Genomic DNA, 57549 nt, shown 5'->3' with positions numbered 1-57549 from the left:
CAGGCTTCGATCCGCCGCCGTCTGCAGGGCAAATCCACTGCCACGGACAATCCGTCCGCAGATATCACCGGTCTACGTGATTTCATCTCGGGCCCCACATTGATCGCGTTTTTCGATGCGCCGTGGATCCCGATCTATCTGGCGGTGCTTTACATGCTGCACCCCTATCTGGGCGCGCTTGGCCTTTCTGGAGCGCTGACCCTTACAATTCTGGCCCTGATCAACAATTCGCGCGCCGCCGGCGTCATGCAGGACGCATCCCGCGCGCGCAGCAGGTCCGACGCTTTGTTCACCGCAAGTGAGCAAAATGCAGAGCTTGTCCAAGCAATGGGGATGAATGGTGATCTCGCCCGGCGCTGGACAGCTCTGCAACAGGATGCCCATGCGCTGAAAACCCGCGTGGCCGACCGCATCGCCAGTTTCTCGGTTCTGTCCAAGACGATCCGCATGGCGCTTCAGTCGGGCATGCTGGGACTGGGCGCAGCGCTGGCCATCACCGGGCAGGCCACGGCTGGGGTGATGATCGCTGCAACCATCGTTCTGGCCCGCGCGCTGGCCCCGATCGATCAGCTGATCGGCCAGTGGCGCGGCTTTCTGGCGGCACGCGGGTCCTACAAGAATCTGCGCGCTCTGGATGAGGCATTTCCCGCGCAGCCCAAGCGTTTGGCTCTGCCGCATCCGCAGTTCTCGATCAACACGGTGATTTCTCAGGCCGGACCACCGCTGGCGCGCAATGCCACCATCGGCGATATCGAGTTTGCATTGTCTGCGGGGGACGTGATGGCCGTGATCGGTCATAGCGGCTCGGGCAAGAGCACATTGGCGCGGATGCTGGCGGGGATATGGACCCCTCAGCGCGGGGCGATCCGGTTGGATGGGACGCCCATGGCGAAATGGGATCCGCAGGATCTGGGCCACTTGATCGGGTATCTGCCGCAAGACGTGCAATTGTTCGATGGTACGATCCGCGAGAATATCGCGCGTTTTTCAACCTCGGTCGATGACGCCAAGGTGTTTGAAGCCGCCGTCGCTGCCGATGTTCATGGCCTGATCAGCAATCTGCCCGATGGCTATGACACGCTGCTGGGTGACGGTTTCCACCTGTCGGGCGGTCAGAGACAGCGTATCGCGCTGGCGCGTGCGCTGTATGGTGACCCATTCATTCTGGTGCTGGACGAGCCGAACTCGGACCTCGACGCGCAAGGTGAGCTTGCCCTGCGTAACGCCATTCGCGGCGCCAGTGCACGCGGAGCCATCACCTTCGTGATGACCCACCGTCCCAGCACGCTGGAAGCCGTGAACAAGGTCCTTACGCTCAGCAAGGGCACTCAGACCGGCTTTGGCGACAAGGATGAGATTCTGCGCCCGCGTCAGCAAACCGACCTGCCGCGACAAGAACGTCCTCAGATTACGACTCGTGACACGCAGTCGTCTGTACGGAAAGGACCAATCCAATGACCCCTACAGTTTACAACGCACCCGAACAGGGCCCTCTACGTCTGGAAGATTATAATCGGGCCGAGCAAAAGCTTCCCGGTGCAGGTATAAAGGGATTTGTGATCCTGGGACTGCTGATCGTGGCCGGGTTTGTCGGAGGTTCGGTTTACTGGGCCGCCGCCTCAAAACTGGATGGAGCGGTTGTGGCTCCGGCGTCTTTCGTGGTCGAAGGTAACCGCAAGACGGTCGAGCATCTGGACGGCGGTATCGTGCGCACGATTTTGGTCGCCGATGGGGATCTGGTTGAGGCCGGGCAGACATTGGTTGAACTCGATAGCACCGATCTGGACGTCAACCTGGACGTTATCAAAAGCCAGTTGGGCGAGTTGACGGTGCGCCGCGCCCGTTTGGTTGCGCAAATCCGCGACGAAGGCCGATTCGAACGGGCAGATGTCGATCAGATGATGCGGGTCGAGATGAACAGTCGCGACTGGCAAGATGCGTTCCTGACGCAGAAATTGCTGTTCGATGCCGAAATTCGTACGCGGACAGCCGAGAAGAATCTGCTGGATCAGCAGATCGCCAACCTGCGGGACCAGATCGCAGGGCTTCAGGCCCAGCGTCAGGCCAATGCGCGCCAGATGGACATCACGCGCGAAGAGCTTGGCAATCTCGAGACATTACAGGACAAAGGGTTGGTCGCCGCGAACCGCGTCAACAGCCGTCGGGTCGAGGTCGAGCGCCTGATCGGTGTCGAGGCCTCCTTGACCACGCAAGAAGCTCAGGCACGCAACCGGATCAGCGAATTGCAATTGGGCAGTACCGGTCAGCAGAATCAGCGCGCCGAGGCAATCTCGACCGAACTGGCGCAAGTTGAGGCGTTGTTGGCCACGCTGGAGCCGCAATATGTGGGTGCTGCCGAGCGTCGCAAACGCGTCGCGGTCACCGCCCCGGTCAGCGGGCGTGTCGTGGGCCTAACGGTGTTTACATCAGGGGGTGTTGTGCGTCCGGGTGAGTCCATTCTGGACATTGTCCCGGCCGACCAGCCTCTGATCGTTGAGGCCCGTGTGAATACGGCTGATATCGAGAAGCTGTTTGTCGGTCAGTCGACCCGCGTGCGTCTGTCGGCCTTTGATCAGGGCGAGGTGCCCGAAGCGACCGGCAGGATCACCGATATCTCGGCAGACAGTCTTGAGGACGACCGCACAGGACAGCCCTATTATCTGGCGCAGATCAAGCTGGACGAGGCGCAACCAGAACAGGTGGCCTCGCTGGAGCTGGTGCCGGGGATGCCTGCGGATCTGTTCGTGAATACTGGTGAACGTACGGCGCTCAGCTATCTGGCCCAACCGCTCAGGGACCGTCTGGCACGGACTTTCATCGAGTGATTTGATAGCCGCCGACATCTGCGTCGGCGGCTATCCTAACTGCGGGATAGAGCGCTTTGCAGCGCGCGGTAGGAGGCTTTGGGCCTCCGCTCCAGCGTCTCGAAATCCACATCGACCAGTCCGAAACGCTTTTCATATCCCAGGGCCCATTCGTAATTGTCGAGCAGCGACCATACGAAATACCCTTTGACTGGGACACCTTGCTCCTGCGCCCTACGAACCTCGGCTAGGTGTCGATCCAGATAGTCGATCCGGTTCTGATCCTGCTGACGATCCTGGCTCGCCATCCCGTTTTCGGTGACATAGATCGGCAGGTCGCCTGTGTGGTCCTTTGCAGTGCGGATCAGGAAGCGCGAGAGGGCGGCGGGATCGATCTCCCATCCCATCTGGGTCTTGGGTAGAGGGCCGGGCACCTCTTGCAGAGAGGGCCATGGCGTGTCAGCAGGCGCAATCAGTTTGCGTGTATAATAGTTCAATCCGCACCAGTCGACTGGCGTGCCGATGGTGTCAAAATCGTCCTGCCAGCCTTGGGGCAGATGAGGGGAGAGACCCTCCAGAACGTTTTCGGGATAGGCTTTGTTGAATACACCGCCCAGAAAGAAGCGATTGTAGATGCCGTCATAGAGTGCGGCAGCCGTTTGCGCCCCGGCGCTGTCGTCGGCGGGTTCAGCCCATTCCAGATTGAACACCGCTCCCAGATTGGACATGCCCAGGGCGCGCATGGTTTGAATGGCATGACCATGCGCCAATAGGACGTGATGCATCGCGCGTGCGGTGGCACGGATGTCACGCAGCCCGGGGGCGTGGTGACCTTCAAAATGGCTCAGCCAACTCACACACCATGGCTCATTGATCGGGGCGACGCTGTGCATCCGGTCACCGATGCGCCCCATGATGACCTGCGTAAAGTCTGCAAACCAGCCCGCAATATCGCGATTGCGCCAGCCGCCCAGATCGGCAAGCGGCGAAGGCAGCTCCCAATGATAAAGCGTGGCGCATGGCTTGATGCCGCGTTCCAGCAGTGCATCTGTCAACCTGTCATAGAAATCCAACCCTTCTTGATTCACCTGGCCGCGCCCCTCGGGCAGGACCCGCGCCCAGCTGGTCGAGAACCGATAGCAGTCGAAGCCTGCGTCCCGGATCAGGTCGAAATCTTCTTCGAACCGGTTATAGTGATCACAGGCCACGCCCCCGTTTTCCGCATGCGCAACGTTGCCTGGGGTGGCGGCAAAACTATCCCAGTGAGTTGTGCCTGCACCGCCTTGGGCATGCCCCTCGATCTGGTAGGCTGAGGTTGCCACGCCAAATAGGAAATCCTGAGGAAAATCTATGCGTTTATGTTTCATATCAATCCCTTCGCAGCGCAGGCCCGGTTGAGCTACCAACAACCAGCTCAGCCTCTAGAAGTCGCGTTTTTGGTGGGTCATTGGGTGCGTTGATCCGTTCGATCAACATTTCTGCTGCCAGATCTCCGGCATGTCGGACGGATGAACGCGTCGCGGTGAAAATCGGTACGTCCTGCCCGTTACGCATGTATGACAACTCATCATCATGGGCGATGACTGAGATATCACGGCCCATCTTCAACCCGTTCTCTTCCAGTGCGCGCCGGATACCCACCGCAGAGATAATGGACGAGGCCAGAATTGCCGTGGGCGGGTTCGGGAGTTTCAGCATGTCGCAAGCAGTTTGGTGCCCGTAAATCTCGGTCATTTCGGCGCTGCGCAGCAATTCCGGATCAGGGGTGATCCCGGCTTCGGCCAAGGCCGCCATATAGCCGTTTCGGCGGCGCTGGGCAAAATCCATCTCTTCCAAGCCGTTGATGAGTGCAATTCGACGATGCCCGAGGTCGATCAGAAAACGCGTCGCACGCTCGAAGGACCGCTGGTTGTTCACGTCGATCCAGTCATAAGGAACTTCTGCGCCGGTCGAGCGACCGTGGACGATAAACGGCACTCCCATCCGGGACAGAACCGAAATCCGCGGTTCGTTCACCTTTGGGCCTTGCAGCACAATGCCATCCACCACGCCGCGATTAAAAAGGCTGCGATAGGAGGCCTCGATCGATGTATCAGGCGCATGGGTGAACATCATGTCATAGTTGTTATCAGCGTATTTCTGCGCCGCGCCGGCAACAAAATCCCCAAAAATCGGATTTACCATCTCATGCTGCGATGAGGTGGGAATCACATGGCCGATCACCATCGAGCGCCCTGTAGCCAGCCCTTTGGCACGACTATTTGGACGGTAGCCGTGCCTGTCGGCAGCGGCCTGAACTCGGATGCGCGTATCCTCTTTCACTTCGGGGTACCCGTTCAACGCTCGGCTGACCGTTGTCTGTGAAAGGCCGAGTATTTCCGAGAGCTGCTTTAAGTTCATGGCTTTCAAAGCGCCTTCAAAAGTTGATTTACATTGTTGTGATTCGAAATCCAGTTTCCGTCAACCTGTTTCGCGAGATAAGCAAAAGTAACCGGTATTATGGCGATGGAGTAACGAAATGTTGACAGAGCTTAAATGTTAGCGGATAAACTCAGGTATTCAAAGCGCTTTGAAAAACGAATCTCGATGCGCGGAACATACTGGGAGGAGAATTCATGAAACACTCGCTTTATGCAGGTGCGGCCACGTTCGCCCTGATGGCGGGCGCGGCGCAGGCTGACAAGGTGACTGTGTTCGGGCCATGGCTGGGGCCGGATCAGGAGAATGTCGAAAAGGTTCTGGATGGCTTCGCCGCCGCGACGGGTCATGAGTATGCCTATGTTGGTTCGGACAGTTTCGAGCAGCAGATCAGAATTGATGCCGAGGCCGGGTCGGCGCCGAATGTTGCTGTCTTCCCTCAGCCTGGGCTTGCGGCGGACATGGCCAAGTCGGGATTTCTGGCCCCGCTGGGTGATGGAACAGCGGATTGGATACGGGACAACTATGCCGCAGGTCAGTCCTGGGTTGATCTGGGAACTTACCCGGGCGCGGACGGACAGGAGCATCTGTACGGCTTCTTCTATAAGGTCGATGTGAAGTCGCTGGTCTGGTACGTGCCAGAGAATTTCGAGGATGCGGGCTATGAAGTCCCAACCACGATGGAAGAACTAAAGGCGCTGACCGACCAGATTGTAGCTGACGGAGAGACGCCGTGGTGTATCGGGCTGGGGTCCGGTGGCGCAACCGGATGGCCGGCGACGGATTGGGTCGAAGACATGATGCTGCGTACGCAGTCGCCCGATGACTACGACGCCTGGGTCGCGAACGAGATGAAGTTTAATGACCCTAAAGTCATCGCAGCGATCGAAGAATTTGGGGCCTTCGCACGCAATGACGACTATGTAGCAGGCGGTGCCGGTGCGGTCGCGACAACAGACTTCCGTGATAGTCCGAAGGGCATGTTCAGTTCTCCTCCGCAGTGTTACCTGCATCGTCAGGCGTCATTCATCCCTGCTTTCTTCCCAGAGGGTACCGTCGTCGGTGAAGATGCGGATTTCTTCTACTTCCCCGCATATGAAAGCAAGGATCTGGGCAGTCCAGTTCTGGGGGCTGGTACGCTTTGGGCAATAACCAATGACAGCCCTGCTGCACACGATCTGATCGCTTACCTGCAAACGCCCGAAGCGCATGAGATCTGGATGCAGTTGACCGGTTTTCTAACCCCCCACAAGGGCGTTGATACCTCATTGTTCTCGGACCCAACGCTGGCGAAAATGAACGACATCCTTCTGGGCGCGACCACGTTCCGATTTGACGGCTCTGACCTGATGCCGGGCGGCGTGGGTGCGGGCACTTTCTGGACCGGAATGGTCGATTATACCGGAGGCAAGCCTGCACAAGAGGTAGCCGATGAAATCCAATCCTCCTGGGATGCGCTGGACTAAGCGCGTCTGAGACCGGGCGGCCTACTCAACAGGCCGCCCCAATCCCCTTTTGCAACGGAGAGCGTCATGCATCCGGCACTTCAGGGCCTGCTGACCATCGCCATCGGCGTGTCGGGCTGTGTGGGCTATTTCTATCTGTCGAACCAGTTTCTGGACAAGGTTCTGTTCCCGGCGCGCGGACCGAATGCGGGTCGCAATATCAACCGTGCCAATATGATCCGGCCCTGGCTGTTTCTGTTTCCTGCGCTGCTCGCTCTGGGCCTGTATCTGGCCTACCCGGTGGTTGAGACGCTGCGCCTGTCGCTGACAGATCGCATCCCCGGGGGAGGCTACGAATGGGTTGGCCTTGAAAATTATCGCCAGATGGCCGCCGAGCCGAAATTCTGGGAAGCCATGCGCAACAACATGCTCTGGTTGATCGTGGTTCCGGCGATGTCGACTGCGTTTGGTCTGCTGGTGGCACAACTGACCGACCGGATCCGCTGGGGCAATGTGGCCAAGGCACTGATCTTCATGCCGATGGCAATCTCGTTCGTCGGGGCCTCGGTGATCTGGAAACTGGTCTATGACACAAGGCCAGCGGAACAGGATCAGATCGGCATTCTGAACGCGCTTTATATCTTTTTTGGCGGAACCGAGCCGCAGACTTGGCTGACGATCCCATTTTGGAACAGTTTCTTCCTGATGATCGTGCTGGTCTGGATTCAGACCGGGTTTGCTATGGTTATTCTATCTGCCGCATTGCGGGGCATTCCAGAAGAGACCATCGAGGCTGCCATTCTGGACGGCGCGAACCCGTTCCAGATCTTTTTCAAGATTAAGGTGCCGCAGATCAAGACCACAATCCTCGTGGTGTGGACGACGATCACGATCACCGTTCTCAAGGTCTTTGACATCGTTTTCGCCATGACCAACGGGCAGTGGGAAACTCAGGTGCTGGCCAATTACATGTTCGACAAACTGTTTCGAGCCAATGACTGGGGCGTGGGATCGGCTTCGGCCATGGTGATCATGCTGCTTGTGACACCGATCCTGATTTGGAACGTGCGCAATGCACGCCAAGAGATGAAATAAGGGGGCGGGTATGAATGATATTGCAGGAACCAAACCGGCTCTCAGATGGGTGGTCCATGCCTCGGTCGTCCTTTTGGTTGTGCTGTGGGTCTTTCCGACGCTGGGTCTTCTGATCTCGTCCTTCCGGACGGCGGACCAGATTGCGACCAGCGGCTGGTGGCGCTCGCTGTTTCCGTCCGAGCAGAACCTGACTCTGCGCAGCGCAGCGCCCGATACGCAGGTCCTGGAAAACGGGGTTTACGTCATCGAAGGCAATCTGTTTGACGCAGGCGTGACGGCCAAGATTTCGCAGTGGGGCGTCAGCTCTCGCGCAATCGATGCGTTCAAACCGGGCGAAACGGCTGAGCTTCGTCGTGGTGGAGATATTACGGTTGACGCTGATGGCAACTACCGGATGGAGAACACCGAAGAGTTCTCGGGCAGCCGCGGCGCGCGCGTCTTTGTAACGGCCGAGTTGCCGCCTGAATTCACGCTAGAGAACTATCACAAGGTGCTGCTGGCCGAAGACAGTACCGACAGCATGGGCAAGGCCTTTTTCAACACACTCACGGTAACGATCCCGGCAACGATCATTCCGATCCTTGTCGCCGCTTTTGCGGCCTATGCGCTCGCATGGATGGATTTCCCGGGCCGTGCCCTGCTGATTGCAGCGGTTGTCGGATTGCTGGTCGTACCCTTGCAATTGGCGCTGATCCCGCTTCTGAAACTTCACCTGAGCATTGGGATTCCCAAAGGGTATCTTGGCGTCTGGCTCGCGCATACCGGTTTCGGGATGCCGCTGGCGATTTACCTGCTACGGAATTACATGGCCGGGCTGCCTCGCGATCTAATTGAAAATGCGCGGGTCGATGGCGCGACCGAGTTCCAGATCTTCACAAAACTGATCCTGCCGCTCAGCTTCCCGGCCTTGGCCTCATTTGCGATCTTTCAGTTCTTATGGACATGGAACGATCTGTTAGTCGCCAAGGTGTTTCTGATTGATGCCACCGGCCAGACCACGGTGATGACGAACCGCATCGTTGAGCTTTTGGGTACGCGGGGCGGCAACTGGGAAATCCTAGCCACTGCGGCGTTCGTCTCAATCGCGGTACCGCTGGTGGTCTTCTTTGCAATGCAAAAATATCTGGTCCGCGGTTTGCTGGCCGGGTCTGTAAAATAAGGGCGTGTGATGAACGTGCAAAACAACGCGACAGCATTCAAAACAACCAAAGCGGCGTCGGAGTGGTGGCGGGGCGGTGTGATCTATCAGATCTATCCACGCAGCTTTCAGGACAGCAACGGCGACGGGATCGGAGACCTCAAGGGCATCACCCAGCGGCTAGGCTACATCGCCTCGCTGGGGGTTGATGCGATCTGGATTTCGCCGTTCTTCAAATCTCCGATGAAGGATTTTGGTTATGACGTCAGCGACTATCGCGATGTCGACCCGATGTTCGGCACCATGGCGGACTTCAAAGAGCTGCTGGATCAAGCCCATGCGCATGGGTTGAAGGTGATGATCGATCTGGTGCTATCCCACACCTCGGACCAACACCCATGGTTTAGCGAAAGCCGCGCCAGTCGCGAGAACTCGAAATCCGATTGGTATGTGTGGGCCGATCCCAAGCCTGACGGGACACCTCCGAATAATTGGCTGTCGATCTTTGGCGGTTCGGCGTGGCAGTGGGATGCGCGGCGGTTACAGTATTATTTGCACAACTTCCTGACCTCGCAGCCGGATTTGAACTTCCATTGCAAGGATGTTCAGGATGCGCTGCTGGATGTGGCGCGCTTCTGGCTGGATATGGGGGTCGACGGGTTCCGTCTGGATACGATCAATTTCTATTTCCACGACGCCCAGCTGCGTGACAATCCCGGCCTGCCGATGGATCAGAGGAACTCATCAATTGCGCCGATGGTGAACCCGTATAACCATCAGGATCACCTCTATTCCAAAAGCCAACCCGAGAATATCGCGTTCCTTGAACGGTTGCGCGCCCTGACTGACGAATACCAGGGCCGCGCCTGTCTGGGCGAGGTCGGCGACGCGCAGCGCGGGCTTGAGATTATGGGCGAGTACACCAGCGGCGATAAACGGATGCATATGTGTTATGCCTTCGAGTTCCTTGAAAAGCGTGCGCTGACGGCAGCTTACACCAAGCAGGTTTTTGATCAGTTGGAGGACAAGGCGGGCGATGCGTGGCCCTGCTGGGCCTTCTCGAACCACGATGTGCAGCGCCATGCCTCGCGCTGGGGTCTGGATGATGCGGCCATCCGACAGCATGCGGTCCTGATGATGTGCCTGAAGGGTTCCGCCTGCCTGTACCAAGGTGAAGAACTGGGTCTGCCCGAGGCAGATGTAGCATTCGAGGATTTGCAGGACCCCTATGGCATTGAATTTTGGCCAGAATTCAAAGGCCGTGACGGTTGTCGGACGCCGATGGTTTGGGCTTCGCAGGATGAACAATCCGGGTTCAGCACAGGCCGACCGTGGTTACCGGTCAGCCGTACACAAGCCGAGCGAGCAGTGGATCGGTTAGAGCAGGACCCAACTTCGATGCTGTACCACTACCGCCATGCGATTGCTTTGCGTCATGCGCATTCAGCGTTGATGTCCGGAGCGCAAACAGGAATGGCACAGATCGGGTCGCTTCTGACCTTCATTCGCGAGGATGACGCCCAGCAGGTGTTTTGCGCTTTTAACATGGGAGCAGAACCCACTGAGGTGTCTCTGCCTGGCGGCGAATGGCATGTGATCGGGGAGGAGTTGGGCGGTGTTCACGGGGAAGGCACTGTGGTGCTGAACGCCGCTCAATTCTGTCTGCTGGCTCGGGAAAAGAGGTAAACCATGTCGGAACTCAAGCTTACGGATGTGGCCAAGTCCTATGGCCCGGTCGATGTTTTGAAACATATCGATCTCGATATCGAACAGGGTGAGCTGGTCGTTTTTGTCGGCCCTTCGGGCTGTGGTAAATCCACGTTGCTGAGGATGATCGCGGGCCTTGAAAAGATCACGGGTGGCACGCTTGAGATCGAAGGGCAGGTGGTGAACGATGTGCCGCCCGCGCAGCGGGGCATCGCGATGGTGTTCCAGTCTTATGCGCTTTATCCGCATATGACGGTGCGGGAAAACATGGCCTTCGCGCTCAAGATCGCCAAGATGCCAAGCGCTGAGGTTGATGCGGCCGTGGATCGCGCCGCGCAGATTCTGCAGCTTGAACCGCTGCTGGATCGTCTGCCCAAGGCACTGTCCGGCGGGCAGCGCCAGCGTGTTGCAATAGGACGGGCCATCGTGCGCGACCCAAAGGTGTATTTGTTTGACGAGCCGCTCTCGAACCTGGACGCTGCGTTGCGCGTGGCCACACGGATCGAGATTGCGCGTCTGAAAGAAGCGATGCCCGATAGCACGATGATCTACGTCACCCATGATCAGGTCGAGGCGATGACCCTGGCCAGCCGCATCGTGGTTTTGGCCAACAAGGGAATCGCTCAGGTTGGCACACCGCTCGAATTGTATGAGACGCCTGACAATGAGTTCGTCGCGCAATTCATCGGCTCACCCGCCATGAATCTGCTTCCGGGCACCATCACCGCGACCGGAGAGACGACGACTGTGGCACTGGATGATGGTGGCGTGGCGGTCTCTTCGATACCGACCGATGCCTCGGACGAAGGCAAAACCGTCAATATCGGCGTCCGGCCTGAGGATTTGGTGATGGCCGAGGAAGACGCGATCTATTCCGGCGTGGTGGACTTTACCGAAGCGCTGGGCGAGGTTACGTTGCTCTATTTCGCAGCACCCGAAGACCGGGATGCAGTGATTGCCAAGCTTCCTGGCATTCAGCGTAATCTGCGTGGGCAAAGCGTCTCGGTCACCGCTGCGCCCGAGAAAGTGCATCTGTTCCACAATGGTCAGTCGATGCGGCGCTAACCCAGTTTTGCTAGGAAACCGGAGACCTTCTCCAATCCGTCGCGAAGGATCGAGGGCGTATTGGCGTAACCGATCCGAACGCAGCCTTCTAATCCCAGCGCAGAGCCCGGCGTGAACATCACACCGGTGCCCTGCAGTAGTTTCACGCAGAATTCGCGTGAGGGCATGTCGAAATCATAGTGCAACAGCGCGGTCGTCCCGGCTTTGGGTTTGATCCAGCTGATCCGGGGCTCTTTCGCAACCCATTCCGCCAGCATGGCAAGGTTGCCGCGCGTGATGGCTTGACTGCGCGCCAGAACCTTGTCGTGGTGTTCCAGCGCGAGTGTCGCGAAATGGTCGTCGATCATACCGACCGAGATCGTATCGTAATCCCGATGGATCGATACCGCCTCGATCAATTCTGGTGCGGCGGCGATCCAGCCCAGCCGCAGCCCCGCCAGTGAGAATGCCTTGGACATGCCCGCAGTCGAAATTCCTTTCTCATAGAGATCAGAAACTGCGTCGGTCATGCCGGAGCCTTCTTGCCCGGTGCCGCGATAAACCTCGTCACACAGCAACCAGGCCCCGGCGGCGCGCGCGATCTCAACAATCTCAAGCAGGAAAGCGCGATCCATCACCGCGCCGGTCGGATTGTTGGGGTTGTTGATGGCGATCAGTTTGGTGTCTTGCGTCACTGCGGCGCGCAGCTCTTCCAGATCGGGCAGATAGGCGTTCTCGGCCCGCAGTTGGATTTGCGTCACCTCCGCACCGATGCTGGCCGGGATCGAGTAATGCTGTTGATAGGTCGGCACAACGGCCACCACCTTGTCGCCACGTTCGACCAGGGTTTTGTGGACCAACATGTTGGCCCCGATCGTACCGTGGGTGACGATGATATTCTCGCGCGCCTGTCGCTCATACAGGCCACAAATCGCATCGCGCAGCCGATCCGAACCCCGTATCGCGCCATAGGTCATCTTCATCCCCAGCAGCTCGGACAGATCATCCGAGTTTCGGCCGGCAAGCTGCAACAGCTCTGCGATGGTCAGGCTTTCGACACAGGTCTCCGCAAGATTATAGGCGCATCTGGTTTCCCATTCGTCCATCCAGATTTCGACGCCAAAGGGTTCGATCTTCATCGCACTATCCTGCCTGACTGAGCCTTAGCGCATCGTTCCCACGGCGAAGGCGCGAGGTCAACCAGAGCCTAGTCTGACTGGATCGTCGCAACCGCCGCCTGCACGGCTGCTTCTGTCAGGTCCAGATCAGCCTGCGTCACAGCGAGCGAGGGGTATAGTTTCCCCGGTGACTTAAACACACCTTTCTCACGCAGGACCGCATTGTAACGCGCATTCCGTCCGGGATCGTCATGGGCAGCGCTGCGGTAGTCGCGACAGGTTTGTTCGGTGAAGTAGATGTCGAACAGCGTCTCGTCGCCACAAATCCGATGCGGGATTCCGGCTTTGGTCAAAGCGTCGGATTGCATCGCCTGCAGCTTGCGTCCGATGTCGCGCAAGTGGTCATAAGCACCCTCACGTGCCAGAATTTCCATCGTTTTCAGCCCCGCTGCTGCGGCGACCGGGTTGCCTGAAAGCGTGCCCAGCTGCATCAGCCATTTATCGGCGCCGACCTTGTCCTTGTCGAAATGCTGCATGATCTCGGCGCTGGCCCCCAGGGCGGCCAAAGGGAAGCCGCCGCCGATGATCTTGCCCAGCGTGCAGATATCGGGCGTCACGCCATAATGCTCCTGTGCGCCGCCATAGGCGAGGCGGAATCCGGTGACGATCTCGTCAAAGATCAGCAAGACACCGTGCGTGTCGCACAGATCGCGCAGCCCCTGCAGATAGCCCGGCTCGGGCGGGATGATCCGCTGCAATGGCTCGACCATGATCGCGGCCACGTCACCGTGTTCCGCCAGCAGAGCGGCCACGGCCTCGAGGTCATTGTAAGGCGCAATCAGCATCTGGTCAGCAACGCCTTGCGGAATACCGGCGCTATCTGGCACGGCTTGGGGGAAGTTGACCCGTTTCGCTGGCGCGAGGCTCATCTGCGCTTCGGCGCTCATGCCGTGATATCCGCCTTCGAATTTCAGGATCTTGTCCTTGCCTGTATAGGCGCGCGCGAGCCGGATCGCGTACATATCCGCCTCACCCCCCGAAGCGACAAAGCGGACCTGTTCACAACACGGCACCGCGTTCACGATGGCCTCGGCCAGCTCTACGCCTTTGCTGTTGTTGGCAAAGAAGGTCATGCCCTTGGGTAGCTGTTCCAGTACGGCCTCCATCACCTCGGGATGGCCGTGCCCCAGCAGCATCGGGCCGGAGCCGATCAGATAGTCGACATATTCCCTGCCGTCCTCATCCCAGACCCGGCTGCCTTCGCCGCGTGCGATGATGATGCCGGGGTCGAAATTGCCAAACCCTCCGGCAGGCAGAACCTGTTCGGCGCGGGCGATCCATTCGGATTGTGTATGCGTTTTCAACATGTGTCAGGCCATTTCCAAAATCGGAGTTCCAAGGAGTTCCGGATCGGGCGTCACACCCAGCCCCGGGCCGTCAGGCGGCGCGATCCGACCATCCGCACGTTCTGGCGCATCAGGGCAGAGGCGCGGCGAAACATAAGAGGATAGATCGCAGGTATTCATCAACGAACCATGTGGTGTGGAGGCAGCAAAATGCAACGAAGCGGCGGTAACGATATCGGAACCCCACGTGCATTCGGCGCAGATCTCGGCCCCCAGATGAATGGTCAAGTCGCGCGCGCGGCGCATCGACGACAGGCCGCCGAATTTCGACAGTTTAAGCGCAACCGCGTCCATGCAGCCCAGTTCCGACGCCCGCAGCAGTGAGGCCAGATCGTACGCGTTTTCGTCTATTTTCATCGGCAGGCCGGTGGCCTGACGGACGGCGGCGCAGTCCTCAAGCGTTATGCAGGGCTGTTCCAGCATGATATCCAGATGCGCCACGGCGCGCCCGGTACGGGTGGCTTGCAGGCGCGAGGCTCCGCAGTTCCAGTCGCCATAGACCAGCGGGCCGGGACCCACGGCCTCTCGTACCTTGATTAGCCGTTCGGCGTCGGCCTGCCAGTCGCCCTCGACTCCCAGCTTGACCTGAAACTGTCGAATTCCGGTCTGATAAGCAGTTTGGGCGATCCGGACCATCTCATCCGACGCGACGCAGGTGATTGAATGATACAGGGGCATGTCCTTGCGCGTCCGCCCGCCCAGAAGCGCATAGACAGGTTGCCCCGTGGCTTTCCCAAACAAATCCCACAAGGCGATGTCGACGATCGATTTGGCGTGGGCATGACCCAGCAGGAAGCCATCCAGTTTCCGCATAGGGGCATCCGGGCCAAAGGGAGACATGCCGAGGATTTCAGGCCCCATCTCGGCCACTGCACTGGGCACACCTTTGGCAAAGGCAGGCAGGTAATGCGGTATCGGACAGACCTCGCCCCAGCCTTTCAAGCCGGTATCTGTTTCAAGACACAGTACATGGGTTTCGACGGTAGCGCAGGTTTTGCCGTCGGCCATGTAGTAGGTTTCGTGGCTGGTCAGGTCGATGGACCAGAGGGATATCTTGGTGATCTTCATTCAACCCATCCTTTGGGCTTGAGTGTGGCGTGGTCAGAGGGGCCAGCCCCTCTCTTGGCCTGTGGCCAATTCACACCCCGGGATATTTTGGGCCAGATGAAGGGGCGGATCATCGCGGGGCCTCGTAGGTTGCGATTGGAGGGCCGAGGGCGTCTTCGTCCGGGTGTACGCCGAGACCGGGGACCTCGGGCAAGTGAAGGTGGCCGTTGATATTGCGCGGCCCGCGACCGCCTGCGATGTCGACGGTAATCATGTCCTGACAGGCCCAGACTGCGTGGCAGTTCGCGTCCGGTATGGTCGCGGCCAGATGCAGGGCTTCGGCATCGGCCAATACTGTACCGCCTGTAGCCATGACGAACATATCGATCCCGTGCGCCAGCGCGACGTCTCGCATCCGGGCGGCTTTGGTCAGCCCTCCGACGCGGTTGAGCTTGATACCAAAGATCTCTGCGATGCCATCGCGGGTGATGCGGGTCGCGTCCTGCAGGGTGACGAGGCTTTCATCCACTGAAACCGGCGAGGCGTGTTTGCCGGAAATCGCCGCGATATCGTCCAGCGTTTCGCAGGGTTGTTCGATCATCACGTTGAGGTCTTCGACCGCGCTCATCACCCGCAAGGCTTGCTGCCGGGTCCAGCCGCGGTTGACGTCATACAGGATGATGTCCTCGGGATTGCGCAGGTTTTCGACGTCGCGGATACGGGCGATGTCACGGGCCACATCGCCGCCGATCTTGACCGAATGGGCGATATAACCGCGTTGGCGATAGCGATCGATCACAGAGCGGGTTTCTTCAATTGTTTTGGCCCCCACCGACGAGGCGACGGGGCGCGGGGTGCGAGAGCCTCCGCCCAGCAGATCGGCAATCGGCAAACCAGAAGCCTGACCAGCAATGTCCCAGCATGCCATATCAATCGGGCTTTTGGCATAGAGATGCCCGGGTAGCGCCAGATCCATCGCGCGTTCGACATCCAGTACCCGGCGCGGATCAAGGCCCAGAATGAACCGAGACATAGTTTCGATACCGGCACGAATGCCAGGGCCGTGGGCCGGAACATAAGTGTGCCCCCAGGGTGTGCCTTCACCCCATCCGATCAGCCCGGCATCGGTTTCGATTTTCACCAGCGTTGCATCGAGTGTTTCGAACTTCAGCCGCCCAGCGGACAACCAATAGGGATGCTCCAACGGAAGATCGACCTGATACACGGAAATGGATGTAATCTTCATAAGCCGTACTCTGCTACTGGCGCGCCGAGGCTTTCTAAGTCAGGAACGACACCCATGCCGGGCGTATCGGGCGCAAACAGTTTCCCATTCCGTGCCACCGCGCCACCGATCCCGGTCGAGCGCGTGTTATAGTTCATCAGATCCGTGGTGTTCTGCAGATACTCAGGCGGAGTCGAAGCCGCGAAATGCGCCACGGCGGCGGTTGCGATCTCACCGCCCCACGTGTCTTCGCTGACCACGGGGATGCGGTTTTCGATCAGGTAATCGCGCACGCGCCGCGCCTTGCTGAGCCCGCCGAGATTCGAGATTTTCAGGCAGCAGATTTCAGCCCCGCGATCCGCAACGACCCGCTGGGCCATATGCATACCCGTCAGACATTCATCCAGCTTCATCGGCTGTTCGGCGACGCGGCGCACCTGCTGGCATTCCTCGTAGGTCCGGCAAGGCTGTTCAAGGATGAAATCCAGATCACTGGTCGCCCGCGCCACGCGGATCGCATTGTCGACCCGCCACCCTTGATTGGCATCCGCCATCGCCTTTTCTCCGGCGTTTAACAACGGCACTGTCGCGCGTATCCGGTCGATATCAGTTGCCCAATCGCCGCCGACCTTGATCTGGAACTGGCGATAACCCTGATCGCGATAGGCGTTCATCTCGGCGATGGTTTCATCCGTCGCTTTCTGTGGTGCGACCCTATACATCGGTGCACCGTCCGTTAGCTTGCCGCCCAACAACATCCAGACCGGCTGATCGCAAGCCTGTCCGAGGATATCCCAGCAGGCCGCATCGAACGGGGCCTTGGCATAGCCGTGACCTTGGATAAGATGATCCATCAATTGCTCGATCCGTCCGACCTGTCGTGGATCTTCGCCCAGCAGCTTGGGCGCGACCAGCTTGGCCAGCGCCGGGACACCTTCGGAATGGGCGATCATGTAGTTCTCACCGCAGGGCGTGAACTCACCACAGCCTTGCAGGCCCGCATCGGTGTCGATGACCACGACCGAGGCTATGGCCGTTTCAATCGCATTTCCCGCGCCCCAAACGTACGCGCCGCCTACATAAGGCAGCCCGGTCTGATAGATGCGGATGCGTGTGATCTTCATGATGCATCCATTTGCGGCAGGGCATTCAGACCCGCGCCGCGCCACAGCACGAAGGTCAGGATGGGCTGATCGCCGGTGATCATCGCATGGCTTTGCCAGCTTTGGTGCAGGCGGGTCTGGCCGGGGCCGACAAAAGCCTCGTCACCTTCGACCCGGAATTGCGCGCCGCCGGCGAGGGTCACGTATAGTTCCTCGGCCTGATGGCTGTGCCAGTCATAGTTCAGGCCCGCGCCCCAATATGCGACATAGCCCCGCAATTGGGTCGAGTGGAAATGCCCGGTCGGCCCGAACAATTCATAATACCCATAACGCGCGAGGAAGTCCGCACCGACCTCCTCCTCGGTATAGGTCACTTTCCAGTTCGCCAGCTCAGCTGTCGCTGCAATGGCTTCGACCATGCAGTGTGTTACCTCGGATCCAGCAAGGTCGAAGCTGCGAACAAGCTGAGTTGCCGGGATCGGCGAGGGTGCCGTTTCCGTCGATGCCAGATCTGTGGGCCAATCGGCAAACCCTGCCAGATCAGGGTGCGATTGATGTAAAAGCCGGGCTGCTTCCAGAACATCATGCATCTTCATGGGATCACCACGATATTCCCGGTGTGTTTCTTGGCGATAAAGGCGGCCTGAGCCGCGTGCAATTCGCTCAGCGGATAAGTCGCGGCGAGCGCAGGTTTCACCTCGCCAGCCTCAATGTATCGAACGAGGTTTTGCATTACCTCCGGGTCAATCACGGTCGAGCCGGTAAAGGTCAGATCGCGCAAATAGAAAGTACGCAGATCGAACTCCACCATCGGGCCAGCGATCGCGCCCGAGCAGGTATAGCGCCCGCCGCGCTCCAAAACGTCGATCAGCTTTGGCCAGTACGGCCCACCGACCACATCGGCAACGATGGTGATCTTTTCCTGCCCAAGCGCGGCGCGCAGGTTTTCCGGTGCGCGCGGCAGGATGCGGTCAGGTCCAAGCTGCGCGACCTCGGCGTGTTTGGCTTCTGACGCCAGGGCGATCACCCGCGCGCCGCGTCGCTTTGCCAACTGGACCAATGCACCTCCGACGCCGCCCGATGCGCCAGGCACCAGAACTGTGTCGTTCTCCGAGACATTTGCGCGGGTCAGCATCCCTTCGGCGGTGGAATATGAGCACGAGAATGTCGCCAGTTCCGCATCTGACAGAGGGGATTGGATCGCGATGGCATTCTGTGTGGGGATTGTCGTGTATTGCGCAAACCCGCCATCCCGTTCGGAACCAAAATAGCCGGTCTTGTCCTTGTTCGTTGGCTCTGCCGGATCGCGCAGCCAGCAATCGGTGATCACTCGCTCGCCGATCCTGAGTGGGTCCGCACCTTCGCCAACGGCGACGATCTGGCCGCACACATCTGCGCCTTGAATGCGCGGAAAAACCAGAGGCGCGCCGCCCCAGGTCGGGTCCTCCTCGCCGACTTCTTCAAATGCGCCGCCAGTCGTGGCGTCGCTCACGGTTTTCGAATACCAGCCAGAGCGCGTATTCACGTCGGTATTGTTCAGCCCGCAGGCTCCGACCCGGATCAATACTTCGCCCGAGGCAGGGATCGGGCACGGCCAGTCTTCGTGCCAGGCCATCTGATCCAGATCGCCGTGACCCATGGTGACCATGGCCTGCATTGTGGTGGGATGCGTCATTGGGCGGCCTCGAGCGCGGCGTCCGTGCGGGGGAGCAGGTTTTGCGGGTCATAAGCGGGCTCAGACAAAACCAGCGCGGCGCGGGGTGTGCCATGGATGATGACCTCAAGCTGGGTGCCTGCAGCGGCGGCTTCGGGCTTGATATAAGCGAAGGCCAGGATTTTGCCGACTGTGTGGCCATACGCTACGGACGCGGTCGAGCCAACAACACGCCCGTCAAGCAACACGGCCTCACCACCATGTCCGTCGATCTCACCATCCGGTTCGATCTCAAGATAGGTACAGATCCACGGCAAATCTGTGTTCAGGGTCTTGTCCTTGCCGAGATAGTCTTTGTCGGTTCTCGCAAAGCGCAGCACATCGGCTTCGGCCAAAGTGACCTCATTGGTTAGCTCTCCGGCCCCTTTGAAGCCTTTCTCCATCCGCATCACATTCATCGCAAAGCTGCCGTAGTCGGCGATTCCATGCGCTTCGCCAGCTGACCAGAGCGCGTTGTAGACGTCCAGACAGGCGGCATTAGGCATATGCAGTTCCCAGCCAAGCTCGCCTGCATAGGACATCCGGAAAGCCCAGACATCATGACCCGCGATCCTGATCCGCTGAGCAGAGAGCCAGCGGAACCCGGCATTGCTGAGGTCGGCATCAGTGCAGGCGCTCAGGACATCACGTGACTTTGGCCCGTTCAAAGACAGAGCCGACCAATCTACGGAAAGTGCGGTGATCACGACGTCTTCGGCATCGCGCTGCTGTGCCAGATGATCCAGCAGGCGTTGTTCGAAAAACGCGGCACATACGAGGTAATAGCGATCCTGCGCCATGCGCACGATGGTCGTCTCCAACTCGATCCGACCCCGGCGGTTCAGCATGTGGGTCAGGGTGATCGAGCCATCTTTCTGCGGCATCCGGTTCGCGGTCAGCCGATCCAGCAGGGCGTAGGCATCAGGGCCTGAAACCTCGACCTTGGTGAAGGCGGTGACGTCTATGATGCCGACCCGTTCGCGCACGGCTTTGACTTCTTGCGCGACCATGTCGTCCGCAGCAGTCCGGCGGAAGGAATAGTGATCCTGTTGCGCGACCCCATCCCGTGCAAACCAGCGCGGGCGTTCAAAGCCATAGACCTCTTCATGCACCGCCCCCTTTGATTTCAGCAACTCATGCAGCGGCGACGGTTTGATCGGACGGCCCGCCAGGCGATTGAAATGCGGGAAGGGGATTTCGTGGCGCAGGCAATAGTCTTCCTCAGCCTTGATCACCTGCCAGTCTTTCGTGGCGTAGCTGCCAAAGCGGCGGGGATCATACTCGCGCATCGAGATATTGGCAGCCCCATGCACCATCCAGCGTGCCAGCTCGCGCGTCAGGCCCGGCCCCCAGCCGATCCCGATTTGCGTGCCGCAGCAGCACCAGTAATTCCGCACGCCCGGCGCAGGCCCTATCAGCGGGTTGCCATCGGGCGGATGGCTGATCGCACCGTGGACCTCGCGCTGAATGCCCAGTTCAGCAAAGATCGGCATCCGGTTCAGGCTTTCCTCTAGCCACGGCATTACCCGGTCGTAATCGGCATCAAACAGCCAGTTCTCGTAGTCCCACGGGCAGTGATCATGCCAGACCGAGTTTGGGTTCTCTTTCTCGTAGATACCGATCAGCCCGCGCTTTTGCTCCATCCGGATATAGCCCGAGACCTTCTTGTCGTCCCGGATCACTGGCAGTTCTTTGTCCAGAGCTTCGAACTCGGGCACCGGCTCGGTCACAAAATAATGGTGCGTCATCGAGGTCATCGGCAGTTGCAGGCCCGACCATTCGCCCATCTGCCGCGCATAAGTGCCGCCCGCGTTGACCACGTGCTCGCAGGTGATCGTGCCCTTGGGCGTCTCGACCACCCATTCACCGTTCTCGGCCTGCGTGATGTTGGTCGCCTGACAATGACGGATGATCCGAACGCCCTTCTGACGCGCACCTGCGGCCATCGCCATGGTCACGTTGGTCGGGTCCACATGGCCGTCATCGGGCGTGTGCAGCGCGCCCAACACACCATCCAGATTGTAGAACGGATGCAGCTCGGCAATCCGATCCGGGCCAACCAGTTCGATGTTGAAACCCAGCGAACGACCCACAGACAGAGTATGGCGCAGCCAGTCCATCTCGTCTTCGGTATAGGCCAGCCGGAACGAACCACATCCATGCCATGTCACGGCCTGACCGGTCTCGGCCTCCAAGGCGCTGGAGTACAGCCCGATATTGTAATCGACGCATTTGCCTAAGCCGAAGCTAGAGGTCGAATGGGTGATCTGCCCCGCCGCATGCCAGGTGCTGCCGCTGGTCAGTTCGGCCTTTTCCAGCAGCACAGTGTCTGTGCCCCAGCCCTCGTGCCCAAGGTGATAGGCAAGGCCCACCCCCATCACTCCGCCACCCACGATAACCACGCGTGCGTGGGTCGGGAAATCAGATGCCATCGGATCAATCCTCTGAGTCGATTTTGTCTCGACATCGTAAGCAAACAAAAGTACCATCGTCAATCATGAATGGGACAAATGTATCAAATACGATTCTTGAGCGGTTGGCGGACGAACTGTCCGAGCTGACGCCAGAGGCGCGCAAGGCCGCCACTTATGTGCTGGAAAACCCGCGCGATGTGGGGGTTTCGACGGTGCGGGAAATCGCCGAGGCCGCGAATGTGAAGCCCAACACCATCGTCCGCATGGCGCGGCAGGTCGGGTTCGATGGCTACGAGGATTTCCGTGTGCCCTTCCGCGAGGCAATCCGGCGCGGGCAGGCCGATTTCCCGGATCGCGCCCGCTGGCTGCAGGATATTCGCAAGTCCGGAAATATGGGCGGGCTATATGCGGACATGGTCCAAGACGCCTTGCGCAATGTCGAGGAGACCTTTGCCAATATCTCGTCCGAACAGTTGAAAGCCGCCGCCGAAGACATCTGGAATTCGCGCAATGTGTTCGTGCTGGGCGTGGGCGTAAACAACTCGAATGCGCGGAACTTTGTCTATCTGGCGTCGACCGGGATGGTGCAGTTCCACGCAATCCCGCGCCCCGGATCGAATCCGATCGACGATCTGGCTTGGGCCGATGAACGCGACGTTCTGATCGCCATGACCTGCAAGCCTTATCGCAACGAGGTGGTCGAGGCGGTTCATGTCGCAAAGGAACAGGGCCTGAAGGTCGTGGGCCTGTCCGACAGTCCCGCCAGCCCAATTCTACGCAGCGCCGACCATGGCTTTGTCATCTCGGCGGATACGCCACAGTTCTTCCCGTCCTCGGTCAGTACGGTTGCCTTGCTGGAAACGCTGCTGTCTTTCGTGATCGCCGTTGCCAGCGACGAGATCGTCGAGCGGGTCGAAACTTTTCATAAACGTCGCCATCAGCTTGGCCTTTATCACTCGGAGGACACGTGACAGCACCCATCCAATCTCTTGCAGCCCGGTATTATACTGATCCCGCCATATTTCGGTTGGAAACGGAAGGGTTGCTCGCGCGTACCTGGCAGTTTGGTTGCCATGCATCTGAACTGGCTGAGCCGGGCGCTTATGTGGCCTTCGAGGTTGCCGGGCAGGACCTGTTTGCCATTCGCGGGCGCGACTCGAAGATCCGCGTGTTCTACAATGTATGTCAGCACCGCGCCCATCAACTGGTCGAGGGCACAGGCACCACGCGCGTTGTGGTCTGCCCCTATCACGCCTGGACCTATGAGTTGACCGGAGAGTTGCGGGCCGGGCCGAACCTCAAGGCGGTTGAAGGGTTCGACAAATCCTCCGTGTGTCTGAACGAAGTGCGCACCGAAGAGTTCCTGGGCTTTGTCTTCGTCAATCTCGATCCCAACGCTGCGCCCATGGATGAGTGGTTTCCGAACGCCCGCGCCGAGCTTGAGGAATGGGTGCCCAACTGGGCCGATCTGAAGCCGTTGGAATGGGTCGAGATACCGGAACTGTGCAACTGGAAGGTCTCAGTCGAGAATTACTCGGAGTGCTACCATTGCTCGCTCAACCATCCGACTTTTGCCAATGGCGTGGTCAGGCCGGAAACCTATGACATTCAGCCTCAGGGCATGTGCCTGCGCCACACGACGGAATGCCAAAGCCTCGAGAACATGACTTATGACATTAAGTCAGGCTTTGAGCATTTCGATGAGTATTCCAGTTGGTTCCTCTGGCCGATGTTCTCGTTTCAGGTCTATCCGGGGAACGTGCTGAACACCTATCACTGGCGTGCTGTGGATGCCGACCACGTGGTGGTTTGGCGCGGTTGGTATTCGGTGGGTGGCATGGACGACCAGAAGATAAGGCAACTTGCTGCACAGGATCGGGCAACAACGGTGGAAGAGGATATCCGGCTGGTCGAATCCGTACAGCGTGGCCTGCATTCGCGCGGATATCGTCCGGGCCCTCTGGTCGTCGATCCCAAAGGTGGGGTAAATTCGGAACATCCCGTCATGCATCTACAAAAATGGATGCGCGAAGCGGTTGACGGGCAGCCTCAATAAAAGGACCGAGTGATGAGCACATTTGACGAAGACCTGTTCCTGAAAGGTCTGGAACAGCGCAAGGCGACGCTGGGCGCGGAGTATGTGGAAAAGAATCTGGCCGCTGCCGATGATTTTACCCGCCCGTTTCAGGAAGCGATGACCGCTTGGTGCTGGGGCTTCGGCTGGGGTGACGATGTGATCGACGCCAAGACACGGTCCATGATGAACCTGTCGATGATCGGTGCGCTGGGCAAAATGCATGAATGGGAAATCCATTGCCGGGGTGCGATCAACAACGGCGTCACGACCGAGGAAATCCGCGCCATCATCCATGTCATAGGCATCTATTGCGGCGTGCCGCAGGCGCTGGAATGCTTCCGCGTGGCCCGCAAGGTGATTGAGGGCTAAGCGCCTTAGTGAAAATCCCGGCTTGGAAACAGCCGTTTGGCCTGCTCACGCGGATGGCGGGCGCTTGGTCCGTTCTGGCGGGGGCGCGGGGTGTCATCCGCTTGGGGTTGGGTGATGCCGATAGCTTCGTCCAGCGGATGTCCAAGCTCGGACAGTTTGTGCGACATATCGGTGATTTCCTGCGCGATCAGATGCACGACGATTCCCTCGCGTTGCAGATATCCACGGACCTGCAGCAGCCGCCCGCCCATCACGATGCGGCGAAATCGTTCATAGACCTTGGGCCAGACAACCACATTGCTGACACCGGTTTCATCCTCGAGCGTCAGAAAGATCACGCCCGAGGCGGTTCCCGGCCGTTGGCGTGTGATCACCAGCCCACACACGCTGTAGCGGCCCAGCGGGATGTCCTGCAGCGTGGCATGCGGCACAAGGCTGGGGATGGAGGGGCGCAACAGCTCCATCGGGTGTGAACGCAGGGTCAGGCGGGTCGAGACATAATCCTCGACCACCTCCTCGCCCAGATGCATCACCGGCAGGTTGACCTGCGGCTCATTGATGCTCTCACCATCGATGGGGTCATTGAACAGCGGCAGGGCGGTCCGGCTGCGGATGGCTTTGACATGCCACAGGGCGTCGCGCCGGGTCAGGTCCATGCCGGAAAACGCATCCGCCTCGGCCAGACGGGTCAGCACATCCGGGCGCAATCCGGCCCGCAGCCACAGCGTTTCGGGGTCCGGATACCCATTGCCCCGCGCAGCCACGATCCAATCCGCATCCTCCTGCTTGAACCCTTTGATCTGGCGAAAACCCAGCCGCAGGGCCAGCGCCCCGTCGGCGCGGCGTTCCAGCAGGTTATCCCAGGTCGAGGCATTGACGCAGACCGGACGAATCTCGACCCCATGCTCGCGCGCGTCGCGCACGATTTGGGCAGGCGCGTAAAACCCCATGGGCTGCGAATTCAGCAGCGCGCAGGCAAAGATTGCCGGGTGGTGGCATTTCATCCAGGCCGAGACATAGGCCAGCATGGCAAAAGCTGCGGCATGGCTTTCGGGAAAGCCGTAATCGGCAAACCCTTCGATCTGGCCAAAGCAGCGGTCGGCGACCTCGGGTGTATAGCCATTGTTCAGCATCCCTGCGATGAACTTGTCGCGATAGGTGCCAATCGTCCCCATGCGCCGGAACGAGGCCAGCGAGCGGCGCAGGTGATCAGCCTCTTCCGCCGAAAACCCTGCCCCAACCACGGCGATTTGCAGGGCCTGTTCCTGAAATAGCGGCACGCCCAGCGTGCGCCGCGTCACCTCTTCCAAGGCGGGGCCGAAGGGTTCGGATTTTTCCAGCCCGTTGCGCCGCCGGATATAGGGTTGCACCATATCGCCCTGAATGGGTCCGGGGCGGACGATGGCGACCTCGATCACCAGATCATAGAACTCGCGCGGCCTCATCCGGGGCAGGAAATTCATCTGCGCCCGGCTTTCGACCTGAAACACGCCCACCGCATCAGCGGCGCACAGCATGTCATAGGTCGCCGTGTCCTCTTGCGGGACGGTCGCGATGCTGAGGGTTTCGCCGTCATGCTGCCGCATCAGGTCAAACGCCTTGCGGATACAGCTGAGCATCCCCAGCCCCAATATATCGACCTTCAGAATGCCAAGCGCGTCGATATCGTCCTTGTCCCACTCGATCACGGTGCGGTCTTCCATCGCGGCGTTTTCGATCGGGCAGAGCTCATCCAGCCGCCCTTTGGTGATGACGAACCCGCCCACATGCTGCGACAGGTGGCGCGGGAAACCGATGATCTCGCCAATCAGGCGGACGGTTTGCATCAGGCGCCGGTCCTTGAGGTCGAGGCCCAGTTCCTGCAGCCTCTCGGCATCAACGCCGCCATTGCTCATCCCCCAGATCTGGCCGGACAGGCCTGCGGTGACGTCCTGAGACAGACCCATTACCTTGCCCACCTCGCGGATCGCCGCGCGGGATCGGAAATGGATGACCGTGGCACAGAGGCCCGCGCGGTGGCGGCCATATTTCTCGTAAATCCACTGGATCACCTCTTCGCGCCGCTCGTGTTCGAAATCCACGTCGATATCCGGCGGCTCGCCCCGGTATTTCGAGACAAAACGCTCGAACACCATGGCGATCATGTCGGGGCTGACATCGGTGATGCCCAGCAGGTAACACAGGATCGAATTGGCGGCTGAGCCGCGCCCCTGACACAGAATGCCTTGCGAACGGGCGAATTGCACAATGTCATGCACGGTCAGGAAGTAGGCCGGGAAATCCAGATCGGCAACGAGCGCCAGCTCTTTCTGCATCAATTGCAGCGCACGCTCGGGTGGGCCACCCGGATAGCGCCGTTTCAGCCCCTCACGCGCCAGACGTTCCAGCCGCGCCTGCGGGGTCTCGGTGCTGGCGATCTCGTCGGGGTATTCGTAAGACAGCTCACTTAAGTCAAAGCTGCAGCGGTCGGCGATTTCCAGCGTGCGGCGCAGTGCGCCGGGGTGATCCTGAAACAGCCGGGCCATATCCGCGTAGCCTTTCAGCCGCCGCTCGGCATTGGGCAGGGCGCGGGTGCCGATCTGGTCAATCGTGATGTGTTCGCGCATGCAGGTCAGCACATCGGCCAGTTGGCGGCGGTTGCCACGGTGCATCAGCACATCGCCTACCGCCACCATGGGGGCCGAGGCCCGCAGCGCCGCCTGCGCACAGGCCGCCAGATAGGCCCGGTCGCTGCCGTCATAACGCGGTACGGCCCCCAGAAAGACCGCGTTGGGGAACTGCCGCCGGACGGTCTGAATGTCGGGGATGGCCTGTTTCAACCCTGCCTGAGGCAGCGCGATCAGGATCATCCCCTGACAGGCCGCCAGCATGTCTTTCAAATCCAGATGACAGTCGCCTTTCTCGGCCCGTCGCTTGCCCAGCGTCAGCAGCCGGGTCAGCCGCTGATAGGCGGCGCGGTCGCGGGGCAGGGCCAGCCAGTGCACCGCGCTGTCGCGCAGAACCAGACGGCAGCCAACGATCAGCTTGGGCAGGGCGGGCACATCCGGTTTGTCGATCGGCTGCACATGCCCGACCTCTTGCCGGGATGAGGAATCGAGCCGGTGTTGCGAGCGGATTTGAACCGCGCCTTCTGCCTCGCGCCGCAGCTCTTTCAACGCGCTCCAGCCCCGGACCACCCCGGCCAGTGAGTTCCGGTCAGTGATCGCGATGGCTTTCAAGCCCAGCTCTGCCGCGCGGGTCACCAGCTCTTCTGGGTGTGAGGCTCCGGTCAGGAAGGTGAAATTGGTGGTCACGCCCAGTTCGGCATAGCCGGGGTCCTGCGCGTGTGAGCTGGGCGGGTTCGGTTTGGTCATGCGAATTCCCCATGCACGAACCATCCCGGATTTTGCGGTGTGTGATACAGCCACAATCGCCGCCCCTGCCGGGTTTCAACCTGCCAATAATCGCGCAAGCCCGTGCGCCAGTTCTCATCCTCCAGCCACCATTCAGGGCAGATGCGTTCGGGCCCGGTTGAGCGGCTTGTGGTCAGCGACATGCGTCGCCAGCGAAAGCGGCGTGGCGGGTGCGGGCCCGATCCGGCGATGGGTTCCGGTGGAAACAGCTGTAGGGGCCGGGGGCGCAGGGCGCACCACCCGCCTGCGGGATCGGAATAGGCGGCAGGCGAGATGGTGAAGCTGCGTTCGGGGATGTGGCTTTGCGCGGGCAGCAGGCGGTGGATCTGCTCTAGCCCGATCCGGGTGCCGATGCGGGTGATCAGGTCGTCCAGTTGGTCTTTGTTCCGGCTTGCAGCGCGGCTGATCTGGCGCACGGGCAGGGGCTCCACCTGCGTGGCCTCCAGCCGGAACTGATCGACCCCGAAACCCGCATCCACCTCGGCCAATCCACGTTCGAACAGGGGCAGGATGCGATGGGGATCGCGCAGGGGGCGGGCCAGGCGCAGTTCGACCTGCTGGTGATCCTGATCCACCCGGCGCAAGGTCATGCACAGCTTGCGCGCGCCCATCTCCTGCGCTTTCAGCTTGTCGCAGAGCCGGTCCAGCAGCCGTTCCGCCCCGGCCATCATGTCAGACAGCAGCCCAACGGGCTCGGGCAGGGTCATGCGCACGCCGTAATGGGGTGAATCAGCCAGCGGGGTGATCTGTTCGGGCTGATGCCCCAGAGCCTGATCCAGCCGCATCAGAACCTCGGGGCCAAAGCGGCGTGTCAGCGGCGCGCGCGGGGTTTGCGCCAGCTCGCCAATCCGGCGCAGGCCCAGCCGTTGCAGCGCGACCGAGGTATTCTCATCCAGCCGCAGCGCTGCCACTGGCAGGGCGCGGAGGGCTTTCAGCGTATCCTCGCCCGCCACCCCCTCGCCATAATGGGCCAGGGCCCAGGCCGCGCCGCGTGTCGGGGCCAGACCGATCTGCACCGCCAGCCCGGCCCGGGCTAGACGCCTGCGCATATCGGTCAGCATCATCTCTTCCCCGCCCGCAAGATGCGCGGATCCGGTAATGTCCAGAACCAGCCCGTCTTCGCCTTCCAACCCGACCCAGGGGCAATAGCGCGTGGCCCAGCGGCGCAGGGTGTGCAGAAACCGCTGATCCCCCTGTGGGTCAGCGGGTTGGCTTTGCAGATCGGGGCAAAAGGCGCGGGCATCGGAATAGGGCATGCCGCGATCCAGCCCCTGCCGTTGGGCCTGCACATTCAGGCAATATACCCGGTTTGCATTGTTCTGTTTCAGCGTCAGAACAAATGGCCCCTCGACCGGACGCAGGCGTAGAGCCCGGTCGCTTGCCAGCCGGGGAAACCACAGTGAAACGATACGCCGTCGGGTGCCATCGAGCATGTCGGAAACCAAATGTTCTGTATTTGTTCTTTTTAGGTTTCCTTGGATGCAGAGTCGAGTCTTTCGTGGCCAAAAAGCCCGTCAGCTATAGTGCTTGTTGCGCGACATTTTCCCGATGCCGGGGTTCATGCTGTTGGTCGGGTCGACCGATTTGTAGAACGCCGCCAGATCCGGCTTGGCCGCATATAGGTGTCCCACATTGTGTTCGGCCGGGTACTCGGCCCCGCGCTGATCCAGAATCTCCAGCATCGCAGATTTCAGCGCCTTCGGATCGGCCCCCTTCTTCACGATGTAATCCTGATGCAGAACGTGGCACATGAAATGCCCGTAATAGAGCTTGCTGACCAGTTGATCCGCCAGCTCGGGGGGCAATTCCTCGAACCAGTTCACATCATTGCGGCGCAGGGCGATGTCCAGCGCGATAATGTCCTCGACCTCATGCGCGTGCACGTTCATGTAACGGATCGCGGCCCCGGCAGCGGCAAAGCGGTGCAGGCCGGCAATCTTAGCCTCGCGCGGGTCGCATTCGAAGAAATCCAGTTGGTTGTCGCCCACCATATCGCGCAGCAATGCGCGGGCTTCATCAATGCCGCCGTCGCGCATTTTCAGGATCAAATGATGGGGATAGCGTTCGCGGTACGCGCGCATTCGCTTGGGCAGGATATCCGGCCAGAACCGCATCGTGAACTGCATGAAACGGTCGGTGAAGTTCGACAGGCCCGGAATACCCTCTAACCGGGCATCCACCGCACCTTTCAGCGCAAAGAAAGTGGGCAAACGGTCGGTACCCAGTTTGTCGATCATCACCATGGTGTCCTTGCCGTAGCGATCCGAGATGTCAAAAACCTCTTCATGCATATACTCGGCGCTGACCGGCAGGGTCTTGAAGCCTGACAAGATGCGGCGGCGCAATTCGGTCAGAGCGCTGGTGTCCTCGGCGCCGATATAGAAGGTGCGCTCGCTGTCATTCTTTGGATAGGTGTCCAGCCGGACAGCAAAAACAGCCAGTTTTCCGGCACATCCAGCAGCCTCATACAGACGGGATTTGTCAGCATTGAACCGGGCCGGCGTGTCTGCATCCACGTTACGCACCCGGCGGGCATAGTCGGTGTCGGAAGCCTTGCGATTGTCAGTCTCGATATCTGTTGTGCTGAAATAGCCGTTTTGCAGTCGGGTCAGGATTTCTTCGGGCGTGTCACCTAAGTTCATACCCAGGTGGTTGACCAACTCCAGCTCACCATCCCGCGTGATGCGGGCGTGCAGAGACAGCTCGGTATAGGAGGGGCCGCGTTCGACCAGCGAACCACCCGAGTTGTTACACACCCCGCCCACGACCGAAGCACCGATGCAAGACGATCCGATCACTGAATGCGGCTGCCGCCCGATCGGGTCCAGCAGCTTCTCCAGTGCAAACAAGGTGCTGCCCGGAAAGCTGATAACCTGCTTGCCATCATTGATCAGATGCAGGTCGTCAATCCGCCGCGTGTTGATCAAAACCACATCGCGATCATAGCTGCCTTTGGGGGTAGAGCCTTCGGTCAAGCCAGTATTGGCCGCTTGCATGATGACGATCTTGTCGGCTGCGACACAGGCCTGCAGCACCTGCCATTGCTCCAGCAGCGTAGCGGGCTGAGCCACCGCCAGCGCATCACCTTCACCCGACCTGAACCCTCGGCGAAAGCGACGGGTGCTGCGGGCCGAGGTCAACACATGCCGCCGCCCGCAAATGGCCTGAAGACGCTTGATCAGATCGGCTTCGGTCATCCCACAGCCCTCCTTAATACGCGACCGAGGGCAGCCACGTGGCCAGTTGAGGCCAAAGGAAGACGAAGAACAGACCGGTCAACTGCAGGATCACGAACGGGATGATGCCTTTGTAGATATCGGTCAGCTTGATCTCGGGCGGGCAGACCCCTTTTAGGTAGAATAGCGCAAAACCAACAGGCGGTGTCAGGAATGAGGTTTGCAGGGTCACCGCGACGAGGATCACGAACCACACCAGCGCGGGCTCATCAATGACGCCAAAGCCGTCGATATCCAGACCTAGTCCATTTACGATGGGGCGCATCAAGGGCAGCACGATGAGTGTGATTTCGATCCAGTCCAGCACGAAGCCCAACAAGAAGACGATGAAGAGGATCATGAAGACGGTGCCGTTGGGACCAAGCCCAGTACCATGGATCATGTCCTCGATCAGCGCATCGCCGCCCAGTTCGCGCAGGACGTATGAGAAAACGGTTGCGCCAAGGAAGATCGCAAAGATGTAGGCGGTGGTGTTAAACGTGGCCTTCAGTACATTCACCAGTTTCGCCAGCGTCAGTTTGCGATAGCCAAGCGCCAGCAGTGTGGCACCCAGCGCGCCTACGCCTGAGGCTTCGGTCGGCGTGGTCAGGCCCGCAAAGATCGACCCCAGTACGGCAAGGATCAGGGCGAGGGTCGGCAGTACGGCGATCAGCACATCCTTGACGGCGGCCCAGTCGGGACGGGTTGCGCCCTCGGGTACAGGGGCCACGTCACGTTTGATCAGGGCGATGACGAAGATATAGGTCAGATACAGCGCGCCGATGATCACGCCAGGGAAGACCGCAGCCATGAACAGATCACCAACCGACAGTGCCATCTGATCCGCCATGATTACCAACATGATCGACGGCGGGATCAGGATGCCCAGTGTGCCTGACGCACTGACCACACCGGCGGCCAGCGAAGGACTGTATTTCTGCTCCATCATCGAGGGCAGAGACAACACGCCCAGCAGAACGACCGAGGCTCCGATGATGCCGGTCGAAGCAGCCAGAATGATCCCGATCATCGTCACCGTGATCGCCAGCCCGCCGCGTACCGTACCAAACAGACGCTGCATCGAAGACATCAGACGCTCGGCCACACCGGATTCATCCAACATCAGGCCCATGAAAATGAACATCGGCAAGGCGACCAAAACGGCGTTTGACATGGTGGCATAAACCCGGTTCACCACCGCACCCAGCGTCAGATAATCCAGCCCGGTCAGCGTTTCCTCAAGCCCGGTCCAGTTCATCATGCCGTTGTCGAACAGATAGGCCAGACCGCAATAGGCAACACCGACTCCCGCAAGTGTCCACGCCACCGGGAAGCCAGTGAACAGCAACGCGATGAAGGTCAGGAACATGGCGATGACCAGTTTTTCTTCGGTTGTCTCAACCAGGAAGGTTAGCGCAGTCGCCACAACAGCAAAGCCCAGAAGGGCCCAGATGATCAGGCGCAGGCCTTTGCCATGGCGTTCCTCATCCAAGTTCATGAACAGGGCGTGCAAGTCGTGGATCAGCCGCGCCGCCGCCGCCACTCCCAGCAATGCAAAACTGGCCGGGATCACGCCTTTCAAGGCCCAACGCGCGGGCAGGCCGGTCGGGCTGTCTGAGGATTCGTTGACCCTCCAGCTTTCGTAGAAATAGTCGTATCCCTGATCGATCATCAGATAGATGAACGGTACAAGCAGGGTGAAGATTCCCATGATCTCAATGATCCGGCGCGCGCGCTGGCTGAGCTGCATATGCAGCAGGTCGACCCGCACATGGCTGTCGGTGACCAAGGCATACGAGATACCGATCATCGTCACCAGCCCGTAGAAATGCCACTGGATCTCGTCCAGCTTGGGATAATTCTGATTGAGCAAATAGCGCAGCGCCACTTGCGAGACGATGGCCGCAACCAGCAGCAGGTTGGCCCACATGACCACATGGCCTACCGCCTTGACGCCGTTGTCGATTGCCACCGCCAACCTCTGACGGTCGGGTTCACCATGCTCAAGGATGCTTTCATAGACTTCAATCGGATCGTCGTGCTGACGCTGTGTCTCGGCCATGGTCTCCTCCTCGAGATTTCGGCGATGGGGACGTGAATGCGCCCGGGATGCTTGGGAAAATAAAGAAAATCAGAATTGTCCAAGGGCGGCGGGAGAGGCCGCCCTCAGACGATCGCAAGCGATTATTTTACTTGCGGGGGAGGAACGCGTTCTCTTTCCAGACGGCGTAGCCGTCGCGGAACTCGGTCATGTCGGCCAAAACCTTGGCAAAGAACTCATCGTTCGCGGCCTGTTCGGCAGCAACCTCATCCCAGGTCGCGCGGAAGGTCGACAGCATTTCATCATTCCACTGCTTGATCTGGACGCCGTTGTTTTCGACGTTGTCCAACAGGGCCGCGTGCTGGATCGCTTCACCTTCGGCAAAACTGTCGGCCATCGATGCCTTACAGGCGTTTTCGATGATCGCCTTGTGCTGATCGCTGGCTTCGTTCCAGACGTCTTTGTTGATCATCAACTCAAACACAGTCGCCTGCTGGTGCCAGCCGGGGAAATAGTTGTACTTGACCAGCTTGTGGAAACCGAGCCGCGCGTCGATGGCAGGCATCGAGAATTCGGTCGCGTCAATCGCGCCTTTTTCCAGTGCCGGGAAGATTTCGCCACCGGGCAGCAGAGAGGTCGCCACGCCCAGTTTCTGCATCACTTCACCGCCCAAACCGAAAAAGCGCATTTTCAGGCCGTTCAGATCTTCGGGACTGTTGATCTCATTCGCGAACCAGCCCGAGGTTTCGGGGGCAATGATCGCGCAGGGGATGACATGGACGTTGAAGCCCGCCTGATCATACATCTCCTGATACAGATTCATGCCGTTGCCATAGTACAGCCACGCCATGTATTCGCCCGCCTCGGGGCCAAACGGAACGGCCGAGAACAATGGTGCAGCCGGAATCTTACCCGCCCAGTATCCGGCAGTGGTGTAGCCCGAGTTGATCTTGCCCGAAGACACCGCATCCAGAATTTCAAACGGCGGGACCAGCTTGCCGGGCTCATAAACCTTCATCTTCAGCGTGCCGCCGGACATCAGGTCCAGCTGTTCAGCCACGCGCGGGATCGGCGAGCCGAGACCGGGCAAAGCGGTCGAAAACGCGATCGGTGTTTTCAGCAGCATCTTGTCCGCCGCGTGGGCAACCGGAGCGGCCAACAGCGAGGCAGCAACGGCAAGCGATGTCAGGGTGGTCTTCATGGGTTCTCCTCCAGGGTATGTGCCAGCTGTGGGATCGGCTGACGGAATTCCCGCCGTGGCGGTGATATGAAGAGGTAAATATTTTTTACCATGAAGGTTAGTCAACAATTTTATTTACCACTTCTGATTCGATCAGTGGCGTTTCGCGACTGTGTCGAACAAGGAGAAATTTTAGCCAAATGGAGTGATATTACGGATTTATCGTTAATCACCAGATAGATATATCTGTCGGGTATATCCGTGTTTTTGGGTATTTTTACTTGCATAAATTCAGTCAATTGGTAAATTTTGTGAACAACTTATATTTTGTGATTTCTGGTAGGCCGCGGAGCAGACATGAGCAACAACAGCCCATTTGAGCCTGTCGGCCACGAATCAATTGCTGATGCGGTGGTCGAGCAGATCGAGACGATGATCGTCGATGGCATCCTGAAAGAAGGCCGCAGATTGCCCTCGGAACGGGATCTGGCCGAGGCCATGTCTGTCTCGCGCCCCAAGCTGCGCGAGGCGTTGCAGATTCTCGAACAGCGCGGCCTGGTTTCAGTGCGTCATGGTGAGGGGACGTTCATCGCCGCGCTGACCGGCCGGGCAATGTCGCCGGCACTCCTGTCGCTTTACGCCCGGCATGGCGGGGCGTTCTATGATTATCTGGAATATCGACGTGAGCAGGAGATCTTTGCCAGCCGTCTGGCTGCACAGCGGGCGACGCAATCCGACAAGGAGCGCATCTCTGAGATCATAGGCGAGATGCAAAAGGCGTGGGAAGATGATGATGCGGATGCCAGTGAGGAAGCGGATTTTCGTCTGCATTCGGCGGTGGTGGATGCCAGTCAGAACACGACGCTGATCCACATGATGGCTTCGGTTTATGATCTGACGCGTCAGGGTGTCTTTTATAACCGCCGATTTCTGAGAACGATGGACGGCTCGGGCGAGTTGTTGCTGGCGCAACACAAGGAAATCGCGCAGTCCATTCTGGAGGGGGATCCAGAGCGGGCCGAAACTGCGGCCCGCGATCACATGGATTTCGTCGAGAGCTCATTCCGAAAAGGGCAAGAGCAACAGGCGCGTGAAATACGCGCCTCGAAACGACGGTTATATTCGGTCTGAAATCTGCGACTCTGCAGGGCTATTCTGGATGATCGGCCCGAAACAGATCCCAAGCGTCCAGCGATGTGCCATCGGGTTTTGTGCAAATTCCGACCTGACCTTGGTCGGTGTCCTCAATCCGATAGCTGCCGCCGATTTCGATGCAATACGTTGCCGCCGGGTTTGCAAGCCGGGTAAAGCTGTCACTTTTGTGATCTGCATTATTTTCGCGAAAATAGGTCCAAGCGTCGACCTTGGTGCCGTCCGGTAGCTGGCATATTCCGGTTTGGCCATCAGTTCCGTCTTGTATGCCGTAGAGCCCGCCCTGAGCGATGCAATAGGTTGCCGCCGGATTGGCCAGACCAGTATTGGCCAGCGCGCCTGCAGGGCTCAGCAGTGCAAGTGCCATGATCATCGGGTTCAGCTTTATCATTCGCTCCTCGCCGGGGTTGGTTCGCTCTTAGGAAGATTCTCCGGGGCATAGCCCGGATTCAGTTCCATTCTTTCCTGTACCGAAGTATGGATCAATGCACCTTCGGGGATAAAGCGTGGCTCTTTCATCGGAAAATAAAAGCCACCTTCTTTGCGTATCTCAGGATCATCATGCCATTTTTTACGTTTGGGCAGATATTCAAGAATTTTCCACCAGAACGTCATTGAATCATGCAATTTGGCATCTGCACTGGGCGCGGCATAGTCGCGTTTGCTTCCGGGCGCGATATTCTTTGGTGTCTCTCCCTGCACCAGACGTTTGACCATGGTCTCGCGGAACTCCAAGCCATGTGCCCTTGCCTCATCGACCATCCAGCCCAACGGATATTTCGCTGCTCCACTGTCCTGTTCGGGGTAGCCGCTGCCATTGTCGCCATGCACGCCAGCGAACCAGACCTGCTGAATATCCTGATTTTCGGCATCTTCATCATTGACGAAAGGGTGGGTTTTGAACAGCTGCGGCTCGGTCCAGCGCGACAGTCGGAACATGCGGCGACGCTCATCAATGGCGCAGGACTGGCGAAAGACGCGCACGCAAGGATTAGTATGGGTATAGGGCAGGGACTCGAGCGAAGGCAGATACATTCTGTCCGGGCGCGGTACGATGACCGAGGCGACGGTATCCCAGCATCCCATGAAGCGGATTGTCACGCGCCGAGTATCCAGCACCTCTTGCACACGCCAGGCCAAATCAAACCTGTCCTGAGCGCCGGATTGCTTATAGGCGGTCAATGCGTAAGAACACAGATGATCCTGATGCGCGTGCAGCAGGCCGACCATGTTAATAAATCCGGCCAGGACGCGCACCGTGTGCGCCCCGCGCGAGAAGCCGAACAGATAGATCTCATCCCCATCTTCATAATGGCGCAGCAGGAACCTGTAGGCATCCAGCACATTGGCATCCAGCCCATAGCCGGTCGCCAGCCCGAAGACACCCTTCATCTGATGCTTGAATCGATCCCAGGCACCGCTGTTCGAGATCGTCCCGACCCCCGGATCGTAAAACCCGATCTGATCTTTGCTCTCTTTCAGGACGCGATAGAACTTGAGAACGTTGGATTGATTTTCCTTGATCTCGTTGCCGGTGCCATCACAGCAGATAACGATTTTCTTCACAGCAGGACCTCAGGCAATACATTCAAAGCAATGCCTGCAGCTTATCGGAACTTCTCAAAGCTGTTAACCGGTCTAAAGCGAAGCTTGCGTGTCAGAGCTGCTCTACTTTGATGGAGTCTTCGGGGTAGAACGCCAGATGATCCTTGATCTCGGCCACGGTCTCGATCGGGCTCTCGTAGCTCCAGGCGGCGTTTTCAGTGACCGAGGACTTGTTCACGATCGAGAAATGCGTGGCGTCCCCTTTGCCCGGGCAGTGGGTCACCTTGTCGGTCCGGTCCAGAAAGGCCATGGCGATGTCAGCGCGCGGGAAGTAGATCACCGGATCCTTATTGCTTTCCAACAACTCCAAAGCGTTGTTGGTTTCACCCAGAATGGCACCGCCTGAACGGACGCTCCATTTACCCGGTGCTTTGCGGATCGTGATCTGATTGGTCATGTTTACTCCTTCCCTCGTCGTGTACGGGCTTCCCCATTGCCTATTCTATGTAACAATCCGGTGTCAGACCGGTGCAGTTGCGGCATCCAACCACAGTTGAGCGTCCTCGCCCAGCCTTGGTCGGATCTTTTCTGCAACATCGCGGTGATATGCGTTCAACCAGGCACGTTCTTCGCGTGTCATCATGTCGACGACAATCAGTCGCCGGTCGATGGGTACATAGGTCAATGTACGCCATTGCAACATAGCCCGTTCGTCATCGCCGCCGGGCAGGGCGGGGGCCTCTTCCACCACCACAAGATTCTCCAACCGGATGCCAAACGCGCCTTCGCGGTAATATCCCGGCTCGTTGGACAGGATCATGCCGGGCTCCAGCGGCACATGGCTGACCCGTGACAGACGCTGAGGGCCTTCATGCACGCTCAGGTAGGTGCCCACGCCATGTCCAACCCCGTGGTTGAAATCCTGCCCCGCGAGCCACAACGGCAGGCGTGCGACGCATTCGATATCACGTCCTGCCAACCCAACCGGCCAGCGCAGCATCGACATGGCGATCATGCCCTTTAGCACGCGGGTGAAGCATAGCTTTTCCTCATCCCCTACGTCACCGATTGCGATGGTCCGGGTGATATCGGTGGTGCCATCCAGATACTGCCCGCCACTATCGAGCACCAGCAGATGACCATTCTCTAACCGGCTGTCCGTTTCCTCGGTCACCCGATAATGCATAATGGCCCCGTTCGGACCGGTGCCTGCGATGGTGTCAAATGAGATATCCTGCAACGCATTGTCTCGGCGGCGGCATTCTTCCAGTCTGGTCACCACTTGTGTTTCGGATAGGCTGTCCGGGGCCTGTGCGTCCAACCAACAGAGCAATTCCACCACTGCCGCGGCGTCACGCAGATGCGCCTCGGCGCTGCCTGCGATCTCGGCAGGGTTTTTACAGGCCTTTGACAATGCACAGGGATCACCACCCTCGACCATCCGATCCCCGAGCGCATCCGCCACGATCTGCGGTACGGTGTTCGGGTCGACTTGCACCGCCCCCTCAAGGGCCCCGATGGTGGTAAGGAAGTTTTCCGGCTCATTCACAGTGACCTGAGCGCCCAAATGATCCATCACCTCCGTCAGCTTCGCAGCGGCCATGAACAGATCAACACGCCCATCACTGTGCAGTATGGCAAACCCGTGCGCCACTGGGTTATAGGCAATGTCCGAACCGCGAATGTTCAGCAGCCACATGATCGAATCTGGAAGCGTAATCACTGCCGCCGTGCGCCCGGACCTCCGCAACTCTTCGGCGAGGCGCTTGATCTTGCTTTCCGCAGTTTCCCCGGCGAACTCAATCGGATGCGCTTTGACCGAGTTCATCGGTGGCTCAGGCTGGTCATCCCAGACCCGATCCACCAGATTGTCACAGCGCACCAATTCGACGCCGCTGCCTTTCAGTTCCTTTTGAGCGCCGGCGATCTGACCAGCCGCATGGAGCCACGGATCGAACCCGACTTTACCGCCATCTGGCAGTTGTTCCTTCAGCCAAGTGCTAAGGCTGACATCCGGCCACGGCACCGGAGTGTACTCCTCGGCCACCTGTGCCTTCACCTGCGTGCGATAGCGCCCGTCGATGAATACGCCTGCCACGCTAGTCAATGCAACGCAGAAACCGGCAGAACCTGTGAACCCGGTCAGCCAAGCCAGCCTCTCGTCATGGGGTGCCACATATTCACCCTGATGTGCATCAGAGCGCGGGATGAGGAAACCGTCCAGCCCGTCTTTTGCCATTTCGGCCCGCAACGCGGCCAGTCGAGGAGGACCCTGTTCGGGGCGCGCGGTCACTTCGAAACTCTGGAACATCGGGGCCTCATTCGTCGGTTTGATCGGCGCAAACCTGCGGCCTGCGGCGGAAAATGTCCAGCCGCTTGCTCTGCTCGGTTCAGGAAGTTCCGCAGCGCATTCAGGAAGGTAGCGTAGACCCGCGCTCCGCTAACCGGCCCGTTTCATCCCCATAACTCGCGCCCGAGCGCGTGGATCACTGTCGAACAGGGCGGCCAACTGTTCGGTCATGGCACCGGCCAGCTGCTCGACATCGGTGATCGTCACCGCGCGGTCATAGTACCGCGTCACGTCATGCCCGATCCCGATGGCCAACAATTCCACCATCTTGCGCTTTTCCACCATGGCGATCACGTCACGCAGATGTTTTTCAAGATAGTTGGCTGGATTGACGCTGAGCGTTGAATCATCGACCGGTGCGCCATCTGAAATCACCATCAGGATCTTGCGCGCCTCACGCCGCGCGAGCATCCGGCGATGTGCCCATTCCAGCGCCTCACCGTCGATGTTTTCCTTCAGCAGGCCCTCTTTCATCATCAGGCCCAGATTGGGCCGCGCCCGACGCCATGGCGCATCCGCACCCTTATAGATGATGTGGCGCAGATCGTTCAGACGCCCGGGCTGCTGCGGTCGGCCATCGTTGAGCCAAGCTTCGCGTGCCTGTCCACCTTTCCAAGCGCGAGTGGTAAAGCCCAGAATCTCGACCTTCACATTGCAGCGCTCCAGCGTCCGCGCCAGAACATCGGCGCAGATTGCTGCGATGGAGATAGGACGCCCGCGCATCGAACCCGAATTGTCCAGCAGCAGCGTCACCACGGTATCGCGGAATTCCGTATCTTTTTCGACCTTGAAACTCAGCGGAGTCGTGGGGTTCGCGACGACACGTGCCAGACGCCCAGCATCCAGAATGCCTTCCTCGCGGTCGAACTCCCAAGACCGGTTCTGCTGCGCCTGCAAGCGACGCTGCAGCTTGTTGGCCAGGCGGCTCACCGCGCCTTTCAGGGGTTCAAGCTGTTGGTCAAGATAAGCCCGCAGACGTTCCAGCTCTGCCGGTTCCGCAAGATCTTCGGCCGCAATCTCTTCATCATAGCTGTTCAGATAGACCTTGTAGTCCGGATCTGCTTCGGACGCGGGCGGCGGGGCAGGTGGCTCCAGCGGGGCCTCGCCTTCGGGCATCTCGGCCTCATCGCCCATCTCATCCTCGGCCATCTCATCCATCGAGACCTGAGCCTGAGATTGGTCCTGCTGCTCTTCCTGCGACTGTTCCGGGTTGGCGTCGGCGTCCTGTTCTTCCTGATCGTCTTGTCCGGTGCTGTCGGGATCGGGCTGTTCCTCGGCGTCTTCCTCGGCCTGATCTTCCTGCTCGTCATCCAGCTCATCGGGGTCGTCCCCCAACTGGTCGCCATAGCCCAGATCTTTGATCATCTGGCGCGCGAACCTGGCAAATTCGGCCTGATCCGAAAGCACCTCATCAAGGTTCTCTAAAACGCCGCCAGCCTGTTCCTCAATAAACCCGCGCCACAGGTTCATGACATTTTCCGCCGCCGGAGGCATGTCGCGTCCCGTTGCCAGATGCCGGATCAGATAACCCGCCGCGACGGCCAAAGGCGCATCCGCAGGCTGCTTGCATTGATCATAACCACGCCGGATCGCCTCATGCCCGATCTTGACGTCGATATTGGACGCCGTCCCGGGCATATCCCGCGCGCCCATCGCCTCGCAGCGCGCGACTTCCATGGCCTCGTACAAATCGCGGGCCATATCGCCCGGGGGCGCATAACGCGCATGGGTTGCGTCGTCATGATACTTACGCTGCAACGCCAATGCATCCGCCGTGCCACGGGCCAGCAATACCTCTTCCCGTGTCATCCGCCGCGACACCTGTGGCAGTCGCATCGACTCGCCCGTCATGCCCGATGGATCAACCGTATAGGTCACCGACAATTCGGGGTCGTCGGCCATAACCTTAGTGGCTTCGGCCAGAGCCTTCTTGAACGGATCAGCAGGATTGTCGTTCTTCTGCACCATGATCAAACGCCCTTTGTGCTGCAGCGATCCGGTATCTCAAAGCGAAACCGGATCCCCCTTCATCTGGCCAAAAATATCCCCGCCGGAGGCATTGCGCCCGGCAAGGGCACAATTCAGGTCCTTAGCCCAAGCTCGCAGAGGCGGCGCTTTCAGGCAACTCCTCGTCAAAACAGCGCTGATAGAACTCGGCCACTGTCTGGCGCTCAAGCTCATCGCATTTGTTCAGGAAAGACAGACGGAAGGCGTAGCCTACATCGCGGAAGATTTCGGCATTCTGGGCCCAGTTGATCACGGTCCGCGGGCTCATCACAGTCGACAGATCACCGTTCATGAAAGCTGTCCGGGTTAGGTCAGCGACCGTCACCATCTGGCTGACGGTCTTGCGGCCTTTCTCGGTGTTGTAGTGAGGAGCCTTGGATAGCACGATCATCGTCTCGGCATCATGGCTGAGATAGTTCAGCGTCGAGACCAGCGACCAGCGGTCCATCTGCGCCTGGTTGATCTGCTGTGTACCGTGATAGAGGCCAGTGGTATCACCCAGACCCACGGTGTTGGCGGTCGCAAACAGGCGGAAGTTGGGGTTCGGCGTAATAATCTCGTTCTGGTCAAGCAGGGTCAGCTTGCCGTCATGCTCCAGCACGCGCTGGATGACAAACATCACATCCGCCCGACCCGCATCATATTCGTCGAACACGATGGCAACCGGGTTGCGCAGCGCCCAGGGCAAGATGCCTTCATGGAATTCGGTGACCTGTTTGCCGTCACGCAGTTTGATCGCGTCCTTGCCGATCAGGTCGATCCGGCTGATGTGGCTGTCCAGGTTCACGCGAACGGCGGGCCAGTTCAGACGCGCCGCAACCTGTTCGATATGGGTCGACTTCCCGGTGCCGTGATAGCCCTGGATCATCACCCGACGATTGTGAGCAAAGCCCGCCAAAATCGCGAGTGTGGTCTCTGGGTCGAACTTATAGGTATGGTCGATCACCGGTACCCGGTCACTGCGCTCGGCAAAGCCCTTGACTGCCATATCGCTGTCAATGCCGAACACCTCACGGACCGAGATATCCTCGGTAGGTTTTGCGTTGATGTCGATCGATCCGTCAGCCATGCGCCTTGTCCTTATCCTATGGCCCGCTCACCGGGTTTGAACCCGTGTGTGGTGCAACATATTGCAAGCAAGGGCAAGGGAAAGCCGCGCCTGTCAAAAGCTGAGGGGATTTTTCTTTGAAACTGGCCTTATCGGAGTTGATGGAGCGTCAACGCAGGCGGCGCTTAGCGCACTCTGAGCGTTTGGTATCGCTGACGCCCGTAGGCGCGACGGGGCTGACCTTGGCCGACGTGCCCGTTGCCAATACTATCAACCTGTCCATAACGCCATTTTCCTAGAGGTTTTGTCATGAGCAAAGTTAGGGTTATTGGGTTAGGGATGATGGGTTCGGCGATAGCCAAGACCTATCGGAAGTCAGGTATTTCCCTCACTGTTTGGAACCGTTCAATCGAAAAAGCCACGGCGCTTGAAGGTGAAAACGTCGCCGTCGCTCAATCTATCTCTAACGCCGTAGCCGCAAGCCCCACAACGATCATATGCGTGGATGATCCCACGTCTATTTTTTCTCTTTTTGGAGACAGCCGTGTGCAACCGCTGCTCGATAATCGGACGATAGTCCAGCTCAGCACGTGTCTGCCGAAACAGGCCAGAGAGGCCAGAGATTGGTTGGCAGAAAAAAACGCGGACTATTTGGATGGAGAAATTCACTGCGGCCCCCAAAACATAGGAACCAAAGATGGCAGGATACTTATCTCTGGCTCGTCGACCACATTTGAACAAGTTGCATCACTCTTTGACTGCCTGGGCGAAAGAATAGACTTCCTTGGGGACGACATAGCAGCGGCGTCCACACTTGATCTGGCCTGGTTATCAACCCGTTTCGGTGAGTTTGCCGGAATGCTTCACGCTGCAAACGTTTGCCGTGCAGAGGGGATCGAACTTCAGAAATTTATCTCGATGTTCCCAGATAACCCAAGAATTCAGCATCATGTCGGAACAATACGCGATGGTACATATGACCAACGAACCGCCATGCTTTCAGTTTGGCAGGGCTCACTTGAATTGCTGAGGCGGCAATCACTTGACGCTGGTATGAACTCGGAGTTTCCGGACTACTTCGGCAGGTTATTCGAGAAAGCAATCGAAGCCGGCTATGGGGAAGAGCATGTTATGGCGCTTTTCAAAGCCTTGCAGAAAGACAGGTGATCAGAACGAGCCTCTCAGGGCTCAAAACCGCCCAATGCACCTTGCGGCACACAGTTTTCATGAAAACACCAGCTCACTACTCTACCGCTAATAAAGGGCCGCCAAAAGGCCGACCCTACTTGAAGCTGCGGCTGTCCTTGATCTGATCCCAGGCCCAGACGACCTCTTGCAGCTGTTCTTCCTGCGACCGGTCGCCGCCGTTCATGTCCGGGTGCAGCACCTTGATCAGCTTCTTGTAGGCTTTGCGGATCTCGGCCTTCGACCAGCTGTCCTGCGCCTCCAGAATTTCAATCGCCCGGCGCTCGGTCGGGGGCAAGCGGCGACCGCCGGAATTGGCGCGACCGGGGTTCTTCGTGGCGTTCTCACCCAGTACTTGATGCGGGTCTTCGATGCCCAGGCGTGCCCAGGCGCGGGCCTCTGGGTCGCCCATGGGTTTGGTCTCACGCTCCCAGACCTTGTCCTTGGAACGCTGCGCGTTCAGCTCGGCCTCGGTGGTGCCGTCGAAGAAATTCCATTTCTGGTTATATTCGCGCACGTGCTGCTGGCAGAACCAGAAGAAGTCGTCCAGCACATCCGGCGCTTTGGGCGCGCGGAACTTGCCTGCCTCCTCACAGCCCTCATGATCGCAAATACGCGTCGAGGTCTCGGACGCGCCCGACATGCCCCGACGCCCGCGCGGCTTCTTTTTCTTCGCGCTGGACACGGACATATCGAATCCGAAGGGATCTGACTTCACCATCTGCTCAACCTCACGAACGCATCTTTTCGACTCGGAGGCAGCAGTTTAATCTAAGCAGCCGAAAGTAGAAGAGGGGGACGGCAATTAATTTGCCGATGAGCATAAAAATGAGCGTGACCGACGAAATCCGTGACCGCCTGCAGGCAGCATTTGATCCGCGTGAGCTGGACGTTGTAGACGACAGCGAAAGCCATCGCGGTCACGCAGGGTACCAAGAGGGCGGAGAAAGCCATTTCAACGTCCGTATCCGGGCGGAAGCTTTTCAGGGGCAATCCCGTGTTGCGCGCCATCGCGCGGTGCACAAAGCGCTGGGCGATATCGTGCCACGCATTCATGCGCTGGCGCTTGATATCGACGGCTAAGTTGCTTTCGATCTGCGCGATCAGTTTACTGGATAAGGCGCGTGGGAGATATAATCGTAAGTGGCCGGATGACCGACGTGTACGTTGCGCGGTTGCGAAAAAGATTGAACCTGCTCCTTCGGCCCCAACATTCATCAAGGCCGTGTAGGGGATTGGATATTGCTTTGCCGCCAATACACGCAAAACCGGCAGTTATGTCAGTTGCTTATACATATAGGTGGTCGGCTCCAACCGATCCTCGAAGGGGTTGCGGCAATAGTTCGGAATCTCTCCGGCAATATGAAAGCCCTGCGATTGGTAGAGCAGACGCGAAGGGTCGCTGCTGCGGGTATCCAGCACCAGCGTCGTTCGCCCTAAATCGCGCGCCCGGTCCTCTAATGCTTCCATCAGTGCCCGACCTAATCCGCGTCGGCGGGCCTGAGGGTGGACCAATAGCTTGGCGACATCAGCGCGATGCGGCTGGTTTGGCATGGAGGCGGGGATCAGCTGCACTGTTCCAAGTATGCCACCCCCATCATGAGCGACGAATAAATCTAACGCTTCGATCTGCAAATCCGGCCTTACCCGACCCAGCCAGTAGCTGCGGGCATCCTCCTTTGAGAATGGCAGGATAAAGCCTATGCTGGCGCCAGTGTGGACGCAGCTATGAAGGATATCCGTCAGATCCTCGAGCGCTTCGTCAAAATAGGCAGCAGTTAATCGTGTGATCATATCAGTACCAACAGATAACGCGCGCCGCGTGCAGGCCCGGTTTGGAACCGTGTTGCTCCGGATAAATGATAGCGTAGACAATCCCCGTCATTGAGCATGTGATCGACGCCATCGACCGTGAGCGTCAGTTCCCCGTCCCGCATGATCAGGTGATGCTCCTGCCCGGGCTTTGGGGGGGTGTCATAGCTGATTACAGTGTTTGGGGGCAGCTGACCTTCCATGACTTCGCCGCTCAACCCGGCAGCGGGTGGTGAGACGGACCGGCGAGTGAAACCGGTCTCGGGATCGCGCCATTCGGGTTGGCGCTCAAGGGGGATGCGAGGGTCGAAACTGTCTTCGACCATCATCAGCAGGCGCGACATGGGCAAGCCATAGGCGGCACACAATCGGCCCAGCGTTTCCGCCGTCGGGCTGACATCCCCCTTTTCCATCCGAGACAGCGTCGCGCGGCTTATGCCGCTATGTTCGGCAAGCTGGTCAAGCGACCAGCCGCGTCCCTGGCGCAGCTCTTTCAGCCTTGTAGCGAGCCGGAAGGAGAGTTCATCTAGCATTGTTCAAATACGAGAATCATGTTCATATTTGGGATTGTTGGCTAACAGATATCATGAACACAATAAAAAAGAGCGCAGAAGGCGCTACGCTCTTTCAATTTCTCGGGTGAACCGAAGGCTTACTTCCAGCCAACTTCATTGAAAATTTTCTGCGCCTCAGGGATGTTCTTGGCCACTTCAGACAGGTTTACTTCATCCGCCTTGAAATCGCCCAACGAGGCCACGTTCTCGGCCAGGGCCACGCCTTTAACCGCCGGGAATTCGTCGTTGCCGTTCGAGAAGTAGACCTGAGCCTGGTCGCTGGCCAGATACTCAAGGAACTTGATCGCGTTTTCCTTGTTCGGAGCGTTCGCCGCAACCCCTGCGCCCGACAAGTTCATGTGTGCACCCTCGGCATCCTGTGCCGGAAATTGCACGCCAATCATGTCCATATCAGCGCTCAGACCTTTGACGTCCCTGCGGATAGCGCGCGCAAAGTAGTAGGAATTCGAAACGGCAATCTCGCATTCACCGGATACGATGCCGCGCAGTTGGTCAGTATCACCGCCCTGAGGTTCACGCGCCATGTTGGCGACGACGCCTTCAGCCCAGGTTTTTGCGGCCTCAGCACCGTGGTTGGTGATGATCGCAGCCAGCAGGGTCTGGTTATAGGTGTTGCTGGAAGAGCGGATGCAGACCAGGCCTTTGTATTCAGGCTTGGCCAGATCCAGATAGCTTGCGGGTGGATTGGCGACCTCATTCTTGTCAAAGAAGATGATCCGGGCGCGCTGCGAGAAGCCATACCATTGGTTATCTTCGTCCTGCAGGTTGGCCGGAATACGCTCTTCCAGAATGGCGCTGTCGATCGTCTGCAGTAGGTCGGCATTCTTGGCGCGCGCCAGACGCGAGGTATCGACGGTCAGCAGGATGTCGGCGGGCGAGTTTGCGCCTTCAGCCTCCATGCGCGCGATCAACTCATCGGCCTTGCCTTCGATGCGGTTGATGGTGATGCCGGTTGCTTCTTCGAAATCGGAATACAGCCTCTCATCCGTATCATAGTGACGCGACGAATAGAGGTTCAGTTCGCCTTCGGCGACAGCAGATGTCGCAATCAGTGCCGTTAGGGCGGTGGCGATACAGGTGGAAGATTTCAGCATGATGTGTCCCAACATTAGAATACGCTGCGGGTTATAACCCGACTGATTTGGTCAATTAAACGATTCTGAGCGGGATGCAAGGAATTCCGACAAAATTGGTCGGTCAAATGGTCACGCCATATTTTTATGTTTCGGGGCTGAGGTCAGGTGCTTGGGCATTGGGCCACCTATTACCTTGCTGGCCAGAGCCGAATGGATTGATGGCATTCGCGTGGTCTGCCATTTCGCATCGCTGGTACAGGCACAAAAAAAAACCGCGCCCGAAGGCGCGGCTTTTTCTATTCGGAATGTGCAGTTCTTAGCCCTGGCGAGCTTTGAACTTGCGCTGCGTCTTGTTGATCACGTAGACGCGGCCTTTGCGACGCACAACCCGGCAGTCACGGTGCCGGTTCTTGAGCGAGCGGAGCGAGTTCTTGACCTTCATGGGTCTGTCTCCAATCTGCGGCGCCTTCATCAAAGACGTGGCCAGCGCCTGGGTTAGTCGGGTGCCCCGGAAGCCCGGAACAGTGAATCATGGTGGGCGGTACAAGGATCGAACTTGTGACCCCTTCGATGTCAACGAAGTGCTCTACCGCTGAGCTAACCGCCCATGAAACCGTCGCGTGACCTACCCCATAACGAAATGGGGCGCGGAACCCCGCGCCGGTAGCGGGGTCTATAAAAGGAGTCGTTGGGGGGATCAAGGGGTTTGGAAGAACTATTTTCCGGTCTATGTTCAATGCGAATAACGGAGAGCCCATGACCAAACCTTCGTCCAATGCCGCCTACCTACTGGATATGCCCGCCAAGCGCACGTCTTGCGTGGTATTTGCCTCTCCGCATAGCGGCAGGACCTATCCGGGCTCGCTTTTGAAGCGGTCGGTGCTGAACCGGCATGCGATTCGGTCGTCCGAAGATGCTTATGTCGATCAACTGTTCGATTCTGCCGCCACCTTTGGTGCGCCTTTGCTGGCTGCAGCTATGCCGCGCGCATATCTCGACTTGAACCGCAGCGCGGATGAGCTGGACCCTGCCTTGATCCAAGGCGCCCGCCGCCATGGGCATAACCCTCGCGTCGCTTCGGGGCTGGGCGTGATTCCGCGCGTCGTGGCGAACGGGCGCGCGATCTACAATGGCAAGCTGACGATGGACGAGGCGCGGCTGCGCATCGATACCTATTGGCGGCCTTACCACCAGCGCCTCAAGTCACTTCTGGCCGAATCGCATGCGACCTTCGGGCAGGCGATCCTGATCGATTGCCACTCGATGCCACATGAGGCGGTCGCCATGGCCAACAGCGGACGCAGTTCGCGGCCCGAGATTGTGTTGGGGGATCGGTTCGGAGCCTCTGCCTCGGGCGTGATCGTGGATCAGATCGAAGCGGCCTTTGCCTCGGTCGGGCTGAATGTGGTGCGCAATACGCCCTTCGCGGGGGCCTATGTCACCCAGACCTATGGCCGCCCGGCGCGTCATCAACACGCCATTCAGATCGAGATCGACCGGTCGCTCTATATGAATGAAGGCACGATCCAGCCCAATGGTAATTTCCAGGCCTTCCGCGACCTGTTGCGGCAGGTGACGGCGGATATTGCTGCCATCGGATCTGAAACACAACAGCTGGCGGCCGAATAGGCTAACGCAGCGCGCGCCCCTTCACGATCGCATCCGTTCCGAACCGTCGCCGGATTTCATCGGTGGCCCGTTCGGCCTGCGAGCGTTGTGCCGCACCGGGGTCCAGCAAATCACCCGAGATATCCGCCTGATCCTCTGGGCACAGATCGGACAGGCCACATCCCAACAGGCGATAGGGCCCCTGATCACCCACCTGATCAAAAAGGTTGCGCGCAATACGATAGATTCGGTCTGCGATCTGGGTCGCATCGCGCAGAGAGACCCTCCGCGTTATGATCTTGTGATTGGCCTGTTTCAGCTTGAGCGTCACCACTCGCCCGGCCAGCCCTCTGGCCTTGGCCCGGTCGGCTACCTTCTCGGACATGCGCCAGATATGCCCGTCCAGAATGTCCGTGCTAGCGGTATCCTCGAAAAACGTAGTCTCGTTGCTGATCGACTTCATCGGTGTATGTGCCGAGACCCGACGTTTGTCCTGCCCTCGGGCGAGATGCCACAGACGATATCCCATTGATCCAAACCGCGCCGTCAACGCCTCCTGATCCCAGCGCAACAGGTCGCTGAAGGTGCGAATACCCGCCCGTTCCAGCGTCTCCTGCGCCGCCGGGCCAATGCCCCAGATCAGGCGCACGGGTCGGTCATGCAGGAACTCGGCAGTCTCTGCCTTGCCGATCACCGAAAACCCGCGCGGCTTGTCGAGGTCCGAGGCCACCTTGGCCAGAAATTTGTTATGACTCAGCCCGATCGAGCCGGTCAGTCCCTGTTCGTCCTTCATCCGCTTGACGAGCCGGGCGAGCATCACAGCAGGCGGCGCGCCATGCAGCCGCGCGGTACCGGAGAGATCCATAAAGGCTTCATCCAGCGATAGGGGTTCCACATCCGGCGTCAGATCGTCCATCATCGCCCGAATTTCGCGTGAGACGCTGGCATAAAGCGACATGCGAGGTTTAATCACCACCGCATCAGGGCAGAGCGTCAGCGCCTTGAACATCGGCATGGCCGAGCGTACGCCGCGAATGCGGGCCACGTAACAGGCGGTGGAGACCACGCCGCGCTTACCGCCACCGATGATCACCGGCTTGTCCGCCAGATCGGGATTTTCACGTTTCTCGACCGAGGCATAAAATGCATCGCAATCCATATGCGCGATGGTCAGGTCAAACAGTTCGGGATGGGATTTCACACGCGGGCTGCCGCAGGACGGACAGCGCCGCTCGTCGGTCAGTGTGGTCAGGCAATCTCGGCAAAGACCGGGCATTCGGTTTCCCGTTTTTCACGCGGTTCAGGTCAGGACCAGTCTTATAACAGCACAGGTCCCGGTTCAAAGGATTGGGTCGGGGTGGGGGAGTGTCTACTGACAAGAAAACCCCCCGCGGTAGCGGGGGGAGAAGGTAACGGACCTCAGGAAGTCACAGTCCGTTGGGGAGTGTCTTGCATTTAGAATCGCTTAAAACTGCTGTTTTCGATAGCTGTAAGCGTCGGATCGAAAAACTCGCATATTTGATGTGTGTTTTCGGGCACAGGGGCGATTTGGCGCAGAAAGGGTAAAAATTGACCTAAGGTCAACTGGTTGCCTGCAGTTGCTATCGTAAATGCCGGGCGATTCCGTGCGGAATTCAATGCCGCGTCAAAGAATTTAACTCGTTCAGAACAGCTTCTGCTGCCGCTTTGGGATCGTCGGCCTGATAGATCGGTCTTCCGACGACGATATGATCCGCACCATCTCCGATTGCACTCGCTGGGGTCGCCACACGTTTCTGATCGCCCAGAACAGCGCCCGCAGGCCGAACGCCTGGAGTGACGATCAAGCGGCCGTCCGCCTGGGGCAGGGCGCGGATCAAGGCGGCCTCTTGCGGGCTGGCAATGACGCCGTCGGCCCCGGCCTCCAGCGCGCGTGCGGCGCGCTCGACGACCAGTTCTTGCACATCACCGGCCTTCAGCAGGCTGGCATCCAGATCGTCACGGTTCAATGAGGTCAGAATGGTCACAGCCAAAATCTTCAGGTCTTTGCCCGAGGCGCCTTCTTTGGCCGCCCGCACCACATGCGGATCGCCATGCACGGTCAGGAAATCCAGATCAAACTGTGCCAATCCGCGTACTGCGTTCTCAACCGTATTGCCGATATCGAACAGTTTCATGTCCAGGAAAATACGCTTTCCGTGATCCTGCTTCAGCTCATTGGCCAGCGCCAGCCCGCCACCTGTCAGCATACCCAACCCGATTTTGTAGAAGGACACGGCGTCCCCCAGCCGTTCGGCCATGGCCAGTCCCTGCAAAGCGTTAGGAACATCAAGGGCAACGATCAGGCGGTCATCGGACATAGGTGGGCTCCTTTTTGGCAAACTTCTGCGTCGTAACGGGTTCGGGGCGTTCTGTCCATGCAGGAAGGTTGGGTGACGCAGTTCACGCATAAATTTCCTTGCTGTGCTATGTTGCGGCAATTCAAAGCAAGGGACAGAATGATGCAGAAGATAGTAGCGATTGGCGCAGCGCTGATGCTGGCCGCCTGTGATGACACCCCGCAAAACGATCCTTCAGATACCGGCGTGGCCGCGGCTCCGACCAATGACAACCTTCCCCTGGTGGGCGGCTATCGGTCCGAGGATGACTGGTGCCAGCTCACAGGAGAAAGCCCCTTTACCGGCGAGTTTCTGGATCACACCGCGGATCTGGTTTCATGCCCCACAGGCAGTAGTGCCGAGCAATCGCTGCTTGAGATGTATAATGCCCAGAAGATGGCGGAAACGGGCGGTTACTCCGTCTATTCAATCCCGCGGGGTTGACGGCGTCTTGCCACCCAATAGGCATTGAGGGCGATCAGGCCGATACCTGACAGCTCCAACAGCCAATTGACACGGATGAACAGGAAGTCTGCGTTCAGCAGGGCGTCGAATTTGTGAAACCCTGCTGCGCGGATCAACACGAAACAGATCAGGGCAATGAACCCTATCAGGGCCACGCCGACCTGGCGCAGATGCTTGCGGAGAAACCAAAGGCTGACCAGCGCGCCCCAGAAACCGCAGAAGATCACCGCCAGTATAAAGCCGACCTGGACCGAGCGGCGATCCTGATACCAGCCCTGCATGTGTGAGAGGCAGCGGGCGCTGGCGGTCAGAGCGGATTGCAGGTCAAGCTGCTTGTTGATCATCAGGGCGAACAACAGCAAAGACAGAAGCAGCCAGAACCATCGAACGCTGGGGCTGCATGCCGCGCGCAGGCATAAAAGAGCGGTGACGCCATAAACCGCAACTGTCAGCCATCCGACCGGGCTCGGGTCGCCGATAACGGTTGACCAATGTTCTGCAATGCAGTTGCCGAGGTCGTTGAGTGAAATCATCGCGAGGTGTTCCCAAAACCGGTTCGGTATCATTGGTTTGTGGCAAATCCCCATGGTTTTGCAAGCGCAGAAAGTTGACTGTGTTATTGTAGGGAAACGGTCTTGAATACACGCCAATATTTCCCAAATTGAATGTGAGGCCCAGACCGACGCGTGCCGCCAAGCGGGCGCAACACTTTCGGGCGCTTATAAAAAGGAGAATAACATGGACTTGAACAAGTTCACCGAGCGGGCACGGGGTTTCGTGCAGGCGGCGCAGACCATTGCGCTGCGCGAGGGGCACCAGAGGCTGGAACCCACACATATTCTTAAAGCACTGATGGATGACGATCAGGGGCTGGCGAGCAATCTGATCACCCGCGCAGGCGGCGCGCCGAACCGTGTGGTTGAGGCTCTGGATGCTGCGATGGGCAAGATCCCGAAGGTCAGCGGTGACGCAAGCCAGATTTATATGGATGGTCAGACCGCCAAGGTTTTGGACGAGGCCACTAAGATCGCCACCAAGGCGGGTGATAGCTTTGTTCCGGTCGAACGCGTGTTGATGGCGCTATGTATGGTGAAATCCAAAGCCAAAGAGGCCTTAGAGGCCGGTGCCGTATCCGCCCAGAAGCTGAACGAGGCGATCAATGACATCCGTAAAGGTCGCACCGCTGACACCGCGTCGGCGGAAGAGGGCTATGATGCGCTCAAGAAATACGCGCGCGATCTGACCGAGGCTGCGGCTGAGGGCAAAATTGACCCGATCATCGGGCGGGATGAGGAAATCCGCCGCTCGATGCAGGTGCTGTCGCGCCGCACCAAAAACAACCCGGTTCTAATCGGGGAGCCCGGCGTCGGTAAAACCGCGATTGCCGAGGGTATGGCCCTACGCATCGTCAACGGCGACGTGCCGGAATCGCTGAAGGACAAAAAGCTGCTGGCGCTCGATATGGGTGCGCTCATCGCCGGTGCGAAATATCGCGGTGAGTTCGAAGAACGCCTCAAGGCCGTTCTGACCGAGGTCACTGAGGCCGCTGGCGAGATCATTCTGTTCATCGACGAGATGCACACTCTGGTCGGGGCGGGGAAGTCTGACGGCGCGATGGATGCCGCAAACCTGATCAAGCCTGCGCTTGCCCGGGGTGAGTTGCATTGTATCGGTGCGACCACGCTGGATGAGTACCGCAAATACGTCGAAAAAGACGCGGCCCTTGCGCGTCGGTTCCAGCCTGTGATGGTCACCGAACCGACGGTAGAGGACACGATCAGCATCCTGCGCGGCATCAAGGAAAAGTACGAGTTGCACCACGGCGTGCGCATTTCGGACTCGGCGCTGGTATCGGCGGCGACTCTGTCGCATCGCTATATCACCGACCGGTTCCTGCCCGACAAAGCCATCGATTTGGTCGATGAGGCGGCGTCGCGTCTGCGGATGGAGGTGGATTCCAAGCCCGAAGAGCTGGATCAGCTGGATCGTCAGATCCTGCAGATGCAGATCGAGGAAGAGGCGCTGAAGCTTGAGGACGACGCGGCCTCGAAGGATCGTCTGGAAACCTTGCAAAAGGATCTGGCTGATCTGCAGGAGAAATCCGCCGAGATGACCGCCCAGTGGCAGGCCGAACGCGACAAGCTGGCCGGTGCCCGTGATCTGAAAGAACAGCTCGACAAAGCGCGGGCCGATCTGGAGATCGCCAAGCGTGAAGGCAACTTGGCTAAGGCGGGTGAGTTGTCCTATGGCGTTATCCCCGAGCTTGAGAAAAAGCTGACCGAGGCCGAGAACGCCGAAAGCAACGCCATGATGGCCGAGGAAACGGTGCGTCCGGAACAGATCGCTTCGGTGGTCGAGCGCTGGACGGGTATCCCGACTTCGAAAATGCTGGAAGGTGAGCGCGAGAAACTGTTGCGGATGGAAGATGATCTGCATTCCCGCGTGATCGGTCAGGATGCGGCCGTGACAGCCGTGGCCAACGCTGTGCGCCGTGCGCGGGCGGGCCTGAACGATGAAGGCCGCCCGTTGGGTTCGTTCCTGTTCCTTGGGCCGACGGGTGTGGGTAAGACCGAGCTGACCAAGGCTGTGGCGAACTTCCTGTTCGACGACGACAACGCGATGGTGCGCATCGACATGTCCGAGTTCATGGAAAAACACGCGGTCGCCCGTCTGATCGGTGCCCCTCCGGGCTATGTCGGTTATGACGAAGGCGGTGTGCTGACCGAGGCCGTGCGACGCAGGCCCTATCAGGTCGTGCTGTTTGACGAGGTCGAAAAGGCGCACCCGGATGTCTTCAACGTGCTGTTGCAGGTTCTGGACGACGGTGTTCTGACCGATGGTCAGGGCCGCACCGTGGATTTCAAGCAGACGCTGATCATCCTGACGTCGAACCTCGGGAGCCAAGCGCTTAGCCAACTGCCCGAAGGGGCCGACAGCGCGCAGGCGCGGCGGGATGTGATGGATGCGGTCCGGGCGCATTTCCGGCCCGAGTTCCTGAATCGTCTGGACGAGACCATCATCTTCGACCGGCTCAAGCGGGCCGATATGGATGGCATCGTCGATATCCAGATGGCACGTCTGCAGAAACGTCTAGCCGCCCGCAAGATCGAGCTGGCATTGGACGACGGAGCCAAGGAATGGTTGGCGAACGAAGGCTATGACCCGGTCTTTGGGGCCCGCCCGCTGAAACGCGTGATCCAGCGTGCGTTGCAGAACCCATTGGCCGAAGCATTGCTGGCCGGTGAGATCAAGGACGGAGAGACTGTTCCCGTGTCAGCTGGTTCTGACGGCCTGATCATCGGCGATCGGTTGGGAACGTCTGATCGTCCACGCCCGGATGATGCCGTGGTGCATTAACTGGCAGAACCTGAAAGGCCCACCGAAGTGGCGGGCCTTTTTAGGATCGGGTCAAACAACTCTGACCGTTCCCTTCATATGCGGGTGGAACGCGCAGAAATAGGTCAACACCATCCCGTCTTCGACAGTGATTTCGGCGCTCTCATTCCGCTTCAGTTCCTTTGTATCCCAACTCAGGTCGTCGGCTGAAGCAGTGTGAGGAGCGATGTCCAGATTGGTCCAGCGGATGATGTCTCCGACTCGAACCTCGATTTGCTCTGGCTCATAGGTGAAACGCTTGATCGTCACTTCATGCACTTTGGCGGCTTGCTCCGCGCGCGCCGAGAATGTCAGGGCGGTCGCTGAAACCACCGCCCCTCCAAGAAACGTGCGCCGCATGATGGTGCGTGGCATTAATTCAGCGACTCGACCATTACTTCGGCATGACCTTCATGGGCCTTGAATATCTCAAGCCCCTGTTCGAACAGCGCCTTGACCTCGGCGTTGTCGATATTGGGGATCATGGTGCCTTCGACCAGCTCGTTCACTGCCTGATGATAGGCCAGCTCATTGGCGGCATATGCCGCATCGAACTCGGCCCCGCGCAGTTGCGAAAGATTGTCGATGATCTTCTCGGCATTGGCGTTCAGTGTCTGGCTGAATGCGTTATCCTGTGCGGTAGCCCCCAGCTTATCAAGTAATCCAAGTGCGGCGGCGTTCACAGCAGTATGGTCGCGGATCATGGTATTTGCGAATTCATGGATATCGGGATTTTCCGACAGGGCCAGCGCCAGATGCGCATAACGGATATCGATATTGTCGGCGGTATAGGCGATATGGGCGTATTCCAGATCGTTCATATCCGCGATTTCCTGTGCCGAAGCCTGCGCGCTTGTCATGGCGATGGCAACGGCGAGAACGGAAACTAGTCTGTGCATTTGAGAAACTCCTCGAGAGACATTTTTTGCCCGCCCAGTATTTTCCGATCCTCTGTGCTGTCACAGACCGGAGCGTTCACAACAGGACTCAGATCGTCCGGAAAGCAGAACGAAGAAGCAGTCAGCGGATCTCTTTCAAGGTCCGTTGCTATCCAATAAGAGTTCAGGCGGTTTCAAGGGGCGCAAATCCACCGCCTCACGCCAGCGGGGGCATGTGCGCTCAATTGCCCTCTCTCTACGTTACAATCTCGTCTCTCAATCGTTACGCTTGTTTCCTTGGCACTGTGCTATGAGCAAACTACCTCGTTCCTGAGGCAGACTGTAAACGGAGACTTACATGGCGCACCGCTGGACCAATACTTTGACACATGCCGACGTCACCCCACGGGCCGCGTTTCTGAACCGGCGGCAAGTGATGGCCGGGCTGGCGGGTGTGGGGCTGGCAGGTCTGGCGCGACCGGCGGCAGCGGCTGAAACGCTTGAGCCGAACACTTGGGAAGAGGTCACCTCGTACAACAATTATTATGAATTCGGCACCCGGAAGGATGACCCGGCAAAATATGCCCACACGCTGGTGACCGAGCCCTGGAGTGTACAGATCGATGGTCTGGTCGACCGCCCCGGCGAATATGACTTTAAGGACATCATGTCCGAAATGACGGTTGAGGAGCGTATCTATCGGTTCCGCTGTGTCGAGGCGTGGTCGATGGTCATTCCATGGAACGGTTTCGAACTGGCCGATCTGCTGAACATGGCGGGTGTTCAGGAAGGCGCGAAATATGTCGCGTTCGAGACCGCCTATCGTCCGGACGAAATGCCCGGCGTCGCCTATCCGGTGCTGGAGTGGCCTTATCGCGAAGGACTGCGACTGGACGAAGCGATGCATCCGCTGACCATCATGGCCACGGGAATCTACGACAAACCGATCCCGAACCAGAATGGCGCACCCCTTCGTCTGGTTGTGCCGTGGAAGTATGGCTTCAAGTCGATCAAATCCATTGTGCGTATCACTCTGACGGACACGCAGCCTCTGACCAGCTGGAACATGGCGGGCCCGCGCGAGTATGGATTCTACAGCAACGTGAACCCAAACGTGGATCACCCGCGTTGGTCTCAGGCCTCGGAACGACAGATCGGCGGTGGCCTATTCGCCAAGCGTATCCCGACCCTGATGTTCAATGGGTATGAAGAAGACGTTGCCAGCCTTTACGAAGGTATGGATTTGGCGAAATACTACTGAGATCATGCAACGCCTCAACGATATTCTGCGTCGTATCCCTGTTTGGCTAGTGTACCTAGTGGGCGCGCTGCCTGCGCCATGGTTGTTTTATCAAGGCATGACCGGGGGTCTTGGTGTAGAACCAATTGAGGCGTTGGAGCATCGCTTCGGGGAACTTGCGTTACAGCTCTTGATTCTAGGCCTCGCGATTTCGCCATTGCGACGACTCGCCCGAATAAATCTGATGAAGTTCCGTCGTGCTATTGGCGTTCTGACATTCTCATATGTCTCGCTGCACCTCTTGGTCTGGCTGGTTCTGGATGTTCAGATCCCCAGTCAGATCTGGGCGGACATCGTTAAGCGTCCGTATATCACGGTTGGGATGGCTGCTTTTGTCCTGTTGCTGCCGCTTGCGCTCACGTCCAACAACTGGTCGGTCCGCCGTCTTGGCCCGCGATGGCGCAAGTTGCATCGTCTGGTTTATCCGGCCGCGATTCTGGGCGCGTTGCATTACGTGATGTTGGCGAAGGGCTTCCAGATCGAACCGCTGGTCTATCTCGTGATCGTTTTGGGTCTGCTGAGCCTGCGTCTGCCTGTTTCCGCTTTTCTTGTTCGGTTGCGGCAGGTCGATTCCACCTGACTCGAAGGCGAGTCTGTGGGTAACTGCGTGAATAAGTGATCTGCCGCGCGATTTGTTTACGGATGACGCCATTGATCGCGCAACTCATCTGGAGGGGCGGGAATTAACTATATGCTTTTTAATGTAAAAATAGAAATTCGAAGATTTTTTGCCGATTTTCGATTTTTCTACTTGCGGCTTCTCGGTGATATACTTAGAACGCCCTTCACCGGCGCTGCTGAGGTGGTTGTTGGGACGCTGGGAACGGCGGAGACGGGCCGGAGAGACGGTTGGACGCTCGGGAGAGACTGGGGGCATCTGAGGTT

Annotated in this window: 50 protein-coding genes and 1 tRNA gene (1 of these 51 only partly in view); 19 read left to right on the top strand and 32 right to left on the bottom strand. The window is 58.7% G+C overall.

Going from position 1 to position 57549, the window contains the following annotated elements:
* Together ACR0NF_RS20120 and ACR0NF_RS20115 are read left to right on the top strand one after the other, a co-directional pair.
* A protein-coding gene (locus ACR0NF_RS20120) for a type I secretion system permease/ATPase (protein WP_480668108.1) crosses the window boundary here: on the top strand, window positions 1-1458 show its 3' portion. 291 nt of this gene lie to the left of the window's left edge; 1458 of the gene's 1749 nt are visible here — the last part of the coding sequence; its start codon lies off the left edge, out of view; its stop codon occupies window positions 1456-1458.
* Window positions 1455-2825: an HlyD family type I secretion periplasmic adaptor subunit gene (locus ACR0NF_RS20115; protein WP_480778841.1), complete on the top strand. Its 1371-nt coding sequence runs from the start codon at window positions 1455-1457 to the stop codon at window positions 2823-2825. Before ACR0NF_RS20120 ends, ACR0NF_RS20115 begins: the two co-directional genes overlap by 4 nt.
* Window positions 2826-2860: 35 nt before the next feature.
* Here the strand turns inward: ACR0NF_RS20115 and ACR0NF_RS20110 are convergent, their stop codons facing one another.
* On the bottom strand, window positions 2861-4171 hold the full coding sequence (locus ACR0NF_RS20110; protein ID WP_480470635.1) for a GH1 family beta-glucosidase: 1311 nt from the start codon (window positions 4169-4171) through the stop codon (window positions 2861-2863).
* Between the two features lies 1 nt (window position 4172).
* Window positions 4173-5204, bottom strand: coding sequence for a LacI family DNA-binding transcriptional regulator (locus ACR0NF_RS20105; RefSeq protein ID WP_480470634.1), 1032 nt, complete (start codon window positions 5202-5204; stop codon window positions 4173-4175).
* Window positions 5205-5419: 215 nt separating this feature from the next.
* Between ACR0NF_RS20105 and ACR0NF_RS20100 the strand changes: the two genes are divergently transcribed.
* The 5 genes from ACR0NF_RS20100 to ACR0NF_RS20080 all read left to right on the top strand — a co-directional run bounded on the left by ACR0NF_RS20100 (window position 5420) and on the right by ACR0NF_RS20080 (window position 11672).
* Window positions 5420-6688: an ABC transporter substrate-binding protein gene (locus ACR0NF_RS20100; RefSeq protein ID WP_480778840.1), complete on the top strand. Its 1269-nt coding sequence runs from the start codon at window positions 5420-5422 to the stop codon at window positions 6686-6688.
* A gap of 66 nt (window positions 6689-6754) precedes the next feature.
* Window positions 6755-7762, top strand: a complete 1008-nt coding sequence (locus ACR0NF_RS20095; RefSeq protein ID WP_480470632.1) for a carbohydrate ABC transporter permease — start codon at window positions 6755-6757, stop codon at window positions 7760-7762.
* Window positions 7763-7772: 10 nt separating this feature from the next.
* A complete protein-coding gene (locus tag ACR0NF_RS20090) occupies window positions 7773-8921 on the top strand; it encodes a carbohydrate ABC transporter permease (RefSeq protein ID WP_480778839.1) in 1149 nt (382 codons plus the stop codon).
* Between the two features lie 9 nt (window positions 8922-8930).
* Window positions 8931-10586, top strand: coding sequence for an alpha-glucosidase (locus tag ACR0NF_RS20085; RefSeq protein ID WP_480778838.1), 1656 nt, complete (start codon window positions 8931-8933; stop codon window positions 10584-10586).
* 3 nt (window positions 10587-10589) lie between these two features.
* Window positions 10590-11672, top strand: a complete 1083-nt coding sequence (locus ACR0NF_RS20080; RefSeq protein ID WP_480470629.1) for an ABC transporter ATP-binding protein — start codon at window positions 10590-10592, stop codon at window positions 11670-11672.
* Here ACR0NF_RS20080 and ACR0NF_RS20075 read toward each other — a convergent pair.
* The 8 genes from ACR0NF_RS20075 to ACR0NF_RS20040 all read right to left on the bottom strand — a co-directional run bounded on the left by ACR0NF_RS20075 (window position 11669) and on the right by ACR0NF_RS20040 (window position 21675).
* Window positions 11669-12790 carry an aminotransferase gene (locus ACR0NF_RS20075; RefSeq protein WP_480470628.1) on the bottom strand — a complete coding sequence of 374 codons (1122 nt, stop codon included), beginning with the start codon at window positions 12788-12790 and terminating at the stop codon, window positions 11669-11671. The genes ACR0NF_RS20080 and ACR0NF_RS20075 overlap by 4 nt on opposite strands.
* A gap of 68 nt (window positions 12791-12858) precedes the next feature.
* Window positions 12859-14136: an aspartate aminotransferase family protein gene (locus ACR0NF_RS20070; protein WP_480470627.1), complete on the bottom strand. Its 1278-nt coding sequence runs from the start codon at window positions 14134-14136 to the stop codon at window positions 12859-12861.
* A 3-nt stretch (window positions 14137-14139) separates the two neighbouring features.
* Window positions 14140-15243 (bottom strand): mandelate racemase/muconate lactonizing enzyme family protein, encoded by a 1104-nt coding sequence (locus ACR0NF_RS20065; protein ID WP_480470626.1) that lies wholly within the window; start codon window positions 15241-15243, stop codon window positions 14140-14142.
* Between the two features lie 109 nt (window positions 15244-15352).
* A complete protein-coding gene (locus ACR0NF_RS20060; RefSeq protein ID WP_480470625.1) occupies window positions 15353-16468 on the bottom strand; it encodes a mandelate racemase/muconate lactonizing enzyme family protein in 1116 nt (371 codons plus the stop codon).
* Window positions 16465-17571 (bottom strand): mandelate racemase/muconate lactonizing enzyme family protein, encoded by a 1107-nt coding sequence (locus ACR0NF_RS20055; RefSeq protein WP_480778837.1) that lies wholly within the window; start codon window positions 17569-17571, stop codon window positions 16465-16467. Before ACR0NF_RS20055 ends, ACR0NF_RS20060 begins: the two co-directional genes overlap by 4 nt.
* The gene (locus tag ACR0NF_RS20050) at window positions 17568-18146 is read right to left on the bottom strand and encodes a dimethylsulfonioproprionate lyase family protein (RefSeq protein ID WP_480778836.1); all 579 of its coding nucleotides are present in this window, start codon (window positions 18144-18146) and stop codon (window positions 17568-17570) included. The genes ACR0NF_RS20055 and ACR0NF_RS20050 overlap by 4 nt, the downstream gene beginning before the upstream one ends.
* Complete coding sequence (locus ACR0NF_RS20045) at window positions 18143-19225, bottom strand: alcohol dehydrogenase family protein (protein WP_480778835.1); 1083 nt, start codon at window positions 19223-19225, stop codon at window positions 18143-18145. Before ACR0NF_RS20045 ends, ACR0NF_RS20050 begins: the two co-directional genes overlap by 4 nt.
* Window positions 19222-21675 (bottom strand): FAD-dependent oxidoreductase, encoded by a 2454-nt coding sequence (locus ACR0NF_RS20040; RefSeq protein WP_480778834.1) that lies wholly within the window; start codon window positions 21673-21675, stop codon window positions 19222-19224. Before ACR0NF_RS20040 ends, ACR0NF_RS20045 begins: the two co-directional genes overlap by 4 nt.
* 65 nt (window positions 21676-21740) lie before the next feature.
* Here ACR0NF_RS20040 and ACR0NF_RS20035 point away from each other — a divergent pair, with 65 nt between their 5' ends.
* From ACR0NF_RS20035 to ACR0NF_RS20025, 3 genes are read left to right on the top strand one after another with little or no spacing between them, the layout of a single operon-like run.
* Window positions 21741-22628: a MurR/RpiR family transcriptional regulator gene (locus tag ACR0NF_RS20035; RefSeq protein ID WP_480660536.1), complete on the top strand. Its 888-nt coding sequence runs from the start codon at window positions 21741-21743 to the stop codon at window positions 22626-22628.
* On the top strand, window positions 22625-23713 hold the full coding sequence (locus ACR0NF_RS20030; protein WP_480470620.1) for an aromatic ring-hydroxylating oxygenase subunit alpha: 1089 nt from the start codon (window positions 22625-22627) through the stop codon (window positions 23711-23713). Before ACR0NF_RS20035 ends, ACR0NF_RS20030 begins: the two co-directional genes overlap by 4 nt.
* A 12-nt stretch (window positions 23714-23725) precedes the next feature.
* Window positions 23726-24103, top strand: coding sequence for a carboxymuconolactone decarboxylase family protein (locus ACR0NF_RS20025; RefSeq protein WP_480470619.1), 378 nt, complete (start codon window positions 23726-23728; stop codon window positions 24101-24103).
* Window positions 24104-24108: 5 nt separating this feature from the next.
* Here the strand turns inward: ACR0NF_RS20025 and ACR0NF_RS20020 are convergent, their stop codons facing one another.
* The 5 genes from ACR0NF_RS20020 to ACR0NF_RS20000 all read right to left on the bottom strand — a co-directional run bounded on the left by ACR0NF_RS20020 (window position 24109) and on the right by ACR0NF_RS20000 (window position 33952).
* Window positions 24109-27456 (bottom strand): error-prone DNA polymerase, encoded by a 3348-nt coding sequence (locus ACR0NF_RS20020; RefSeq protein WP_480778833.1) that lies wholly within the window; start codon window positions 27454-27456, stop codon window positions 24109-24111.
* Entirely contained in the window at window positions 27453-28928 is a 1476-nt protein-coding gene (locus ACR0NF_RS20015) for a Y-family DNA polymerase (RefSeq protein WP_480660542.1), read from the bottom strand. Before ACR0NF_RS20015 ends, ACR0NF_RS20020 begins: the two co-directional genes overlap by 4 nt.
* A gap of 81 nt (window positions 28929-29009) precedes the next feature.
* Complete coding sequence (dld, locus tag ACR0NF_RS20010; RefSeq protein ID WP_480660544.1) at window positions 29010-30692, bottom strand: D-lactate dehydrogenase; 1683 nt, start codon at window positions 30690-30692, stop codon at window positions 29010-29012.
* Window positions 30693-30705: 13 nt separating this feature from the next.
* Window positions 30706-32772: a TRAP transporter large permease subunit gene (locus ACR0NF_RS20005; RefSeq protein ID WP_480778832.1), complete on the bottom strand. Its 2067-nt coding sequence runs from the start codon at window positions 32770-32772 to the stop codon at window positions 30706-30708.
* A gap of 127 nt (window positions 32773-32899) precedes the next feature.
* Complete coding sequence (locus ACR0NF_RS20000; protein WP_480470614.1) at window positions 32900-33952, bottom strand: TRAP transporter substrate-binding protein; 1053 nt, start codon at window positions 33950-33952, stop codon at window positions 32900-32902.
* A 336-nt stretch (window positions 33953-34288) separates the two neighbouring features.
* Here ACR0NF_RS20000 and ACR0NF_RS19995 point away from each other — a divergent pair, with 336 nt between their 5' ends.
* Window positions 34289-35062: a FadR/GntR family transcriptional regulator gene (locus tag ACR0NF_RS19995; protein ID WP_480470613.1), complete on the top strand. Its 774-nt coding sequence runs from the start codon at window positions 34289-34291 to the stop codon at window positions 35060-35062.
* 19 nt (window positions 35063-35081) lie between these two features.
* Here the strand turns inward: ACR0NF_RS19995 and ACR0NF_RS19990 are convergent, their stop codons facing one another.
* From ACR0NF_RS19990 to cobS, 6 genes are all read right to left on the bottom strand, one after another.
* Complete coding sequence (locus ACR0NF_RS19990) at window positions 35082-35474, bottom strand: DUF333 domain-containing protein (RefSeq protein ID WP_480470612.1); 393 nt, start codon at window positions 35472-35474, stop codon at window positions 35082-35084.
* Complete coding sequence (locus tag ACR0NF_RS19985; RefSeq protein ID WP_480470611.1) at window positions 35471-36649, bottom strand: DUF2235 domain-containing protein; 1179 nt, start codon at window positions 36647-36649, stop codon at window positions 35471-35473. The genes ACR0NF_RS19990 and ACR0NF_RS19985 overlap by 4 nt, the downstream gene beginning before the upstream one ends.
* A gap of 91 nt (window positions 36650-36740) precedes the next feature.
* Complete coding sequence (locus ACR0NF_RS19980; protein WP_480470610.1) at window positions 36741-37085, bottom strand: DUF427 domain-containing protein; 345 nt, start codon at window positions 37083-37085, stop codon at window positions 36741-36743.
* 63 nt (window positions 37086-37148) lie between these two features.
* Window positions 37149-38939, bottom strand: coding sequence for an aminopeptidase P family protein (locus tag ACR0NF_RS19975; RefSeq protein WP_480778831.1), 1791 nt, complete (start codon window positions 38937-38939; stop codon window positions 37149-37151).
* Between the two features lie 129 nt (window positions 38940-39068).
* Window positions 39069-40946 (bottom strand): cobaltochelatase subunit CobT, encoded by a 1878-nt coding sequence (gene cobT, locus ACR0NF_RS19970; protein WP_480470608.1) that lies wholly within the window; start codon window positions 40944-40946, stop codon window positions 39069-39071.
* Between the two features lie 121 nt (window positions 40947-41067).
* On the bottom strand, window positions 41068-42054 hold the full coding sequence (gene cobS, locus ACR0NF_RS19965) for a cobaltochelatase subunit CobS (RefSeq protein ID WP_480470607.1): 987 nt from the start codon (window positions 42052-42054) through the stop codon (window positions 41068-41070).
* Between the two features lie 288 nt (window positions 42055-42342).
* Between cobS and ACR0NF_RS19960 the strand changes: the two genes are divergently transcribed.
* Window positions 42343-43200, top strand: coding sequence for an NAD(P)-dependent oxidoreductase (locus ACR0NF_RS19960; protein WP_480470606.1), 858 nt, complete (start codon window positions 42343-42345; stop codon window positions 43198-43200).
* A gap of 115 nt (window positions 43201-43315) precedes the next feature.
* Here ACR0NF_RS19960 and ACR0NF_RS19955 read toward each other — a convergent pair whose 3' ends face one another.
* Window positions 43316-43939: a DnaJ domain-containing protein gene (locus tag ACR0NF_RS19955; RefSeq protein ID WP_170716335.1), complete on the bottom strand. Its 624-nt coding sequence runs from the start codon at window positions 43937-43939 to the stop codon at window positions 43316-43318.
* 107 nt (window positions 43940-44046) lie between these two features.
* On the opposite strand from ACR0NF_RS19955, the gene ACR0NF_RS19950 reads away from it, so the two are divergent.
* Complete coding sequence (locus tag ACR0NF_RS19950; RefSeq protein ID WP_480470605.1) at window positions 44047-44301, top strand: BolA family protein; 255 nt, start codon at window positions 44047-44049, stop codon at window positions 44299-44301.
* A 192-nt stretch (window positions 44302-44493) separates the two neighbouring features.
* Here ACR0NF_RS19950 and ACR0NF_RS19945 read toward each other — a convergent pair whose 3' ends face one another.
* From ACR0NF_RS19945 to ACR0NF_RS19925, 5 genes are all read right to left on the bottom strand, one after another.
* Window positions 44494-45012 (bottom strand): N-acetyltransferase family protein, encoded by a 519-nt coding sequence (locus ACR0NF_RS19945; RefSeq protein ID WP_480470604.1) that lies wholly within the window; start codon window positions 45010-45012, stop codon window positions 44494-44496.
* Window positions 45009-45563 carry a helix-turn-helix domain-containing protein gene (locus tag ACR0NF_RS19940; protein WP_480470603.1) on the bottom strand — a complete coding sequence of 185 codons (555 nt, stop codon included), beginning with the start codon at window positions 45561-45563 and terminating at the stop codon, window positions 45009-45011. Before ACR0NF_RS19940 ends, ACR0NF_RS19945 begins: the two co-directional genes overlap by 4 nt.
* Window positions 45564-45682: 119 nt before the next feature.
* Window positions 45683-46699: an extracellular solute-binding protein gene (locus ACR0NF_RS19935; protein WP_480470602.1), complete on the bottom strand. Its 1017-nt coding sequence runs from the start codon at window positions 46697-46699 to the stop codon at window positions 45683-45685.
* A 298-nt stretch (window positions 46700-46997) separates the two neighbouring features.
* Window positions 46998-47123 (bottom strand): type B 50S ribosomal protein L36, encoded by a 126-nt coding sequence (gene ykgO / locus ACR0NF_RS19930; RefSeq protein WP_005648635.1) that lies wholly within the window; start codon window positions 47121-47123, stop codon window positions 46998-47000.
* A gap of 90 nt (window positions 47124-47213) precedes the next feature.
* Window positions 47214-47288, bottom strand: a tRNA-Val gene (locus ACR0NF_RS19925).
* Window positions 47289-47437: 149 nt separating this feature from the next.
* On the opposite strand from ACR0NF_RS19925, the gene ACR0NF_RS19920 reads away from it, so the two are divergent.
* Window positions 47438-48310, top strand: coding sequence for an N-formylglutamate amidohydrolase (locus ACR0NF_RS19920; RefSeq protein ID WP_480470601.1), 873 nt, complete (start codon window positions 47438-47440; stop codon window positions 48308-48310).
* Window position 48311: 1 nt separating this feature from the next.
* Here ACR0NF_RS19920 and ACR0NF_RS19915 read toward each other — a convergent pair whose 3' ends face one another.
* Entirely contained in the window at window positions 48312-49565 is a 1254-nt protein-coding gene (locus ACR0NF_RS19915) for a DNA polymerase IV (protein ID WP_480470600.1), read from the bottom strand.
* A 358-nt stretch (window positions 49566-49923) separates the two neighbouring features.
* Window positions 49924-50628, bottom strand: coding sequence for an orotidine-5'-phosphate decarboxylase (pyrF, locus tag ACR0NF_RS19910; RefSeq protein ID WP_480778830.1), 705 nt, complete (start codon window positions 50626-50628; stop codon window positions 49924-49926).
* A 141-nt stretch (window positions 50629-50769) separates the two neighbouring features.
* Between pyrF and ACR0NF_RS19905 the strand changes: the two genes are divergently transcribed.
* Window positions 50770-51090: a hypothetical protein gene (locus tag ACR0NF_RS19905; protein ID WP_480778829.1), complete on the top strand. Its 321-nt coding sequence runs from the start codon at window positions 50770-50772 to the stop codon at window positions 51088-51090.
* On the opposite strand, the gene ACR0NF_RS19900 is transcribed toward ACR0NF_RS19905, so the two are convergent.
* Entirely contained in the window at window positions 51069-51644 is a 576-nt protein-coding gene (locus ACR0NF_RS19900) for an isopropylmalate isomerase (RefSeq protein WP_480470597.1), read from the bottom strand. The genes ACR0NF_RS19905 and ACR0NF_RS19900 overlap by 22 nt on opposite strands.
* A 205-nt stretch (window positions 51645-51849) precedes the next feature.
* Between ACR0NF_RS19900 and clpB the strand changes: the two genes are divergently transcribed.
* Complete coding sequence (gene clpB / locus ACR0NF_RS19895) at window positions 51850-54468, top strand: ATP-dependent chaperone ClpB (RefSeq protein WP_480668099.1); 2619 nt, start codon at window positions 51850-51852, stop codon at window positions 54466-54468.
* Between the two features lie 51 nt (window positions 54469-54519).
* On the opposite strand, the gene ACR0NF_RS19890 is transcribed toward clpB, so the two are convergent.
* Together ACR0NF_RS19890 and ACR0NF_RS19885 are read right to left on the bottom strand one after the other, a co-directional pair.
* On the bottom strand, window positions 54520-54861 hold the full coding sequence (locus ACR0NF_RS19890; protein ID WP_480470595.1) for a cupredoxin domain-containing protein: 342 nt from the start codon (window positions 54859-54861) through the stop codon (window positions 54520-54522).
* A complete protein-coding gene (locus ACR0NF_RS19885; RefSeq protein ID WP_480470594.1) occupies window positions 54861-55385 on the bottom strand; it encodes a DUF4142 domain-containing protein in 525 nt (174 codons plus the stop codon). Before ACR0NF_RS19885 ends, ACR0NF_RS19890 begins: the two co-directional genes overlap by 1 nt.
* Before the next feature lie 337 nt (window positions 55386-55722).
* Here ACR0NF_RS19885 and msrP point away from each other — a divergent pair, with 337 nt between their 5' ends.
* The 3 genes from msrP to ACR0NF_RS19870 all read left to right on the top strand — a co-directional run.
* Window positions 55723-56625, top strand: coding sequence for a protein-methionine-sulfoxide reductase catalytic subunit MsrP (gene msrP / locus ACR0NF_RS19880; RefSeq protein ID WP_480470593.1), 903 nt, complete (start codon window positions 55723-55725; stop codon window positions 56623-56625).
* A gap of 4 nt (window positions 56626-56629) precedes the next feature.
* Window positions 56630-57244, top strand: a complete 615-nt coding sequence (msrQ, locus tag ACR0NF_RS19875; RefSeq protein ID WP_480470592.1) for a protein-methionine-sulfoxide reductase heme-binding subunit MsrQ — start codon at window positions 56630-56632, stop codon at window positions 57242-57244.
* A 111-nt stretch (window positions 57245-57355) separates the two neighbouring features.
* Window positions 57356-57549 (top strand): hypothetical protein (locus ACR0NF_RS19870; protein WP_480778828.1); only part of this gene is annotated, 194 nt, incomplete at its 3' end.

This window comes from Ruegeria sp. CF4 (assembly GCF_056537345.1).
Note: the sequence above shows the minus strand (reverse complement) of the source record. Positions and strands in the feature narration are given on the sequence as shown.

Coding starts and splice junctions, on each gene's coding strand:
- ACR0NF_RS20115 (WP_480778841.1), top strand. CDS start 1,455: ATGACCCCTACAGTTTACAACGCACCCGAACAGGGCCCTCTACGTCTG.
- ACR0NF_RS20110 (WP_480470635.1), bottom strand. CDS start 4,171: ATGAAACATAAACGCATAGATTTTCCTCAGGATTTCCTATTTGGCGTG.
- ACR0NF_RS20105 (WP_480470634.1), bottom strand. CDS start 5,204: ATGAACTTAAAGCAGCTCTCGGAAATACTCGGCCTTTCACAGACAACG.
- ACR0NF_RS20100 (WP_480778840.1), top strand. CDS start 5,420: ATGAAACACTCGCTTTATGCAGGTGCGGCCACGTTCGCCCTGATGGCG.
- ACR0NF_RS20095 (WP_480470632.1), top strand. CDS start 6,755: ATGCATCCGGCACTTCAGGGCCTGCTGACCATCGCCATCGGCGTGTCG.
- ACR0NF_RS20090 (WP_480778839.1), top strand. CDS start 7,773: ATGAATGATATTGCAGGAACCAAACCGGCTCTCAGATGGGTGGTCCAT.
- ACR0NF_RS20085 (WP_480778838.1), top strand. CDS start 8,931: ATGAACGTGCAAAACAACGCGACAGCATTCAAAACAACCAAAGCGGCG.
- ACR0NF_RS20080 (WP_480470629.1), top strand. CDS start 10,590: ATGTCGGAACTCAAGCTTACGGATGTGGCCAAGTCCTATGGCCCGGTC.
- ACR0NF_RS20075 (WP_480470628.1), bottom strand. CDS start 12,790: ATGAAGATCGAACCCTTTGGCGTCGAAATCTGGATGGACGAATGGGAA.
- ACR0NF_RS20070 (WP_480470627.1), bottom strand. CDS start 14,136: ATGTTGAAAACGCATACACAATCCGAATGGATCGCCCGCGCCGAACAG.
- ACR0NF_RS20065 (WP_480470626.1), bottom strand. CDS start 15,243: ATGAAGATCACCAAGATATCCCTCTGGTCCATCGACCTGACCAGCCAC.
- ACR0NF_RS20060 (WP_480470625.1), bottom strand. CDS start 16,468: ATGAAGATTACATCCATTTCCGTGTATCAGGTCGATCTTCCGTTGGAG.
- ACR0NF_RS20055 (WP_480778837.1), bottom strand. CDS start 17,571: ATGAAGATCACACGCATCCGCATCTATCAGACCGGGCTGCCTTATGTA.
- ACR0NF_RS20050 (WP_480778836.1), bottom strand. CDS start 18,146: ATGAAGATGCATGATGTTCTGGAAGCAGCCCGGCTTTTACATCAATCG.
- ACR0NF_RS20045 (WP_480778835.1), bottom strand. CDS start 19,225: ATGACGCATCCCACCACAATGCAGGCCATGGTCACCATGGGTCACGGC.
- ACR0NF_RS20040 (WP_480778834.1), bottom strand. CDS start 21,675: ATGGCATCTGATTTCCCGACCCACGCACGCGTGGTTATCGTGGGTGGC.
- ACR0NF_RS20035 (WP_480660536.1), top strand. CDS start 21,741: ATGAATGGGACAAATGTATCAAATACGATTCTTGAGCGGTTGGCGGAC.
- ACR0NF_RS20025 (WP_480470619.1), top strand. CDS start 23,726: ATGAGCACATTTGACGAAGACCTGTTCCTGAAAGGTCTGGAACAGCGC.
- ACR0NF_RS20020 (WP_480778833.1), bottom strand. CDS start 27,456: ATGACCAAACCGAACCCGCCCAGCTCACACGCGCAGGACCCCGGCTAT.
- ACR0NF_RS20015 (WP_480660542.1), bottom strand. CDS start 28,928: ATGCTCGATGGCACCCGACGGCGTATCGTTTCACTGTGGTTTCCCCGG.
- dld (WP_480660544.1), bottom strand. CDS start 30,692: ATGACCGAAGCCGATCTGATCAAGCGTCTTCAGGCCATTTGCGGGCGG.
- ACR0NF_RS20005 (WP_480778832.1), bottom strand. CDS start 32,772: ATGGCCGAGACACAGCGTCAGCACGACGATCCGATTGAAGTCTATGAA.
- ACR0NF_RS20000 (WP_480470614.1), bottom strand. CDS start 33,952: ATGAAGACCACCCTGACATCGCTTGCCGTTGCTGCCTCGCTGTTGGCC.
- ACR0NF_RS19995 (WP_480470613.1), top strand. CDS start 34,289: ATGAGCAACAACAGCCCATTTGAGCCTGTCGGCCACGAATCAATTGCT.
- ACR0NF_RS19990 (WP_480470612.1), bottom strand. CDS start 35,474: ATGATAAAGCTGAACCCGATGATCATGGCACTTGCACTGCTGAGCCCT.
- ACR0NF_RS19980 (WP_480470610.1), bottom strand. CDS start 37,085: ATGACCAATCAGATCACGATCCGCAAAGCACCGGGTAAATGGAGCGTC.
- ACR0NF_RS19975 (WP_480778831.1), bottom strand. CDS start 38,939: ATGTTCCAGAGTTTCGAAGTGACCGCGCGCCCCGAACAGGGTCCTCCT.
- cobT (WP_480470608.1), bottom strand. CDS start 40,946: ATGGTGCAGAAGAACGACAATCCTGCTGATCCGTTCAAGAAGGCTCTG.
- cobS (WP_480470607.1), bottom strand. CDS start 42,054: ATGGCTGACGGATCGATCGACATCAACGCAAAACCTACCGAGGATATC.
- ACR0NF_RS19960 (WP_480470606.1), top strand. CDS start 42,343: ATGAGCAAAGTTAGGGTTATTGGGTTAGGGATGATGGGTTCGGCGATA.
- ACR0NF_RS19955 (WP_170716335.1), bottom strand. CDS start 43,939: ATGGTGAAGTCAGATCCCTTCGGATTCGATATGTCCGTGTCCAGCGCG.
- ACR0NF_RS19950 (WP_480470605.1), top strand. CDS start 44,047: ATGAGCGTGACCGACGAAATCCGTGACCGCCTGCAGGCAGCATTTGAT.
- ACR0NF_RS19945 (WP_480470604.1), bottom strand. CDS start 45,012: ATGATCACACGATTAACTGCTGCCTATTTTGACGAAGCGCTCGAGGAT.
- ACR0NF_RS19940 (WP_480470603.1), bottom strand. CDS start 45,563: ATGCTAGATGAACTCTCCTTCCGGCTCGCTACAAGGCTGAAAGAGCTG.
- ACR0NF_RS19935 (WP_480470602.1), bottom strand. CDS start 46,699: ATGCTGAAATCTTCCACCTGTATCGCCACCGCCCTAACGGCACTGATT.
- ykgO (WP_005648635.1), bottom strand. CDS start 47,123: ATGAAGGTCAAGAACTCGCTCCGCTCGCTCAAGAACCGGCACCGTGAC.
- ACR0NF_RS19920 (WP_480470601.1), top strand. CDS start 47,438: ATGACCAAACCTTCGTCCAATGCCGCCTACCTACTGGATATGCCCGCC.
- ACR0NF_RS19915 (WP_480470600.1), bottom strand. CDS start 49,565: ATGCCCGGTCTTTGCCGAGATTGCCTGACCACACTGACCGACGAGCGG.
- pyrF (WP_480778830.1), bottom strand. CDS start 50,628: ATGTCCGATGACCGCCTGATCGTTGCCCTTGATGTTCCTAACGCTTTG.
- ACR0NF_RS19905 (WP_480778829.1), top strand. CDS start 50,770: ATGCAGAAGATAGTAGCGATTGGCGCAGCGCTGATGCTGGCCGCCTGT.
- ACR0NF_RS19900 (WP_480470597.1), bottom strand. CDS start 51,644: ATGATTTCACTCAACGACCTCGGCAACTGCATTGCAGAACATTGGTCA.
- clpB (WP_480668099.1), top strand. CDS start 51,850: ATGGACTTGAACAAGTTCACCGAGCGGGCACGGGGTTTCGTGCAGGCG.
- ACR0NF_RS19890 (WP_480470595.1), bottom strand. CDS start 54,861: ATGCCACGCACCATCATGCGGCGCACGTTTCTTGGAGGGGCGGTGGTT.
- ACR0NF_RS19885 (WP_480470594.1), bottom strand. CDS start 55,385: ATGCACAGACTAGTTTCCGTTCTCGCCGTTGCCATCGCCATGACAAGC.
- msrP (WP_480470593.1), top strand. CDS start 55,723: ATGGCGCACCGCTGGACCAATACTTTGACACATGCCGACGTCACCCCA.
- msrQ (WP_480470592.1), top strand. CDS start 56,630: ATGCAACGCCTCAACGATATTCTGCGTCGTATCCCTGTTTGGCTAGTG.